The organism is Flagellimonas sediminis, assembly GCF_010500845.1.
In the GTDB taxonomy this organism is placed as follows: domain Bacteria; phylum Bacteroidota; class Bacteroidia; order Flavobacteriales; family Flavobacteriaceae; genus Flagellimonas; species Flagellimonas sediminis.
The window spans coordinates 1-57671 of the sequence record NZ_JAAAMI010000008.1 but is presented as its reverse complement, the minus strand read 5'-3'; the positions used below and the strand labels follow the sequence as shown (position 1 = coordinate 57671).

52 protein-coding genes and 5 tRNA genes (1 of these 57 running past the window's edge) are annotated in these 57671 nt (G+C 43.1%); 38 read left to right on the top strand and 19 right to left on the bottom strand.

Going from position 1 to position 57671, the window contains the following annotated elements; all coding sequences use genetic code 11:
- Nucleotides 1-253, bottom strand: partial view of an orotate phosphoribosyltransferase gene (gene pyrE / locus GTK07_RS14670; protein ID WP_163636003.1) — the start only. It extends 386 nt beyond the left edge of the window; 253 of the gene's 639 nt are visible here — the first part of the coding sequence; its start codon is at nt 251-253; its stop codon lies beyond the left edge, outside the window.
- A gap of 7 nt (nt 254-260) precedes the next feature.
- On the opposite strand from pyrE, the gene GTK07_RS14665 reads away from it, so the two are divergent.
- A complete protein-coding gene (locus GTK07_RS14665) occupies nt 261-857 on the top strand; it encodes an NUDIX hydrolase (protein ID WP_163636002.1) in 597 nt (198 codons plus the stop codon).
- Here the strand turns inward: GTK07_RS14665 and GTK07_RS14660 are convergent.
- The 5 genes from GTK07_RS14660 to GTK07_RS14640 all read right to left on the bottom strand — a co-directional run bounded on the left by GTK07_RS14660 (nt 850) and on the right by GTK07_RS14640 (nt 6569).
- On the bottom strand, nt 850-2622 hold the full coding sequence (locus GTK07_RS14660; RefSeq protein WP_163636001.1) for a M14 family metallopeptidase: 1773 nt from the start codon (nt 2620-2622) through the stop codon (nt 850-852). The genes GTK07_RS14665 and GTK07_RS14660 overlap by 8 nt on opposite strands.
- Before the next feature lie 73 nt (nt 2623-2695).
- The gene (locus GTK07_RS14655) at nt 2696-3109 is read right to left on the bottom strand and encodes a response regulator (RefSeq protein ID WP_163636000.1); all 414 of its coding nucleotides are present in this window, start codon (nt 3107-3109) and stop codon (nt 2696-2698) included.
- A complete protein-coding gene (locus GTK07_RS14650) occupies nt 3093-4922 on the bottom strand; it encodes a PAS domain-containing sensor histidine kinase (protein WP_163635999.1) in 1830 nt (609 codons plus the stop codon). Before GTK07_RS14650 ends, GTK07_RS14655 begins: the two co-directional genes overlap by 17 nt.
- A gap of 176 nt (nt 4923-5098) precedes the next feature.
- Nucleotides 5099-5557 carry a pantetheine-phosphate adenylyltransferase gene (gene coaD / locus GTK07_RS14645; protein WP_163635998.1) on the bottom strand — a complete coding sequence of 153 codons (459 nt, stop codon included), beginning with the start codon at nt 5555-5557 and terminating at the stop codon, nt 5099-5101.
- A 37-nt stretch (nt 5558-5594) separates the two neighbouring features.
- The gene (locus GTK07_RS14640; RefSeq protein ID WP_163635997.1) at nt 5595-6569 is read right to left on the bottom strand and encodes a D-alanine--D-alanine ligase; all 975 of its coding nucleotides are present in this window, start codon (nt 6567-6569) and stop codon (nt 5595-5597) included.
- A 79-nt stretch (nt 6570-6648) separates the two neighbouring features.
- On the opposite strand from GTK07_RS14640, the gene GTK07_RS14635 reads away from it, so the two are divergent.
- The 7 genes from GTK07_RS14635 to GTK07_RS14605 all read left to right on the top strand — a co-directional run bounded on the left by GTK07_RS14635 (nt 6649) and on the right by GTK07_RS14605 (nt 13565).
- Nucleotides 6649-7236 carry a PASTA domain-containing protein gene (locus GTK07_RS14635; protein ID WP_163635996.1) on the top strand — a complete coding sequence of 196 codons (588 nt, stop codon included), beginning with the start codon at nt 6649-6651 and terminating at the stop codon, nt 7234-7236.
- A gap of 2 nt (nt 7237-7238) precedes the next feature.
- Entirely contained in the window at nt 7239-8267 is a 1029-nt protein-coding gene (locus GTK07_RS14630; protein ID WP_163635995.1) for an RluA family pseudouridine synthase, read from the top strand.
- Between the two features lie 89 nt (nt 8268-8356).
- On the top strand, nt 8357-9118 hold the full coding sequence (gene yaaA / locus GTK07_RS14625; protein WP_163635994.1) for a peroxide stress protein YaaA: 762 nt from the start codon (nt 8357-8359) through the stop codon (nt 9116-9118).
- Between the two features lie 170 nt (nt 9119-9288).
- The gene (locus GTK07_RS14620) at nt 9289-11835 is read left to right on the top strand and encodes a phosphoenolpyruvate carboxylase (RefSeq protein ID WP_163635993.1); all 2547 of its coding nucleotides are present in this window, start codon (nt 9289-9291) and stop codon (nt 11833-11835) included.
- A gap of 195 nt (nt 11836-12030) precedes the next feature.
- Nucleotides 12031-12627, top strand: coding sequence for a tetratricopeptide repeat protein (locus tag GTK07_RS14615; RefSeq protein WP_163635992.1), 597 nt, complete (start codon nt 12031-12033; stop codon nt 12625-12627).
- A complete protein-coding gene (locus GTK07_RS14610) occupies nt 12627-13283 on the top strand; it encodes a uracil-DNA glycosylase family protein (RefSeq protein WP_163635991.1) in 657 nt (218 codons plus the stop codon). Before GTK07_RS14615 ends, GTK07_RS14610 begins: the two co-directional genes overlap by 1 nt.
- A 102-nt stretch (nt 13284-13385) precedes the next feature.
- The gene (locus GTK07_RS14605) at nt 13386-13565 is read left to right on the top strand and encodes a quinol oxidase subunit 4 (RefSeq protein WP_163635990.1); all 180 of its coding nucleotides are present in this window, start codon (nt 13386-13388) and stop codon (nt 13563-13565) included.
- Between the two features lie 69 nt (nt 13566-13634).
- Here GTK07_RS14605 and GTK07_RS14600 read toward each other — a convergent pair whose 3' ends face one another.
- From GTK07_RS14600 to GTK07_RS14545, 12 genes are all read right to left on the bottom strand, one after another.
- Complete coding sequence (locus GTK07_RS14600; protein WP_163635989.1) at nt 13635-15128, bottom strand: M20/M25/M40 family metallo-hydrolase; 1494 nt, start codon at nt 15126-15128, stop codon at nt 13635-13637.
- Nucleotides 15129-15162: 34 nt separating this feature from the next.
- Nucleotides 15163-15924: a tryptophan synthase subunit alpha gene (gene trpA, locus GTK07_RS14595; protein ID WP_163635988.1), complete on the bottom strand. Its 762-nt coding sequence runs from the start codon at nt 15922-15924 to the stop codon at nt 15163-15165.
- 211 nt (nt 15925-16135) lie between these two features.
- Complete coding sequence (locus GTK07_RS14590) at nt 16136-16501, bottom strand: GIY-YIG nuclease family protein (protein ID WP_163635987.1); 366 nt, start codon at nt 16499-16501, stop codon at nt 16136-16138.
- Nucleotides 16502-16537: 36 nt separating this feature from the next.
- Nucleotides 16538-17719, bottom strand: coding sequence for a tryptophan synthase subunit beta (gene trpB / locus GTK07_RS14585; protein WP_163635986.1), 1182 nt, complete (start codon nt 17717-17719; stop codon nt 16538-16540).
- A gap of 2 nt (nt 17720-17721) precedes the next feature.
- Complete coding sequence (locus tag GTK07_RS14580) at nt 17722-18414, bottom strand: phosphoribosylanthranilate isomerase (RefSeq protein WP_163635985.1); 693 nt, start codon at nt 18412-18414, stop codon at nt 17722-17724.
- A 29-nt stretch (nt 18415-18443) separates the two neighbouring features.
- Nucleotides 18444-19229 (bottom strand): indole-3-glycerol phosphate synthase TrpC, encoded by a 786-nt coding sequence (gene trpC, locus GTK07_RS14575; protein WP_163635984.1) that lies wholly within the window; start codon nt 19227-19229, stop codon nt 18444-18446.
- Between the two features lie 148 nt (nt 19230-19377).
- Nucleotides 19378-20373: an anthranilate phosphoribosyltransferase gene (trpD, locus tag GTK07_RS14570; RefSeq protein WP_163635983.1), complete on the bottom strand. Its 996-nt coding sequence runs from the start codon at nt 20371-20373 to the stop codon at nt 19378-19380.
- 134 nt (nt 20374-20507) lie between these two features.
- Nucleotides 20508-21074, bottom strand: a complete 567-nt coding sequence (locus tag GTK07_RS14565; RefSeq protein WP_163635982.1) for an anthranilate synthase component II — start codon at nt 21072-21074, stop codon at nt 20508-20510.
- A 2-nt stretch (nt 21075-21076) separates the two neighbouring features.
- Nucleotides 21077-22474, bottom strand: coding sequence for an anthranilate synthase component I family protein (locus GTK07_RS14560; protein ID WP_163635981.1), 1398 nt, complete (start codon nt 22472-22474; stop codon nt 21077-21079).
- 242 nt (nt 22475-22716) lie between these two features.
- A complete protein-coding gene (locus tag GTK07_RS14555) occupies nt 22717-23292 on the bottom strand; it encodes a YceI family protein (RefSeq protein ID WP_203583809.1) in 576 nt (191 codons plus the stop codon).
- Between the two features lie 36 nt (nt 23293-23328).
- The gene (locus GTK07_RS14550; RefSeq protein WP_163635980.1) at nt 23329-23961 is read right to left on the bottom strand and encodes an NAD(P)H-dependent oxidoreductase; all 633 of its coding nucleotides are present in this window, start codon (nt 23959-23961) and stop codon (nt 23329-23331) included.
- Between the two features lie 5 nt (nt 23962-23966).
- On the bottom strand, nt 23967-24413 hold the full coding sequence (locus tag GTK07_RS14545; RefSeq protein WP_163635979.1) for a MarR family winged helix-turn-helix transcriptional regulator: 447 nt from the start codon (nt 24411-24413) through the stop codon (nt 23967-23969).
- A gap of 133 nt (nt 24414-24546) precedes the next feature.
- Here GTK07_RS14545 and GTK07_RS14540 point away from each other — a divergent pair, with 133 nt between their 5' ends.
- The 26 genes from GTK07_RS14540 (at nt 24547) to GTK07_RS14415 (ending at nt 47555) form a co-directional block, all read left to right on the top strand.
- Nucleotides 24547-25101, top strand: a complete 555-nt coding sequence (locus GTK07_RS14540; RefSeq protein ID WP_313790817.1) for a TlpA disulfide reductase family protein — start codon at nt 24547-24549, stop codon at nt 25099-25101.
- Nucleotides 25102-25225: 124 nt separating this feature from the next.
- Nucleotides 25226-25537 (top strand): rhodanese-like domain-containing protein, encoded by a 312-nt coding sequence (locus GTK07_RS14535; protein WP_163635977.1) that lies wholly within the window; start codon nt 25226-25228, stop codon nt 25535-25537.
- A 22-nt stretch (nt 25538-25559) separates the two neighbouring features.
- Nucleotides 25560-26840 (top strand): DUF2851 family protein, encoded by a 1281-nt coding sequence (locus tag GTK07_RS14530; protein WP_163635976.1) that lies wholly within the window; start codon nt 25560-25562, stop codon nt 26838-26840.
- Nucleotides 26841-26848: 8 nt separating this feature from the next.
- Nucleotides 26849-27076 (top strand): PspC domain-containing protein, encoded by a 228-nt coding sequence (locus GTK07_RS14525; protein ID WP_163635975.1) that lies wholly within the window; start codon nt 26849-26851, stop codon nt 27074-27076.
- Between the two features lie 2 nt (nt 27077-27078).
- Nucleotides 27079-28086, top strand: a complete 1008-nt coding sequence (locus tag GTK07_RS14520; RefSeq protein ID WP_163635974.1) for a potassium channel family protein — start codon at nt 27079-27081, stop codon at nt 28084-28086.
- Between the two features lie 88 nt (nt 28087-28174).
- On the top strand, nt 28175-30241 hold the full coding sequence (locus GTK07_RS14515) for an amino acid carrier protein (protein WP_163635973.1): 2067 nt from the start codon (nt 28175-28177) through the stop codon (nt 30239-30241).
- Between the two features lie 11 nt (nt 30242-30252).
- Nucleotides 30253-31113 carry a ComEA family DNA-binding protein gene (locus tag GTK07_RS14510; RefSeq protein WP_163635972.1) on the top strand — a complete coding sequence of 287 codons (861 nt, stop codon included), beginning with the start codon at nt 30253-30255 and terminating at the stop codon, nt 31111-31113.
- A 34-nt stretch (nt 31114-31147) separates the two neighbouring features.
- Entirely contained in the window at nt 31148-32287 is a 1140-nt protein-coding gene (locus tag GTK07_RS14505) for an acyl-CoA dehydrogenase family protein (protein WP_163636114.1), read from the top strand.
- Between the two features lie 70 nt (nt 32288-32357).
- The gene (gene rpsU, locus GTK07_RS14500; protein ID WP_119642038.1) at nt 32358-32552 is read left to right on the top strand and encodes a 30S ribosomal protein S21; all 195 of its coding nucleotides are present in this window, start codon (nt 32358-32360) and stop codon (nt 32550-32552) included.
- 94 nt (nt 32553-32646) lie between these two features.
- Complete coding sequence (locus GTK07_RS14495; protein ID WP_163635971.1) at nt 32647-33537, top strand: tyrosine-type recombinase/integrase; 891 nt, start codon at nt 32647-32649, stop codon at nt 33535-33537.
- A 59-nt stretch (nt 33538-33596) separates the two neighbouring features.
- Entirely contained in the window at nt 33597-33899 is a 303-nt protein-coding gene (gene hpf / locus GTK07_RS14490) for a ribosome hibernation-promoting factor, HPF/YfiA family (RefSeq protein ID WP_163635970.1), read from the top strand.
- 102 nt (nt 33900-34001) lie between these two features.
- Nucleotides 34002-34075: transfer RNA gene (locus tag GTK07_RS14485), tRNA-Thr, on the top strand.
- Between the two features lie 22 nt (nt 34076-34097).
- A tRNA-Tyr gene (locus GTK07_RS14480) sits at nt 34098-34180 on the top strand.
- Nucleotides 34181-34260: 80 nt separating this feature from the next.
- Nucleotides 34261-34333 (top strand) — tRNA-Gly (locus tag GTK07_RS14475).
- An 89-nt stretch (nt 34334-34422) separates the two neighbouring features.
- Nucleotides 34423-34494, top strand: a tRNA-Thr gene (locus GTK07_RS14470).
- 48 nt (nt 34495-34542) lie between these two features.
- Nucleotides 34543-35730 (top strand): elongation factor Tu, encoded by a 1188-nt coding sequence (tuf, locus tag GTK07_RS14465; RefSeq protein ID WP_163635969.1) that lies wholly within the window; start codon nt 34543-34545, stop codon nt 35728-35730.
- Between the two features lie 70 nt (nt 35731-35800).
- A tRNA-Trp gene (locus tag GTK07_RS14460) sits at nt 35801-35873 on the top strand.
- A gap of 92 nt (nt 35874-35965) precedes the next feature.
- Nucleotides 35966-36154 carry a preprotein translocase subunit SecE gene (gene secE, locus GTK07_RS14455; protein ID WP_163635968.1) on the top strand — a complete coding sequence of 63 codons (189 nt, stop codon included), beginning with the start codon at nt 35966-35968 and terminating at the stop codon, nt 36152-36154.
- Nucleotides 36155-36162: 8 nt separating this feature from the next.
- Nucleotides 36163-36714, top strand: a complete 552-nt coding sequence (gene nusG / locus GTK07_RS14450) for a transcription termination/antitermination protein NusG (RefSeq protein WP_163635967.1) — start codon at nt 36163-36165, stop codon at nt 36712-36714.
- Nucleotides 36715-36782: 68 nt separating this feature from the next.
- Nucleotides 36783-37220 carry a 50S ribosomal protein L11 gene (gene rplK, locus GTK07_RS14445; protein ID WP_163635966.1) on the top strand — a complete coding sequence of 146 codons (438 nt, stop codon included), beginning with the start codon at nt 36783-36785 and terminating at the stop codon, nt 37218-37220.
- 21 nt (nt 37221-37241) lie between these two features.
- Nucleotides 37242-37931 (top strand): 50S ribosomal protein L1, encoded by a 690-nt coding sequence (gene rplA, locus GTK07_RS14440; protein WP_163635965.1) that lies wholly within the window; start codon nt 37242-37244, stop codon nt 37929-37931.
- 27 nt (nt 37932-37958) lie between these two features.
- Entirely contained in the window at nt 37959-38474 is a 516-nt protein-coding gene (gene rplJ / locus GTK07_RS14435; RefSeq protein WP_163635964.1) for a 50S ribosomal protein L10, read from the top strand.
- 55 nt (nt 38475-38529) lie between these two features.
- The gene (gene rplL / locus GTK07_RS14430) at nt 38530-38910 is read left to right on the top strand and encodes a 50S ribosomal protein L7/L12 (RefSeq protein ID WP_163635963.1); all 381 of its coding nucleotides are present in this window, start codon (nt 38530-38532) and stop codon (nt 38908-38910) included.
- Nucleotides 38911-39038: 128 nt separating this feature from the next.
- Nucleotides 39039-42848 (top strand): DNA-directed RNA polymerase subunit beta, encoded by a 3810-nt coding sequence (gene rpoB, locus GTK07_RS14425; RefSeq protein ID WP_163635962.1) that lies wholly within the window; start codon nt 39039-39041, stop codon nt 42846-42848.
- 38 nt (nt 42849-42886) lie between these two features.
- The gene (gene rpoC / locus GTK07_RS14420; protein WP_163635961.1) at nt 42887-47185 is read left to right on the top strand and encodes a DNA-directed RNA polymerase subunit beta'; all 4299 of its coding nucleotides are present in this window, start codon (nt 42887-42889) and stop codon (nt 47183-47185) included.
- 58 nt (nt 47186-47243) lie between these two features.
- Entirely contained in the window at nt 47244-47555 is a 312-nt protein-coding gene (locus GTK07_RS14415) for a DUF3467 domain-containing protein (protein WP_163635960.1), read from the top strand.
- A gap of 107 nt (nt 47556-47662) precedes the next feature.
- Here the strand turns inward: GTK07_RS14415 and GTK07_RS14410 are convergent, their stop codons facing one another.
- Nucleotides 47663-49252, bottom strand: a complete 1590-nt coding sequence (locus tag GTK07_RS14410) for a peptide chain release factor 3 (RefSeq protein WP_163635959.1) — start codon at nt 49250-49252, stop codon at nt 47663-47665.
- 393 nt (nt 49253-49645) lie between these two features.
- Between GTK07_RS14410 and GTK07_RS14405 the strand changes: the two genes are divergently transcribed.
- The 4 genes from GTK07_RS14405 to GTK07_RS14390 all read left to right on the top strand — a co-directional run.
- Nucleotides 49646-53314, top strand: coding sequence for a T9SS type B sorting domain-containing protein (locus GTK07_RS14405; protein ID WP_163635958.1), 3669 nt, complete (start codon nt 49646-49648; stop codon nt 53312-53314).
- 12 nt (nt 53315-53326) lie between these two features.
- Complete coding sequence (locus GTK07_RS14400) at nt 53327-54274, top strand: PorP/SprF family type IX secretion system membrane protein (RefSeq protein ID WP_163635957.1); 948 nt, start codon at nt 53327-53329, stop codon at nt 54272-54274.
- 11 nt (nt 54275-54285) lie between these two features.
- On the top strand, nt 54286-56235 hold the full coding sequence (locus tag GTK07_RS14395; RefSeq protein ID WP_163635956.1) for an OmpA family protein: 1950 nt from the start codon (nt 54286-54288) through the stop codon (nt 56233-56235).
- Between the two features lie 481 nt (nt 56236-56716).
- The coding region (locus GTK07_RS14390) for a hypothetical protein (protein WP_417939477.1) at nt 56717-57671 on the top strand (955 nt) is incomplete at its 3' end.

Genomic DNA, 57671 nt, shown 5'->3' with positions numbered 1-57671 from the left:
CAATTCCGATGGCGCCAGTGGCCACTCCGGCAATCACATCCGGTTTGCCATACAGTTTTTCTACCTGCTTGGCCATTTCCTCCCTTACAAAGTTTCTAATTTCAGGGTAGGAGAGCATAACCCTGTTATCACAATAGATTGGCGATTTCCATCCCGATGCCCATGTAAACGGATTTTCGGGTTCCAACTTTATTGCATTAATTTGCAGCAACAGCTCAGCTGTTTTTTTTGCTATTCCCTTATCTAAAACCATTGCGCAAATGTATGAAGTTTTTGTTAATGAGTCTCCACTGATCTTAACAAACGAGCGCCCGGAACATACCAACGGAAATTTATTTTCGTTGGATGACGATTCCATTATGCAGGCCATTCATCTGTTATCCAAGAAGAAACTGAAAAAGGCCTACCTGTACCATCCGGATAAGGAAAAGATCCTGAAAATTTTTATGCACAAGATACCAGTGATCGTTGCCGGCGGTGGTTTTGTGGTAAATGAAAAAGGAAAGGTGCTCTTCATCAAAAGGAATGGCAAATGGGACCTGCCAAAAGGAAAAGTGGACAAGGGAGAAACCATAGAAAGTGCCGCTATGAGGGAAGTGGAAGAGGAAACCGCGGTAAAGAACCTGAAAATGGAACGTTTTTTGCGAACCACCTACCATGTTTTTAAACGCAATGGTGCCTATTGGTTGAAACAGACCCATTGGTTTTTAATGTCCACGGACTACACTGGGAAATTAATTGCCGAAAAATCCGAAGGCATTGAAAAAGTGAAATGGAAGGGACCCATCAAGACCCAAAAAGCCATTAAGAATTCTTATAAAAATATAGCTATTTTGTTTAAGCAAGTGGCTACCTAGCCAAAATTCCGGAAGCCTCACTTTCTTTGGCAATCCTGTAAATGGGATACGCCAAATAGGCATCTTCCAAATGTTTGGAGCGCTGAAATATCCAATCCAATTGCGCGTACCAATTGTTCGAAAAATTGAGGTCTAGATTTTTCTTGGCTTCAAAGGTCTGCCTCAAAATGGAGTCTTGTTGTAGCATTTCCAAGGCGATATCCTCAAAAACATAAGGTGAAAAGCCTTCTTTTTGTTGGAGTACCGTATCGAAGAAATTCCAGTTAAAGAAAGAATCCACTGCGTGGGGTTCCAGTGTCTCCAACAGATACCTGATCCCAGGTTGACGGGTGGGTACCACATAGTCACCTGCCCTGAAATGGATTTCCTTGGTGCTTTTTTCCACCTTGGTGTTGGAGTGGGGGTAGTGGCCTTCGTACGGGGAATTTCGGGTGTCATAGTCCAAAATTTTATAGGCCTCCACCACTAAAGTGGTGTCCTTGTCCAGCTTAAAGTATTGTATTTTATTGGCATCAAGGCGTTCAGTCACCTTCTGCCAACTTTGTTTCACCACATAGGCATCCGGTACCGAAACGGTGTCAAGTGGATAAAAATAATCCTGATAAACGGTTTCCTTGGTGAATGGTTTCCTTCGGTCGTACTTCAATCTGGGTAGGCCGGTTACCTCACTGATGGGTCGTTCGGCTTCATATCCCTTGAATTGTAAAGTGGAACTTTTGGTGGTGTCAACTGCCCAATTGAAATAATATTCGGAAAGATCTAGGTTTTTTTCCAACGTCTCCTTCCGTAATGATGCAATGGTCTTATATTCCTTCTCCACAACATCCAATAGACTTTTCATGATCACATAATTGCCTTCCACTCGTTGGTCATAAGGTTTTAACATATGGGTTTCTACCATAAGGCCCAAGGTGTTCCAAAGGGTAGTATAACCGGTGGAATACCTGGGATGGTCCATAAATTGACTAAAACCCAGTTCAGGGGGCATGTTAAACACGTTCACGTAAGGGGTAATGTCCCATTCCTTTTCCTGTAATGATCTTTCAATTTTAGGCATGAAAGTATCGTGCAGGTATTCTCCCATTTTACCACCCAGTTTGTTGTGTTGGGTAAACAGATGGGTAAGGGTATATTGGTAGTCTGCCCCATTGCTAACATGGTTGTCAATAAAAACATCGGGTTTTACGGAGTGGAAAATGTCTGCAAAGGTCTTTGCATTTTTGGTGTCCATTTTAATGAAATCCCGGTTAAGGTCGTAATTGAGTGCGTTGCCACGGAAACCATATTCCAACGGTCCATTTTGATTGGCACGGGTAGTGGAATTCCGATTTAACGATCCACCTACATTATATATGGGGATGGTGACCAATACGGTTTTTTTTGGGCTGGGAATTTTTCCAGTGGCCAAATCCCTGTAGAGCATCATGGTGGCATCAATGCCGTCGCTTTCACCAGGGTGAATCCCGTTGTTGATTAAAATGATGGATTTCTCCTTTCTGATGTTCTCATAATTGAAATCACCTTCTGGATTAAAGGTCACCATGTGCAAAGGCAGACCACTATCCGTTTTTCCAATGGTATGGATGTTGATCTGTGGAAAATCACGTGCCAAGGTGATATAAAAATCAATGGTCTGTTGGTATGTTGCCGTTTCCTTCCCTCCGGAGGTTTCGAAATAGGTCTGGTAAGAGTTGATCTTATCCTGCTTTTCTGTTTCGCAGGATAAAAGCAGAACAAGGACTACAGAAAAAATTAAATGTTTCAAGGTGTTGGGGTACTTTGTTAGTTATACCAAATGTAACTTTTTTCGGTGGCCCCAAAAATACGGAATATTATGATTATGAGGCCATATGGAAACCATCCAAATCGGAAACCTCAATCTTGAAAATGGGTTTGTTCTTAAAATTGAGTTGGTGTGGGCACCTTTCCTTGAAATCATTCCACCTTTGATAATCGGAAGGGTCGATGGAAGAGGTGATCATGTTGATGATGACACGTTCATGGATATCAAGATCGATCATTTCCTTCAAAAAGTCCCAGCCATCCATGATCGGCATGTTGATGTCCAAAAAGATGACCGCTGGAATTTCTTTTCCTGAAGTGTGTCTTTCGGACAATGCATCAAAAGCTTCTTTTCCATTCTGGAATATTTGGATATCATCGCAAATTGCCACCGGTTTTAACATTCTTTTGATACCGAAAACGGTTATGGGATCATCGTCCACTATAAAAATACTACTTAGTTTTTTCATTAAAATATACGTTGAAGGTGGTTCCTTTGTCGACTTCGCTGTTCACTGTTATCTTTCCGCCCATGGCTTCAATTTGATTGCGTACCAGATACAATCCAAATCCTTTGGCATCCTTGTTATTATGGAACGTTTTGTACATGCCAAATATTTTATCGCCATACCTTTCCAGGTCAATTCCCAATCCATTATCGGAAACGGAAAGAATTATCTTGTTGTCCACCTTCTTAGTGGTTAATGTTATTATTGGTTTTCTTTCGGGACTTCTATATTTTACGGCGTTGGTCAACAAGTTCATAATAATACTGTCCATATAGGCAGGAATACTTTTAACAACTAGTTTCTGATCCACTTTGTTCTTGATCAATACTTGGTTTTTTTCCAAGAAAGCAGTCAAACCATGCCGGACCTTTATAATATGATCGTAGATATTTATGGGTTCCTTCTTAAGGTTGATATTGGTATTGATGTCGACCACTTGGTTTAAGTTTTCCAAGGTTTCCAATAGGTTGTCAGAAGCTTGGGTCAACATATTGATTATGTGCTCGCGTTCCCTTTCATTGTCTTCCGCTTTCAAAAATTGAAGCAACATTGAAAAGTTGGCCGAATGCGAACGAAGGTTATGGGAAACAATATGGGCAAAATTGATCAGCTTTTTGTTTTGGATCGAGGTAAGGTTGATCAAATTGCGTAACTGATCTTCCTTCTTTTTGATTGAAGAGATATCCATACTGATCCCGATCAAACCGCTAACCTTGTTGTTCAGGTCGAACAAAGGAATTTTTGAGGTCAAGAAATTGGTAGCGGTGCCATCTTTTTTAATGCTGATGGTTTCCTTTCCCAAAATGGGTTTTAAAGATTTGAGTACTTCAAGATCTTCTTCCCTTGAAATTTTGGCCACTTCCTCATCGTACAGGTCATAATCCGTTTTACCGATAAGTTCCTTGGGGCTTTTTTCCAGATATTCACATTCCGATTTGTTCACCAAAATTTTTCTGGAATCCAGGTCCTTGACAAAAACATTCAATGGTAGGTTGTCGATCAAAGTTGTGAGCAACTGCTCATTTTCCATGATTTTGGTTTCGGCCATCACTTGATCGTGAATGTCTTGAAATGTGCCGAATACCTTCACGACCTCTCCGTTTTTTACAATGGCCTTGCCGGCAGACTGGATCCATTTTTCTTCACCGTTTTTGGTAATGATAGTTAGCCTTTCATTAAAAGGGCTTCGCTCTTCGATTGCTTTGTGGAAGAGCATGGAAATTTTGTTCCGACTATATCCGGGTTTGTAAAAATTGATGGCTTCGTTGACGTTTGGTTCGAAAGACAGGGGGACTTGGTGTATTTTTTTGGTCTCGTCGCACCAGAATAAGTTTTCGGTCTGCACATCAAATTCCCAATAACCGACATGTGCAACTTCGGATTTGGTCTTTAGTATGGAATGAATGCGGTCAATTTCAAGTTCCTTTTCAGCTTCACGCGAGATGTCGTTGCTCTGAATGATGGAGCCCACAATGTTTTCCCTTTCGTCGTACCAAGGGGTTATGATGCTCTCCAGCCATATGAATTCGTTTTCACTTCCGCATTTGTGGCGAAAGGAATATGTTTTATTGGCCGCGATGTTCTCTTTGAGGCCGTCGACTTTTTCCAATAAATTGAAGATGTTCACTTCCATGATTCTTTTGGATGGAATCCCAAATAGGGCCAACCAAGAATCCGAAGCGTCAATGACATAACCATCCAAGCCGACCAATACGGTGGCCTGTGGTAACTGTCTCAGTAAAAAATGCTGTTCGATTCTCTCAACTGCTTTCAAAGTACGGGGGGTTATTACAATTAAGAAATTTCTGACCAATGTAAGTGTAATGCATCAGGCTGCTCATTTATTGTTGTGAAAGGCCCGAAAAATGTTGTTTTCTTGACATATGTCAATATTCTGCCCCTATTTTAAGCACATTATTACAAGTGAGGGAAAAAGTACGTAGTAAAAAATCAGAAATTGACCACAACGGTGTCGGGAACAAGACCAGTATAATCACCACCATTGCGGATTACGTCCCTTACAATGGAAGAACTTATGTAGGATTTTCCTGAAGAAGTCAATAAAAATACAGTTTCAATTTCAGAAAGTTTCCGATTGGTATGGGCAATGGCCTTTTCAAATTCGAAATCCGCAGGGTTGCGCAACCCCCTTAAAATGAATTCGGCACCGATCTCTTTGCAGAAGTCCACCGTCATGCCTTTGTAAGTGACCACTTTAATTTTGGGTTCATCCTTAAAGGCATCGGCAATGAACTTGGTTCTTTCTTCCAATGTGAACATGTATTTTTTATCGGCATTGATACCGATGGCAATCACCAATTCATCAAACAGGGTAATACCCCTTTTAATGATGTCGTAGTGGCCAAGGGTGAGTGGGTCAAAGGAACCAGGGAACAATGCGCGTCTCATAAGGTGGATAAGAAAGTTTGTTTAAAAATACACTTTTCTATGTTAAAGCCTCTGTTATGGCACTATCAAAAAGTTCCTCCAGGCTAATTCCCGCCTCTCTGGCCTGCTGTGGCAATAGACTTTCTTCGGTTAGTCCGGGTGTTGTATTCACCTCTAATAAATGTGGCACATCACCGATGAAAATAAATTCGCTACGGGTATAGCCTTTCAAACCAAGAGTCTGATAAATAAACTTTGCCAACTTTCTTACATTTTGTTCTTGGGTTGCATTGATTCTGGCCGGGGTAATTTCTTGTGACTTGCCCTGATATTTGGCCTCAAAATCGAAAAAGTCGTTTTCGGAAATGATTTCCGTAATCGGCAATACCATCACTTCACCTTTGTAAGTGATCACTCCGACGGATACTTCTGTGCCCTCCAAAAAGGATTCGATGATCACTTGGTCATCTTCCTTAAAAGCGGTTTCAATAGCTTTTTGAAGTTCGCTATTTTGGTACACTTTGGAAACCCCGTAACTACTTCCTGCCCTATTGGCCTTCACAAAACAGGGCAGTCCCACTTTTTTAATGATGGCATCTTGATCCACATCCTGACCTTTGTTCAGGTGGTACGAAACGGCACAAGGGATCGCGTAGGGTTTTAATGTGCTCAAAAGATCCCGTTTATTGAAGGTAAGGGCAGATTCGTAATGGTTGCAAGAGGTGTGGGGAATTCCTAAAAGCTCAAAATAGGCCTGCATGAGTCCATCCTCCCCTGGGGTACCATGAATGGCATTGAAAACACAATCAAACTGGATTTTTTGCCCGTTGGGGCATATGCTGAAATCGGCCCTGTCCACGGGAAATTCGTTGTCATCCTTATCTAGATGAAACCATTTTTCCTTGGAAACGATTACGCGGTATGCATTGTATTTTTGTGGGTTCAGGTATTTGTTTACAACGTTCCCACTTTTCATGGAAATACCGTATTCACTGGAGTAGCCTCCCATGATGATGGCAATGTTCTTTTTCATCGGCTTTTAAAATATCGCATGGCCAAAATAAAGAAAAAAGGGTTGGCTTTCCTATATTTGTCCCGATAAGCTTTACTGCATGAAAAATTTTTTGAACTTTTTGAAAAGCAAGACTTTTCTCATCCAGCTTGGTCTGGCTGTTGTAGCCATTGTGGTCCTGGTCATCCTGACCATGCAATGGCTCAAGGGCACTACCAACCATGGTGAGTTTGTTGAGGTGCCGGATTTTTCCAAAATGTCGGTATCGGAAATGCGAAAGGCGGTGGAAGAAGCAGGACTGCGTTATCAAGTATTGGATTCTTCCAACTATAACCCCGATTACCCAAGATTCTCCATATTGGACCAAAACCCACCAGCGGGTAACAAAGTAAAGGCCAACCGTAAAATATATTTTACGGTGAACCCATCCGGGTACAAAAAGGTAAGTGTGCCGGATATCATCCAAGTGACACAGCGCAATGCAACCTCCATGTTGCGGGCCGTAGGTCTTGAAGTGGAACGTGTAACCTATATTGACGAACTGGGTAAGGACATGGTCTACAACATCAAGTTCAAGGGAAAATATATAAAACCGGGCGACAAGCTTCCCAAGACCTCCAAGATCGAGTTGATATGCGGTAACGGTACCATTCCAGGCAGTGCAAAGGTTAAGGCAGAATCCGAATAACCATGGATTTTTCCGATCAGAATGAACTGTCCGCAGATGAGCTTTTTGAGCACCATAAGTTTGTAGCCTCCAAAGGACAGGAGCCTTTGCGCGTGGATAAATTCCTGATGAACTTTATTGAAAACGCCACCCGTAACAAAATCCAACAAGCAGCCAAAAATGGCCATATTTGGGTGAACGGGGCCATAGTAAAACAAAACTACAAGGTAAAGGCCGGGGATGAGGTAAAGGTCCTTTTTGAGCACCCACCTTATGAATTTCTGCTGACCCCTGAGAATATTCCACTGGACATTGTTTACGAGGACGACACACTGTTGGTGGTGAACAAACCAGCGGGAATGGTGGTGCATCCAGGTCACGGGAATTATTCTGGGACGCTAATCAATGCTTTGGTATACCATTTTGAGAACCTGCCAAACAACAGTTCCAATAGGCCTGGGCTGGTGCATCGGATTGATAAGGACACTTCGGGACTTTTGGTCATTGCCAAAACGGAAGCTGCCATGACCCACTTGGCACAGCAATTTTTTGAGAAAAGTAGCGAAAGAGAGTATGTGGCACTTGTTTGGGGCAATGTGGAAGAGGATGAGGGCACTATTGAAGGCAACATTGGCAGACACCCTAAGAACCGCTTGCAGATGACCGTTTATCCAAATGGGGAAGAAGGAAAAGAAGCCATTACCCACTACAAGGTTTTGGAGCGATTGGGATATGTTACCTTGATTTCCTGCAGATTGGAAACGGGCCGGACCCATCAGATCAGGGTGCACATGAAATACATTGGGCATACGCTTTTTAATGATGAACGCTATGGTGGCGATGCCATCTTGAAAGGGACCACTTTTACCAAATACAAACAGTTTGTGGATAATGCCTTCAAGGTTTTGCCACGTCAGGCCTTGCATGCCAAAACATTGGGATTTGAGCATCCGGTAACTGGAAAATTCATGCGTTTTGATACCGAATTGCCCGAGGATATGGTCCAATGTATTGAAAAATGGCGCAATTATTCCAAACATGTGGAACAATAGGTTTCATCAATCGTAGGATTGAAAACCTCATTGACGATCCTTTTCCAAAGTTGAAAATCCGCTGTATTTTTGAACAAAAGAAGCACTGAATGAAAATTGTAATATCTCCGGCCAAGTCTCTCGATTTTGAATCGGAAATTCCAACATCAACCTATAGCCAACCCCTTTTTTTGGAGGAAGCACAGAAATTGAACGCCATTCTAAAAAAGAAAAGACCAAAGGCGCTGTCGCAATTGATGTCCATTTCCGATAGTTTGGCACAGTTGAACTGGGAGCGTAACCAACAATTTTCATTGCCCTTCAGTCCCGAAAATGCACGTCCTGCCGTGTATGCTTTTAACGGAGATGTGTACCAAGGCTTGGATGCACAAACGATTCCGGTGGAGAATCTGGACAAACTTCAGGATACCCTTCGAATTTTATCCGGACTGTATGGCATCTTGAAACCTTTAGACCTGATACAGCCTTATCGTTTGGAAATGGGCACCCAATTAAAAGTGGGTAGAAAAAAGAACCTGCATGAATTCTGGAAAAAACAACTCACCGATCATTTGAACCAAGAACTGGAGGATGGCGAACTTTTTGTAAACTTGGCCAGCAACGAATATTTTGGTGCCGTGGATGAAAAGAAACTCAAGGTTCCCGTAATCACTCCCATTTTCAAGGACTGGAAAAACGATCAATTAAAGATCATCAGTTTCTTCGCCAAAAAGGCAAGGGGTTCCATGGTGCGCTATATCCTCGATACAGATGCCAAGACCTTGGAGGATATCAAAGGTTTTGATTATGACGGATATCTCTTCAGTCAAGAACACACTCTCAAGGCCAACGAGCCAGTTTTCATTCGCTAAATCTTTGGCGAAGACCTCAAGATTTAGTATGTTTTAGTGTTCATTGAATCGTGTTATGATTGATGGGCACTGGTCCTAAATTGTGATACGCATAAATTTAATCCCAAGGTTTCAGTTTAATCACGACCTTTGGGTGTACACTCATTTAAAACGATAACACCGAATAATCCATGCAGCATTCCAGACGGTTAGAAGAATTTAAAAAATCGGTAACCAACAAGTTCAATATTTACAATAGTTTGTTTTTGAGCTTGCCCTATAAAAATGTGGAAAATGTGGGTATTTTGATTCCCCTTTTGCTCGATCAGTGCGAAAAGGGACTCAAGGCAGGGAAGGAACCGCAGGAAATTTTGGAGGTGTTCTTTTCCAATTTTGTCAACATCAAGGACGAAAGGGAACGCTTGGATTTCATGTTCAAGATCATCCAATATGTGGAACGGCAAGTGGTGCTATATGACAGTGTGGAGGATGCTGCTTTCCCAAAATTGCAGAAGTACAGTAACTCTTTGACCATCAAGGACTATTTTGAATTGGTGAACAGAACCAAAAATTGGGACAAAGTATCCAAAAAGCTATCCACCTTTAGTGCGCGTATTGTACTTACTGCCCACCCGACCCAGTTTTACACACCTGCGGTGTTGGATATTATTGCGGAGCTTCGGTCGTTGATCGATCATGATCAGATCTACGATATTGATGTAACCTTGCAACAGCTCGGTCTTACCTCTTTGATCAATGCCAAAAAACCTACCCCGTTAGATGAGGCCAAGAACATCATCTACATTCTCAGGAATACCTACTATGATGCCGTGGGCCAGTTGTACCAATATGTAAAACGCAACATTAAGGACGAACATTTTGAGAATTACAATATCATAAAATTGGGCTTTTGGCCCGGTGGTGATCGTGATGGAAATCCGTTCGTGACGGCTGACATTACCCGGCAAGTTGCGGATGAACTGCGGTTAACGCTTATGAAATGTTACTACAATGACCTGAAGGAATTACGTAAAAAACTCACTTTTCAGGGAATGCAGGAGGATTTGAACGAATTGAGTGCCAAACTCTATCTGGCCATGTTCGATGCCAAGGCACCGGTTCAATACAGTGAGATCATCGGCCATTTAAAATCTGTTAGAGAAAAACTGATTGCCGATTATCATGAGCTGTACTTGGATCACTTGGATAAGTTCATTGATAAAGTCCATATTTTCAAGACACATTTTGCCTCTTTGGATATTCGTCAAGACCACAGTAAGCATAAATTGGTGGTGGAAACGGTGTTAAAGCAACAAGGGGCAATCAAAGAAAGCGTAGATGAATTGAAGGAGAAAGATTTGGTAAAATGGCTTTTGCAAAAAGATCTAAAGATAGATCCATCGGATTATGACGATGACATTGTAAAGGATACCATTACCAACATCCAACAACTTAAAGCAATTCAGGAACGGAACGGGGAAGATGGATGCAACCGTTACATCATCAGTAATTCGGAGGACATCTTTTCGGTATTGTTCGTTTTTGGATTGTTCAGATGGTGTGGTTGGGACGATAATGAAATCACATTCGACATCATTCCACTTTTTGAAACCATGAAGGGAATGGAGGTTTCCGAAGAAGTGATGCAGACCTTGTTCGATATTCCAAAATACAGAAAACACCTTGAACGCCGAAACGAGACACATACCATCATGCTCGGCTTTTCCGATGGTACCAAGGATGGCGGCTATTTAAAGGCCAACTGGTCCATTTTGAAGACCAAGGAAACCTTGAGCAAAGTCTGTAAAAGGAATGGAATCAAGGCTATTTTCTTTGATGGTAGGGGAGGACCACCGGCACGTGGTGGTGGTAAAACCCATAGGTTCTACGCAGCCCAAACCAAAGACGTGGCCAATCACGAGATCCAATTGACCATTCAAGGACAGACCATTACCAGTACCTATGGTACCAAGGAACAGTTCATGCACAATTCGGAGCAATTGCTCACCGCCGGATTGAGCAACAATATTTTCGGTAAGGAATTGGTGTTGACATCGGCCCAACGAAAATTGATGGAAGAGCTGTCGGATCTTAGTTTTGATAAGTATGATGCGTTAAAGCAGCACGAAAAGTTCATTCCGTATTTGGAACATAGGAGCACCTTGAAATATTATACCAAGGCCAACATCGGTAGCAGACCTGGAAAAAGGGGGAATAAAGCCAAGCTGACCCTTTCCGACCTTCGGGCCATATCGTTCGTGGGATCATGGAGCCAGTTGAAACAGAATGTTCCGGGCTATTTTGGTTTAGGGTCTGCCATCCAACAATTAAAAGATGAAGGTAGATTGAACGAGGTTAAAAAATTGTACAAGGAAGTGCCTTTCTTCAAGGCATTGATGCTCAATAGTATGATGTCCTTGGCCAAGACCAACTTTGATCTTACCCGATATATGAAAGATGATCCCGAATTTGGGGAATTCTGGGGTATTCTGCATGATGAGTATGAGCTTTCCAAAAAAATGCTGTTGCAAATTTCCGGATTAAAGATTTTGATGGAAGACGAAGAAGTGTCAAGGGAGTCCGTGAAGATCAGGGAGAAAATTGTATTACCTCTTTTGGTGATCCAACAGAATGCCTTGTACCATATTACCCAAAAATCGGAATACCTGGAATTGTACGAAAAAATCGTGACCCGTTCCCTTTACGGTAACATCAACGCTAGTAGAAACTCGGCGTAGAGAATCCTTAAAAATGTTGCGAATTTGCGGCATTGACTTTTGGCAAATTAATTCTATTTTTAGGCGATGTATTATTATGTAATAGTTGCCTTACAGGGTTTTTGCGTGTATCATTGCTATACGCACAGAAACAATTATTATTGGATATTTGCTATCATATTTCTTCCTCTGGTAGGTTCCATCCTATATCTTTTTATGAATGTCTTTCAAAAAAGGGACATTGAAAAGGTACAGGAAAGCTTGGTCACCGCTATTAATCCTTCTAAAAAAATTAAAGATTTAGAAAGGAGATTTAAGTTCTCCGAAACTTTCGAAAATCAAGTTTCCTTGGCTGATGCCTATTTGAATGAAGGAATGTATGAAGAGGCCATCAAAAATTACAGGGCATCATTAAAGGATGTCTTCGTCAATGATTTTTATGCGATTTCCAAACTCGTGGAGGCCTATTGTTATGCTGCGGATTATGACAATGCCATTCATTATGTGGATAAAATAAAGGACAATCCCTCCTTTAGAAAGTCAAAAGCCTCGTTTTTATATGGATTGGCTTTAGAGAAAACCGGTGGCATTGAATTGGCGGAGGAATATCTAAGAATTTTTGATGCACCTTATTCCAATTTTAATGAGCGCTTGGAGCTTTCAAGGTTTTTGGTTAGGCAAAATAAAATCGAAGAGGCCAAAGAAGTTCTTCAAGAAATGATTTCTGAATCAGAGCATATGTCCAGGCAAAGTTTCAGGACGAATAGGGAAGTTATTAAGAAAGCCAAGGAAGAGTTTGTTGCACTTACATAATGTTCTTACACCAACATCCATACGAGCCATTTCTTTTTCCCGAAGCTACCAAACTTATCGTGGGTACGCTACCTCCGCCTCGCTTCACCACAGGGGAATTGAAAAAGGAAGATGTGGATTTTTGTTACGGGAGTTGCAACGGAATGCTATGGCCTATCTTGGACCGAATCTTTGATTTAGGTTTGAAATATGAAACTACGGCCGAGGCCATTTTCCAAAGGGAACAATTTCTTTTGAAACACAAAATTGGTGTCTGCGATATAGTGCAAAGTGCAGAGCGGACCAAAATTGATGCCTCCGATTTGGGAATGCAAAATGTTGAACTCCGTGATTTAGTGGGTTACCTGAAAAAGTACCCCAACATCAATACTCTTTTGTTCACAGGTGGCAATAGCAAGAATGGCCCAGAATATTTCTTTAGGAGACAGTTAAAGGAATTTGGTTTGGGCTTGGAAGTGATTTCCAATGAAGTGCCCAGGGTCCATCAAGTTGAGATAGATGGTCGAAAAATTAAAACCGTTTCATTGACCGCTCCCTCCGGTGCCGCCAACCGAGCCGTGGGCAGCCTTCAAGCGTACAAGGATATAAAGGATAAAAATCCTAATTTCAATACTGTTGATTTTAGGGTAATGCAGTACCGCAAATTTTTTGAATAATCGTGTGGTGACTGGCCTTAGGAAAGATTTAAAATTTGTTTAAGGCAATTTTAAGACGGTTTCCGCGTATATATAACAATCACAAAACCTAAAATCAAGAAAATGAAATCAATCCATAAAATTATCGGAATTGCTTTTGCTGTAATGTTGTTGGCTTCCTGTTCAGCGCATTATCACGCCAATAAGAATGGAATTCCTCCAGGTCAAGCCAAAAAGATTACCGGTGCACAAAGTGCCAAAGATTATGCACCCGGTCAACAAAAAAATAAAAACAAAAACTGATGTTGTCAGTTTAACAATAAAAAAGCCCCATGCAATGGGGCTTTTTTATTTGGAAAACCTCTTGTTATACTACATGGTTGAAGACAGTATTCCATAGAACGCCTTGATCCCATAGGCCAACTGACTAATCTTTACATTTTCATTCGGGCTATGCTGGTTGTTATCCGGATTTACAACTGGAACAATAAAGGCAGGAATCTTCAATTCGTTGATAAAAGGAGCAATGGGAACCGTGCCACCCATGGTTCTGATCTGGATCACATCTTTACCAAAAATGTTTTTCATGGTTGAAGTCAGAAATTGACCATAAGGATTATGAAGGTCGGTTCGGAAAGCATCGGTTACGCTACCTTCCTTCACCATTACAATTTTATCAAATTGCATCCGCTCTTCTTTGGTTGGCTCATGATCCAAAACTTTGAATCCTTGTTTAGCGATATGGTCCTTGACCAATTTTTTCAATCGGTTGCCATCGGATTCGACCACTAATCTAAGGTCCAACTCGGCCGTGGCACTTTCCGGTACAATGGTGCGAGCCTTGTCCCCGATCCAGGCAGACCCTAACCCTCTAATATTTAATGACGGATATTGAAGCGCTTCTTGATAAAAACTTCCCACTTTTTCGGGAGTCTTAAATTGAAGTCTTTCTGCAATTTCGGCATCACTGTCAGGAACACTTTTCAATACGGCTTTTGTAGTCTCATCAATAGTGATTCCATCATAATAACCGGAAATGAGTACCCTTCCTTCACCATCCTTCATACTGGCCAGCAATTGGGACAACTGGAAACCCGGGTTTGGGGCATAATTACCATAATGGCCACTATGTTGGGGCTTTATGGGGCCGTAGGTGGTCAAACTCAGGGAAGTTATTCCCCTACATCCATAAACCACGGTCGGCTCTCCCGAAGAATGTACCGGTCCATCCACGATCATCAAAAAATCAGCTTCCAATAGTTCTCGATATTGTTTAACGGCTTTTGGCAAAGGTTCACTGCTTTTTTCCTCCTCGCTGTCCAGAATCACCTTTACATTGAAGGGTATTTCCTTGCCATCTTGCTTTAAAAGATCAATGGTGTTCAACAGCATCACAATTGGCGATTTGTCATCCGAAGTGGAGCGACCGAACAATCGCCATTCATAATTAATGTCGTCATTCAATTCGTCAAACGAAACCGTTTTGAACCCATCCCCTTCGGGAACCTTCAAAACCATTTTATACGGGTCGGGTTGGTCCCATTTACTGGGATCTACCGATTGGCCATCCAAGTGCATATAGATCAAAACGGTAGGCTTGTCATTGCTCATGGGCAAAGCTGCAAAGAACAGTGGAAGTCCATCCGTATCCAAAACGGTAGTGTTGAATCCACGCTCCCCGAACTTTCGTTTCAACCACATGATGTTTCTGTCAATATCATCGGGGTTCAAGGCATCGTTGGGGATGGCAATGAATTCCTGAAGCTCCTTTATGGCATCGGCCACTTGGGATTTTACGGCCACATCATCTTGGGCAAATAGTGAAAATGAAAGTATAAGGGAAAGGAACGAAATAATTTTTTTCATGGGACAAAATAGGGTTCATTATAAAAGTTGAAATTTAACGAATTTGACCCACAAAACTACTGATCCCGTCCACCCCATTTTGTGTTAAATGTTTGATGAAGGCCGAACCAATGATGGCTCCCTTCGTTTGTGCTGTTGCCTGCTGGAAGGTCTGTGCATTACTGATCCCAAACCCAACAATCTGTGGATTTTTCAACTTCATTCCTGCAATGCGTTCAAAATAAGAAGCTTGCTCCGTACCGAAACCTTCCTTGGCCCCAGTAGTGCTAGCGGAACTCACCATGTAAATGAAGCCTTCAGAAGCATCATCGATTGCCTTGATACGGGCATCACTGGTCTGCGGGGTAATCAAAAACACATTGATCAAACCATGTTTTTTGAAAATGGTTTCGTATTCTTCTTGATACACATCCAGGGGCAAATCGGGAAGAATGAGCCCGTCAATTCCAATTTCCTCACACTTTTGACAAAAGGCCTCCACGCCATATTGCAACACAGGATTGAAATAGCCCATCAAAATCAGCGGAATGGAAACCGATTTACGGATATCCTTCAATTGCTCAAAGAGCAAAGTAGTGGTCATCCCATTCTTAAGCGCTGCGGTAGAACTGGACTGGATGGTGGGGCCATCGGCCAGTGGGTCACTGAAGGGCAATCCAATTTCGATAAGGTCCACACCACTCTTTTCCAAATCTTGAATGATCTTTACCGTATCGTTCAAAGCAGGGTAACCCGCCGTAAAATATATGGAGAGGATTTTCTTGTCCCCCTGTAGTTTTTGTTTGATTCTGTTCATATTAAAAATTCATTTTGTCATTCTTCATTAGAAGTGAAACATTGTTTTCTCTATGGATTCCTGTTTTCACAGGAATGACATTTTAGTTTTGATTTTTGTCATTCCGCACTTGATGCGGAATCCAGTTTCAACTCTATTTAAAGATTCCAGCTTTCGCGGGAATGATATTTCAATCTTTTGCTTGTTTTGTCATTCCACACTTGATATAGAATCAATTTTCAGCATTTTGTGGATTCCTGCTTTCGCAGGAATGACAATCAAGTCTTTCAATTAATTTGTCATTCCATTCAATTGATAAATCCAACCACTTTGGATTTCCTTTTTCAATCAGTTCAATCTTCCAAAGTCTTTTCCATTTTTTTAGTTGTTTTTCTCTCGAAATGGCATCATTCACATTATGGTACATTTCCAAATAGACCAAAACATCAAGCCTATATTTTTTTGTAAACCCATCAATGGAACCTTGTTTGTGCTCTAATATCCTTCTTTGAATATCGTTGGTCATGCCTATGTACAAAGTTCCATCGGGTTTGTTGCTCAAAATGTAGACATAATATTGATGAACGTTCTTTATCATTTTTTGGATTCCTGCTTTCGCAGGAATGACACTTCGCTATAATTTAAAATAATCAATATAATTCTGTAAATCTTTGTCCCCACGGCCTGAAAGGTTCACCACCACCACATCATTTTCCTTAAACTTCCGGTCTTTAAAAATGGCCAAGGCGTGGGAGGACTCAATAGCTGGAATGATACCTTCCAATTTACACAGATCCAATCCGGCTTTCATGGCTTCATCATCCGTAATGGAAATGAATTCCCCGCGACCCGAAGTGTACAAATGGGCATGCAACGGCCCAACGCCGGGGTAATCCAATCCCGCGGAAATGGAGTAGGGTTCCGTGATCTGTCCATCCGGGGTCTGCATCAACAGCGTTTTGCTCCCGTGGATGATGCCTACCTTTCCCAAGGCAGAAGTAGCGGCACTTTCCCCGGAATGGATGCCTTTTCCTGCCGCTTCCACGGCAATGATGCCCACTTCGGGAGTGTCCAAGAAATGATAAAATGCTCCAGCGGCATTGCTGCCACCACCCACACAGGCCACCACAAAATCCGGGTTTTCACGGCCCTCTTTTTCCAACAATTGGGATTTTACCTCTTCAGAAATAACCGATTGGAACCGGGCCACCATATCAGGATACGGGTGTGGCCCCACAACTGAACCGATAATGTAATGGGTATCCACAGGGTTATTGATCCAATCACGGATGGCCTCGTTGGTGGCATCCTTAAGCGTTTTACTACCCGAAGTGGCTGGCCGTACCTCTGCGCCCAACATTTTCATACGGGCCACATTGGGGGCCTGACGGGCAATGTCTATTTCACCCATGTACACTACGCACTCGATCCCCATCAGGGCACAAACGGTTGCTGTGGCCACCCCATGCTGACCTGCACCGGTCTCGGCAATGATACGGTGTTTGCCCAACCTTTTGGCCATCAAGATCTGTCCGATGGTGTTGTTGACCTTGTGCGCACCGGTATGGCAAAGGTCTTCTCGTTTAAGATAAATCTTGGTGTTGTATTTTTTGGATAGGCGTTCGGCATAATAAAGGGGAGTGGGTCGTCCCACGTAATCCTTCAACAATTGATGGAATTCTTCCTGAAAGGAAGGTTCGGCCATAATCTGGAGGTAGTTCTGCCGTAGCTCCTCACAATTGGGATACAACATTTCGGGAATGAATGCCCCTCCAAATTCCCCGTAATATCCTCTTTCATCAGCGTGATAACTCATAATCAGTTGTCAGTTTTAAGTTGTAAATCGTCAGTGAGTTCATTGATGAATGTTTTCAATGACGGTATGTCTTTTAGTCCGGGCTCGATTTCTAATTTGCTGTTCACATCAATGGCGAAGCAATATTGTGAAGCCGGACTGTTCAAAAATGCTTTCAATTCATCCACAGAATCCAATCCGATTCCCCCACTTAAGAAGAAGGGTTTTGTGGAGGGATAGTGTTCCAAAACGGACCAGTTAAAAGTGTATCCGTTGCCACCGGGCAATTTTCCCTTGGTGTCAAAAAGGAAATAATCACAAACGGATTCGTATTCCTTCAATATTGAAAAATCAAAATCATCCTTGATGGAAAAGACTTTGATGATTTCCAACCCGTCACCCCGAACTTGTTTCGGGATCCCATCTTTTTGAGATGCTGAAACGAGTTCAGCATGACGAAGATGACCGCAATACTCTGAACTTTCCTTACCATGAAGTTGAACCGCATCTAAATGATGATGTGCGACTTTTTCCAAAACTTGTTCCAAAGGAGTATCCACGAACACCCCCACTTTTTTAATGGATTGCGGCAATTGCGGCATGTCTCCCCCAAAATACCGTGAGGAAGGCTCCCAGAAAATGAAACCCAGGTAGTCGGGGTGCAGTTGTGCCACCTCTATGGGGTTTTGGTTCATGCCACAAACTTTTAGTTTCATAGTTTATTATTTGTCATTTCGAAATGACATTATTTTTTTAATTCATCAATAAACATTTTGGCGCTGGTACCTGGATCATCCGTTTTCATAAAATTCTCACCGATCAAAAAACCCTGGTATCCGTATTTCTTTAATTCCTGAATGGCTTCAATGGAACTGATACCGCTTTCCGAAACTTTTACAAAGTCATCTGGAATCTGTTCCGAAAGAGATTTGCTGGTATCCAAACTTACCTCGAAGGTCTTGAGGTTTCTGTTGTTCACGCCCAACATATCCAAACTGGGCATGATGGATTTTTGGAGTTCTTCTTCATTGTGTACTTCCAACAAAACATCCAATCCCATGCTTTTGGCCAATTCGGAAAGTGTCTTGGTTTCCTCACGGGACAGAATGGCGGCGATCAATAAGATCACATCGGCCCCGTAGGCCTTGGCCTCCACAATCTGGTATTCATCTATGATGAATTCTTTCCGCAAAAGTGGAATGTTCACGGATGCCCTGGCCAGAACCAAATCATCCAACGAACCACCGAAATATTTTCCATCCGTCAATACGGACATGCCACAAACGCCTGCATTTGCATAACCCTTGGCCACATCCTGCACGTTCAGGTTTTGGTTTATGACCGATTTGGACGGGGAACGCCTTTTGTGCTCGGCAATAATGCCCGTATTACTTTTCCGCAGGGAGGCAGCCAAGGAAACTGAAGTACGTTCCATCATCACCGAAGCTTCCAATTGGGGAAGGGTGATCAAGGATTTTTTCAAATCGACCTCTTTGCGTTTGTCGGCAACTATTTTGTCTAGTATGTTCATTCTATATTTTTGTCATTCCGAACTTGATGCGGAATCTATTATCGGTTTATGGATTCCTGCTTTCGCAGGAATGACATTTTCTATTGTTATGTCATTCTGAACGAAGTGAAGAATCTATTAAATTCTCTCGACTGCGCTCGAGATGGCACTAATTTTCACTCAATTTTTGCAACTTTTTCAACGCCTCCAATCCTTTTCCGCCCAATAGTGATTCTTTGGCCTTTTCAAATCCTTCTTTTGGCGTAATCCCCTTCACAGTGGCAATGGCTACCCCGGCATTGGCACAGACCACATGGTTCTGGGCCTCGGTGCCCCTTCCTTGTAGTACGTTCATGAAGATTTGGGCCGATTCGGTAATGTCATCACCACCGGTAATCTCTTCTTGGGTTACTTTTTCTACCCCAAAATCCGCTGGGGTCAACATGGCCTCTGAATTATTGGAGATGGTCTTCGTGTCTCCCGTCAAGGAAATTTCATCATAACCATCCAAGGCATGGAGTACTGTGAATTTTTTATCGGTATTTTGATAAAGGTAGCCATACATCCGTGCCAATTCCAGATTGAAAACACCTACCATCTGGTTTTTTGGAAAAGCGGGGTTCACCATGGGCCCCAACATATTAAAAAAGGTCTTTACCGCCAGTTCCTTTCTTATAGGGCCTACGTTCTTCATGGCAGGGTGGAAGAGGGGTGCGTGCAGCACACAAATACCTGCTTCCTCGATGGACTTTTTCAGGAAATCGGCATCATTACTAAATTTGATGCCCAAAAATTCCATGACATTGCTACTTCCACATTTGGAAGAAACTCCGTAGTTGCCGTGTTTGGTGACGGGAATTCCTGCTCCGGCCGTTACAAAAGAGGCCAAAGTGGAAATGTTGAAGGTATCTTTGCCATCACCCCCGGTTCCGCAGAGATCGATGGGGTCGTAATCCGATAGGTTCACAGCCAAGCAAAGGTCCAAAAGGGCGTCGCGGAATCCTTCCAACTCTTCAATGGTGATGCTCCGCATCATATACACGGTAAGGAATGCAGCAATCTGGGAGGTATTGTAATCCCCTTTGGCAATGTTTACCAATACCTGTTTGGCCTCTTCCTTGGGCAATATTTCGTGATTGATCAGTTTGTTTAAAGTCTCTTTCATTTCAGTATTTTGTCATTCCACATGGATGCTGACCGGAGTCGAAGCATGATGTGGAGTCTTTTATTCAATTAGGTTTATTTGGATTCCTGCTTTCCCTTCGGCTACGCTCAGGGTACTGCAGGAATCACATATTACTAGCTATTCAACCAATTTTTAAGCATTTGTTTTCCTTCTGGGGTCAAAACAGATTCAGGGTGAAACTGTACTGCGGTCACATCATATTCCTTATGTCGAAGCGACATGATCTGCCCATTTTCATCCACCGAGGTTATCTCCAGTGCTTCGGGAACATTGGGGTCCACCACCCAAGAATGGTATCTTCCCACCTGAAGATTTTTTGGCATTCCCTTGAAAATGGGGTCGTCTTTCGTCACCGTGATGGTAGTTGAAACGCCGTGATAAACTTTGTCCAAGTTCACCAAGCTACCCCCAAATACTTCACCGATGGCCTGTAGTCCCAAACAAACGCCAAAAATTCTTTTGGTAGGGGCATAGGTTCTGATGATGTCCTTCAAAAGACCTGCCTCATCTGGAATACCTGGGCCAGGGGACAACACAATGTACTGGAACGGTTCCACTTCATCCAACGTAAGCTGGTCGTTCCGTTTTACGGTAACCTCACAACCCAAATCCTCCAGATAGTGCACCAAATTGTAGGTGAAGCTATCGTAATTGTCTATCATTAAAATCTTCCTTCCCATGTTTAGATCGTTTCGGCAATTTCAAGGGCTTTGTTCAAAGCGCCCAGTTTGTTATAGGTTTCCTGTAGTTCGTCTTCGGCGTTGGATGCGGCAACCAATCCAGCTCCTGCCTGATAGTGCAGTTCATGGTTTTTACTCAAAAAGGTACGGATCATGATGGCGTGGTTAAAGTTGCCTTCAAAATCCATGAAGCCAATGGCACCTCCATAATAGGAACGGCTGGTTTTTTCATATTTTTCAATGAGTTGCATGGCCATGTGCTTGGGTGCGCCACTCAAGGTGCCTGCAGGGAACGTGTCCGCAACCACCTTCATGGTACTGATGTCCTTCTTTTTTTGCCCGGTTACTTTGGAAACCAAATGGATTACATGGGAGAAGTACTGCACTTCACGATAGGTTTCCACGTTTACGGTGTTCCCGTTTCGGCTGAGGTCGTTTCGGGCCAAATCTACCAGCATCACATGTTCGCTGTTCTCCTTATCGTCTTGGGCCAATTGTTTGGCGAGCTCGGCATCCTTTTCATCATTCCCGGTACGTTTGTAGGTGCCGGCAATGGGATGGATCTCGGCCTTGCCATCCTTCACGATCAATTGTGCCTCGGGCGAGCTACCAAATATTTTAAAGTTGCCATAATCAAAATAGAAGAGGTAAGGGGAGGGGTTGATGGAACGCAGGGCACGGTATACATTGAATTCATCACCCTTGAATTTTTGCGTGAACCTCCTTGATAAAACCAATTGAAATACATCCCCACGTTGGCAATGTTTTTTGGCGAGCTCAACATATTCCATATACTCTTCATCCTTTAGATTGGATCTGGGTTCCCCATCCTTGCTAAAATTGTAAGAGGAAAAGGTGCGTATGTTGAAAAGCTGCTCAATTTCATCCACATTACTTTCTGAATCATAGCAGTGTGCGAACAGATAAGCCTCATTCTTAAAATGGTTGATGGCAATGATGTTCTGGTACACCGCATAATAGATATCGGGTATGCGGACGGAATCTTCCTTTTTTGAAATTTCCACATCCTCAAAATAGCGGACGGCATCGTAGGCCATGTATCCAAAAAGACCATTGTAGATGAACTTGAAACCGTTTTGGGTCACCGAAAACTGTTTGGCAAAGTTGTGGATGACTTCGGTCACATCCGTTTCAGAACCAATGGGGGTCTCTACTTTTTTACCATCGGGAAATTGTTGGGTAATGATCTCGTTCTCCACTTTGATATAGGCAATGGGATTGCAGCAGATATAAGAGAAGCTGTTGTCATTGGCATGGTAATCGCTACTTTCCAACAAAATGCTGTTCGGGAATTTGTCCCTTACCTTAAGGTAGACACTCACCGGGGTGATGGTGTCCGCCAAGATTTTTTTGTAGTGTGTCTTAAGGGTATAACTCATTGTATAACGCTATAAATTAAAAAAGGCCTGTCGTGATGACAAGCCTCTTGTATGGTTATAATGGGGACTTAGCTCACGACGTTTTACGTAAGTTCATCCACCACCAGTTATTTGCTACTCTGTTATTCATTGCTTCAAATATAGGGAGGAATTTTTAACGGGCAAACATTGTTTTGTGTAAAATCAAAAATCCCGCCCAAGAATTTCCTGAACGGGATTTTCACACACTAAACATGGGCTGGCTACATCTGTAGGTCAACTACCAAATCAAATTCGTCATAGATCAATTTGTCCTTGGCGGTACCAATGATTCCAGAACCGTATTTTACATCATAGTTGGTCCTGTCCACTTTCAAAGAGGCTGTAGCCTTGTCACCGTAAACGGATACATCAAAAGTTACAGGTTTGGTTGTGCCTTTAATGGTAAGGTCACCGGTAACTGCATACGAGTTTTTACCGGTAGCTTTCACTTTTTTGAACACCAATTTGGCAGTCGGGTGTTTTTCGATACCAAAAAAATCATCAGAACCCAGGTGGCCATCCAACTTGTTTTTGTAATCGCCTTCCAAGTCGGTGGTGTTGATGCTTGTCATATCCACCACGAATTCACCACCTACCAATTTTTCTCCATCAAACTCTAGTGCACCGGATTTAAGGGCAATGGTTCCGGTGTGGGAACCCCCAACTTTGTACCCTTTCCAGGTTACATTACTTTCGGAAGTTTTTACTTCCTTGGTTTCTTTTTTGATCGGGTTGGCAACGGCTGCTGCTGCTGCAAACAAGGTAATCAATGCTAAGCTTAAAATGGTCTTTTTCATACTGTTGTTTATAATCTGTTTTAAAGGTTTAAAAATTTATATATGGGTAAATAAAGTTTCACTTGATTTTCTCACTTTTGGTAAGTGTTGGGTTTGATCTTCATCTGATCGGTATCCAATAGGAAGCACGACTGCAGCGTTCAAGTTCTTCTCGGTGAGGCCTAAAATTTCGTTGTACTTATCCGATTCAAAACCCTCCATGGGGCATGTGTCAATTTTTAATTCTGCGGCCGCCTGCATCATGTTGCTAAAGGCAATGTATGCTTGCTTGGCGGTCCAATTGCTTTTGGTCTCGGCCGGTAGGTCCATCAATTTGGATTTCATAAAGTCTGAATATCCCTTAAGGCCCTCCAATGGAACGTTTCGGGTTTCGCCAATATTGGCCAGGAAATCATCTACCAATTCCTCTCCAAAATCGGTGGCATTGGCAAAAACTATCAGGTGCGAAGCGTCCGTAATCTGGGATTGATTCCAGGAAACGGGTTTCAGTTTTTCCTTGGTCTCTTGGTCGGAGATCACAAAAATGTGATAGGGTTGCAATCCATAGGAAGAAGCGCTCAAACGTGTGGCTTCCAATAAGGTTTCCAAATCTTTGTCCGATACTTTTTTTGAAGGATCGAATTTTTTAGTGGCATAACGCCAGGTTCTATGTTCTAAAACGGTGTTCATGTTATTTAAAATTTATCCAATAGGATGTTTAATTGTTCAAGTTCTTCTTTGGTAAAATGTTGTACAATGACGCTTTCGGCCATGGCCACAGCTTTGTCCATTTGGGCTAGTACCTCTGAGCCTTTATCAGTGATCAAGATTTCTACTTTTCGTCGGTTAGATGGGCAAACATTCCTCACCACGAAGTTTTTGGCCAAAAGTTTGTCTACCAACCGGGTGGTATTGCTCATTTTGGTTACCATGCGATCGTTCAAAGTTGAAAGGTTGGCAGGTTTGCCCTGTTGTCCCCTAAGAATACGCAGCACATTAAATTGTTGAAGGGAGACATCAAATGGTTTCAAAGCATTGCTCGTTAACTCATTGAGTTTGTTGTGTACCAAGGTAAGATGGATCAGTGTCCGGGTTTCCAATGGCATTTTCTTAGAGGTCTTTATAATTTCTTCAACATTCATGTACAAACAATATTTGTATATACAAATGTATGTTGATATTTTCATTCCACAACTATTTTTGACCGATAAAATTTTGTTAAAAGGAAACAGGAATATAATGTATCTGTACATTTGTAGATGTAAATATCAGATAGTGAACAGGTTATTTGTTTTAATTTTGAGTGTATCGGTGTTGGCCTGTGGCGATGGTAAAGGGCCTAAGCATGAGGAGCCTACAACAGTATCGGTTTCCCAAGAGGAAGCCGAACAATCCAGTAATGGGGAAGGTGTTAAATTTCCCATTTATAATTTTGAAGGCTTGGAACCTTTGCTGCACAGGGATGACGACCATACCTATATAATTAACTTTTGGGCCACATGGTGCAAACCTTGTTTGGAAGAACTTCCCTATTTTGAAAGGGTAGGGGCGGAACAAAAGGACAATAAGGTAAAGGTGATACTGGTAAGCCTTGATATGCCCCATATGTGGAAATCAAGATTAGAACCTTATGTAAAAAACAAGGGAATACAATCGGAGGTTGTCATCTTGGATGACCCCAAGCAAAATGAATGGATTCCTAAAGTTGATATAGCGTGGGACGGAGGTATACCTGCTACCTTAATATATAAGAAGGACAAGCGAAACTTTTTTGAACATGGTTTTACCTATGAAGAATTGAATGTTGTCTTGAAAGGATTTATTCAATAACCAGACTCAAGTTTATAATGGGTTTTGCTAATGGAGTGGGGATAAGAGGTTGTTCAAAATAATGACAGTAGAAATCCGGAGTAACGCTTCGGATTTTTATTTTTGCAGAACATAAACAAGTAAAATGGCAAATTTATCACAAGAAGAATGGGCGGAACAATTGGAAAATGATGACAACGCCTTCATTTTGGATGTGCGCACTGCACTGGAAGTAGAAGAAGGCTATATTCCAGGTGCCGTAAACATCGATATTTATTTGGGACAGGAATTTTTGATGGAGCTTGAAAAATTGGACAAGTCCAAAAACTACTACGTGTATTGCCGATCTGGCAACCGAAGTGGTCAGGCCTGTGCCATCATGAACAGCATTGGGATCGAAAATGCCTATAACTTGGAAGGAGGCTTTATGAACTGGGATGGCGATAGAGTAGAGTAGGCCTCACATTTACCCCAAATCGATGCGAGAGGACCTACTTCATTTTATTTGGAGGCATAACAAGCTTCCAACCAATCAGCTGTGCACCACGGATGAAGAACCAGTTTTGGTTAAATCCGCAGGGGTACAGAACCGACACTCCGGCCCGGACTTTTTCAATGCCAGCGTTGCCATTGATGGACAATTATGGGCCGGTAATGTGGAGATGCACCTCAAATCTTCGGATTGGTATGCACACCATCACGAAAATGATACCAATTATGACAACGTCATCCTCCATGTGGTTTGGGAAGATGACGTTGTTGTTTTTAGGAGGGATGGTTCCAAAATCCCGACCCTCGAAATACGAAACTTCATTCCAAAGGAGTTGCTGGCCAAATACACGGCGCTCATGGAGCATTCCAGAACTGGCTTCATCAACTGTGAAAAGGATTTTGGAGGGGTGGATCCCTTTTTGCTTGAAAGTTGGTTGCACCGGTTGTACATGGAACGCCTGGAGCACAAATCCGAACTAATTTTTGAACTGCTGAACAAGACCAAGAATAATTGGGAAGCGGTTCTCTTCACCTTATTGGCGAAGAATTTCGGCTCCAAGGTCAATGGTCAGTTCTTTTTGGATCGGGCCACAGAATTGGATTTTGCAATGGTTCGAAAAACGGGTCAAGACCTTCACCAGTTGGAGAGTTTGTTGTTGGGCCATTTTGGTCTGTTGAACGAACCGGATTGCACAGATGGGTATTATCTTCAGCTTGTAAAAGAGTACCATTACCTTTCCAATAAGTTTGAATTGCCCCGTTCAATGTCTAAACCAGAATACTTTGGGCTTAGGCCACCTAACTTTCCCACCATTCGAGTATCCCAGTTGGCGCATTTGTACCATCATGAAATACAATTGTTTTCAAAATGTATGGAGACATCCAGCTTAAAAGAACTGTATGATCTATTTGATGTTGAGGCCGGACCTTATTGGGACACCCACTTTACCTTTGGTAAACTTTCTAGAAAGAGTACCAAAAAACTTTCCCGAAAATTCATTGATCTTTTGGTGGTCAACACATTGATTCCCTTAAAATTTTGTCATGCCAAATACCAAGGTCAGGAGGTGGACGAAGGTTTGGTCGGCTTGCTTTCCGAAGTAGGAAAGGAAGACAATTCCGTGATTGCCAATTTTGATGGGTTGGGCCATAAAACCAAAAACGCTTTTGAAAGTCAGGCCAAACTGGAACTGTACAACAACTATTGCTCCAAAAATAAATGCCTTCAATGCGTGGTGGGCACACATTTATTGAATAGAAATACATAATTTTAACTATGTCTTTATTCTACAATACCCTTTATTACTTTCAGAAAAGGGGCTTCGAGGTCTGTGGCCGGATCGCCGAACGGTTGGGAATACGCGCCCGTGTGGTACGTACCAGTTTTATTTACCTGACCTTTGTGACCTTGGGGTTCGGATTTGCCCTGTACCTCTTCATGGCCTTTTGGCTTAGGATAAAGGATTTGATCTATACCAAGAGAACATCTGTATTCGACCTTTGATCATGATAAGACTCTTGCGCTCCAAAATAGTACTGGCTCTTTCGTTGATGGCGTTTGTCCTGATGATCGGGGTACTGGGGTATAAATTCTTATCGGATTTTACTTGGATCGAGGCGATCTACATGACCATCATTACCGTGACCACAGTAGGTTTTTCGGAAGTTAGGCCATTGGATGCCGATGCAAAGATTTTTACCGTATTTTTAATCGTGACCAGCGTGTTCATTTTCGGTTTTGCCATTTCGGTGGTATCCGAGTACATCTTGGCCAGAAATTCCCTTGAACAGTTAAAAAAGAAAAAAGTGCAGAAACAAATCGATGGACTTTCCAACCATGTGGTCGTTTGTGGCTATGGGCGTAACGGTATGCAGGCAGCGGAAAAATTGATGGCCTATAAAAAACCCTTTGTTGTCATTGAAAAGGACAAAGAGATCATTGAGCGGCACGGGGATGAAGTGTTGTTTGTGGAAGGCGATGCCAACGAAGATGAAATCCTGATGCAGGCAGGTATCCATAGGGCCCAATACCTGATTACGGCTGTGCCCGATGATGCTGCCAATCTGTTCATTGTATTGTCGGCACGCCAATTGAACAAAAGCCTTTTCATCATAAGCAGGGCGTCCCTCGTTACTTCTGTCAAGAAATTACAGTTTGCGGGAGCCAACAAAGTGATCATGCCAGATAAGATAGGTGGAGATCACATGGCTTCCTTGGTGGTCATGCCCGACTTGATCACTTTTATGGACCAACTATCCCTCGAAGGGGAGCACACCACCAATTTAGAAGAGGTGGAAATAGAGGACTTTACAAGTCAGGTAGATTGTAATTCACTACGGGATCTGGATTTGAGAAGAAAAACGGGATGCACCATAATTGGTTATATTGACCCCAACGGCAAATATATTATCAATCCCGAGGCAGACCTGGTTTTGCAGCCAAAAAGCAAGGTAATTGTGCTTGGAAGGCCCGAACAGATTAGAAAGCTTAACCAAATGTTCCAGATAGGATAGTTAAAAAAGGGCAAAATTTGATAGCGTTGTTTTTTTTTTAGATATTGCCGTCTTTACATTATACCAAAAAACTAACTAATACCATTTTATGAAATATTTTCTTATTCTAATGTCTTGTATGGCCCTGACTTTGGGCTATTCCCAAGACTTGACTGTTACGGGCAAAACCTATAATGTCTCCAAGGATATCAACAACGGAGTCATAGAACTTACCGTAAAAGGAGGAGTTGAGCCATATACCTATAAGTGGAGCAATCAGAGTACTCCACTGACATCAAAAAGGGCACAAGGCTTGGTGGAAGGAATACCGTATAGCGTAGTTGTGACCGATGCGGCAGGAAATTCAGTCACAAAGGAATTTGAAATCAAGGCAGAATCCATCACGGAAATTTTTAATGGAACCATGACCCCGGCAGTAAGTGCATTGGGGTCTGTTCTTTTTTGGGACCCTTTTGCCGCTATTGGAATATACGATCCAATAGCCTATGCAGATACAAAGTTGATCGGGGTTCCGGACTGGAGCAATGAAACACAGGATAGGTTTGTCCTAAAAAAATGGCTCAAGGGGGATGGGCAAAATGTTTTGGTAGGAGATGACATTGCGGTGATCACAAGTGATAAAGATGGGGATATTACCATAAAAGCGACGGCAAAAGGAAAACTCATCCATAAGACCGCTGAGGGAAAAGTGATCTACAATTCTGAAAATCAAGAGCACGTCATTGAGCAAGGTGCACATTATTTTGCGGAAGTCAAGTATGATGAACCTATTGCCATGGTGCATCCCAATGGGGATCCCATTATAAAGGGGATTCCGTTTATTGTGATATGGCTTGTTTTGGGGGCGTTGTTCTTTACACTTCGCATGGGCTTTATCAATATTCGTGGATTTAGACATTCCATTGACTTGGCCAAAGGGAAGTATGATGACCCCGATGCTCCAGGTCAGGTAACCCACTTTCAGGCTTTGGCCACCGCTGTATCCGGTACGGTTGGCTTAGGTAATATAGCCGGGGTAGCCGTTGCTGTTTCCCTTGGAGGTGCCGGGGCTACTTTCTGGATGATCGTATGTGGTCTTTTGGGAATGTCGTCAAAGTTTGTGGAGTGTACCCTAGGCGTAAAGTACAGGGATATTTTGCCCGATGGACGTGTGTTCGGGGGGCCAATGAACTATCTCCGCTACGGATTGGAAAAACGAAATATGAAAGGATTTGGAAAAGCCTTGGCAGGGGTCTTTGCAGTGTTGGCCATTGGAGCTTCCTTTGGTGGGGGCAACATGTTCCAGGCCAACCAATCCTTTGAACAACTAGCGGGACAGTTCCCTAGCTTGGCCGGTAATGGGTTCTGGTTCGGCGTGGTTACCGCAATTTTGGTGGGTGTTGTCATTATTGGGGGAATCAACAGTATTGCAAAGGTTACAGGAAAAGTGGTGCCCATAATGGCTTCCATTTATATTGTGGCCGCACTTGCAGTGATCATCATGAACATCCAAAACATAGGACCTGCATTTACGGCAATTTTTGAAGGAGCTTTCAACCCATCTGCATTAAAGGGCGGTATTTTGGGAGTTTTGGTCGTTGGGTTCCAGCGTGCGGCCTTTTCTAATGAGGCCGGGGTAGGTTCAGCGGCCATTGCGCACAGTACGGCTAAGACCAATAATCCACCTTCGGAAGGTTTTGTGGCCCTTTTGGAGCCTTTTATAGACACCGTTGTGGTATGTACGCTTACCGCCTTGGTATTGATCTTTACCGGGATGCATGAAGTTGAGGGAATGGCAGGGGCTCAATTGACATCCGACGCCTTTGGTAGCCAAATAACTTGGTTCCCTTATGTATTGGCCGTTGCAGTATTCCTTTTTGCCTTTTCAACCATGATTTCTTGGTCCTACTATGGAATGAGGGCCTGGACCTATCTTTTTGGAAAGAGCAAGCGTTCGGAAATGATCTACAAAATGTTGTTCCTGATCTTTGTGGTCGTTGGAGCCTCCGTAAGTTTGGGTGCGGTACTGGACTTTTCGGATATGATGATCTTGGCAATGTCCTTCCCAAATATTATTGGATTGTATATCATGTCCGGTGAGGTTAAGGCAGACCTGAACAGTTACCTTCAAAAGTTGAGGTCCAACCAACTCTTTAAAAAGGCAACGGTCAAATAAAAGAGAGTAGAATGAATACAAAATCCCACTTCAGGTTCAACAAACAGGAACGGAGTGGGATTTTCTTTTTGTTTCTGGTCATCATCGCACTGCAAGTGGCATTTTATGTGCTAAAGACCAAACCATTTGTTGGGGAGACCCGGATATTTGTTGATGAGGTGGCCCAGATAATGTTGGATAGTCTCAAATCTGCCGTTCATGAAGATGGTTATATGATGTATCCTTTCAACCCCAATTATATTTCGGATGAAAAGGGGTATACCCTTGGCATGTCGGTGGAGGAGTTGGACCGATTGTTCGTCTTCCGTGAAAAGGATCAATTTATGAATTCACCCGAAGCTTTTCAAAAAGTGACCCAGGTTTCCGATTCCCTACTGAGTGTAATCGCTCCCTATTTTAAATTTCCCGATTGGAAAAAGCGCGATTTACCTTCCAAAACAAATAACCAAAACATCCGCACTAAGGAGTTATTCACCTTAAGGGATTTGAATTCCGCCTCGGCAGAAGATTTGAAAACGATCAATGGCATTGGCGAGACCTTGTCGGCCAGAATCGTAAAATTTCGGGATAGACTTGGTGGTTTTTTGATCAATGAGCAACTTTACGATGTATATGGGTTATCACCTGAAGTGGCTGATAAACTACTTTCCAGATACCAGGTGCTACAACCTCCCATCATTCAAAAAATCAATTTAAATACCGCCAATGTTGATCAATTGGCCAACGTGGCATATCTTAATCATAAGTTGGCCCAACAGATTGTTCAATATAGGGAGGCAAACGGTAACTTCGACTCGCTTGACGAATTAACAAACGTTACATCTTTCCCAACGGAAAGGATTGATAGAATTAAGTTATATTTGGCCCTATAAAAAAGAGCGAATGGTTACGGAGACGTTGTCCAAAATGAACTTTGATTATTCAGAGACCCAAAAGATGGTGGCGGAGTCCGCAAGGGATTTTGCCCAACAATATATAATGCCCCACGTGATGGAATGGGACGAAGCCCAAACCTTTCCGGTGGAGGTTTTTAAAAAGGCTGGCGAATTTGGTTTTATGGGAATTTTGGTTCCGGAGGAATTAGGTGGCTCTGGTCTGGGTTATCATGAGTATATTGCCATACTGGAAGAAATTTCAAAAGTGGATCCATCCATCGGTTTGTCCGTTGCGGCACACAATTCCCTATGTACCAATCATATCCTTTCCTTTGGAAACGAGGACCAATTACAAAGATGGATTCCCAAACTGGCCACTGGTGAATGGATAGGGGCTTGGGGATTAACCGAGCACAATACCGGTTCCGATGCTGGCGGTATGAATACCACCGCGATTAAGGATGGTGATCATTGGGTGTTGAACGGGGCCAAAAACTTTATTACCCACGGTAAAAGTGGTGACATAGCCGTGGTAATTGCCAGAACAGGCGAAAAAGGCGATAGCCATGGTATGACGGCCTTCGCTGTGGAAAAAGGTACTCCTGGTTTTTCAAGCGGAAAAAAGGAAAACAAACTTGGAATGCGTGCCAGTGAAACGGCAGAAATGATCTTTGCAGATTGTAGGATACCCGATGCCAACCGTTTGGGTGAAGTGGGAGACGGGTTTATCCAATCCATGAAAATTTTGGATGGTGGTCGTATTTCAATTGGGGCCCTATCCTTGGGCATTGCCAAGGGCGCATATGAAGCGGCCCTTAAATATTCAAAGGAACGGGTGCAGTTTGGGAAGCCTATCAGCGAGTTTCAAGGCATATCCTTTAAATTGGCGGATATGGCCACCGAAATTGAAGCATCGGAGCTCTTATTGCATAAAGCTGCTTTTTTGAAGAATGAAGGAAGGCCCATGACAAAATTCAGTGCCATGTCCAAAATGTACGCTTCCGAAGTATGCGTAAAAGTAGCCACTGAAGCAGTGCAGATACATGGTGGTTATGGCTATACCAAAGACTTTCCAGTAGAGAAATTCTATCGGGATTCCAAGCTGTGCACTATAGGTGAAGGCACTACGGAAATCCAAAAAGTGGTCATATCCAGAAAAATTCTGAAGTAATTTGTTTTGCAACAAATTAATAAATGTATATTTGCGCTCCAAAAATATAAAAGAAAGGAGGTTGTAGCCCATGTTAATCATACCAGTTAAAGAAGGAGAAAACATCGATAGAGCTTTAAAGCGTTTCAAACGTAAGTTTGACAAAACCGGTACCATGCGTCAGTTGAGAAGCAGACAGCAGTTCACAAAACCTTCTGTACAGCGTAGAGCTGAAATTCAGAAAGCCCAGTACATCCAAGGCTTGAGGGATCAAGAGGAGGTATAGGTTTTTGATCACCATATCAAAATCCCGTTCCATACCGGAACGGGATTTTTTGTTTTGTTACTTGAGGAAATACCAATTTGGCTACCTTTGGGATATGTCCTTAAAAGCCTTCATATCGTACCTTAAACTGGAAAAAAATTATTCTGACCATACTGTTAAGGCGTACGGAAAAGATTTGGATGCATTTGCAAGCTTTTGCAAGGAAAACTATGATGAGGAAAGTATTGAGGACGTAGGTTATCCACTGATTCGTAGTTGGATCGTATCCCTTTCCAACCAAGAGGTGTCCAATCGGTCCATTAACCGAAAGATATCTTCTCTCCAGGCCTATTACAAATTTCTTCTTAAAATAGGCGAGATATCTGTTTCCCCACTGGCCAAACACAGGGCCCTGAAAACGGAGAAAAAGATAGAAGTGCCCTTCTCCGAACCTGAAATGGAGCTTATCCTTACCGAAATTCCCTTTGAGGAAGGTTTTGAAGGGGAAAGGGACAGGCTGATTGTGGAGCTGTTGTATGCCACGGGTATGCGAAGGGCTGAACTAGTGAACCTTAAGCTTGTCGATGTCGATTTGGGCAACCAAACCTTGAAGGTGTTGGGCAAACGGAACAAAGAGCGCATCATACCACTGCTTACAACCATGGTGCAGCAGATAAATGCTTATTTGGAGGCACGTTCCCAACTTGAAAACAGCGCTTCTTCACCTTATCTATTTTTAACAAAAGATGGTCTTAAAATTTATGAAACACTTGTTTATCGTACCATAAATAAGTATTTTAGTTTAGTGTCCCCCAAGGTAAAAAAGAGCCCACATATATTAAGGCACACCTTTGCAACCCATTTGTTGAACAGGGGCGCAGATTTAAACTCCGTGAAGGAATTATTGGGTCATTCAAGTTTGGCATCTACTCAAGTGTACACACACAACAGCATAGCCGAATTGAAGAAAGTACATCAAATGGCCCATCCCAGAAACAAGAAATGAGAGTTTCTTGTATTGTTTAACTCCACTGTCGCTTGACAGTACTTTAAAAACTATGTCTTATGAAAGTAAATGCACAATCGGTAAATTTTGTAGCTGATGGTAAGCTCCTCGACTTTATCCAAAAAAGAATGGATAAGATGGATCTATTTTATGACAAGGTCATTGATTCGGAGGTTTTTTTAAAAGTGGACAACACGAGTACGAAAGAGAACAAGATAGTGGAAATCATGGTTTCGGTACCGCGCGACAAGTTTATGGTAAAAAAGCAGTGCAAAACGTTTGAAGAGGCAGTGGATTCTGCATGCAGTTCATTGGAAAGACAGTTGGTTAAGCGCAAGGAAAAATTAAGGGCCAAGGCCTGATCAAAATTTTTGAAATTTTATTTTGATTAAAAGAAAATATCTCTACATTTGCAGTCCGTTAGAAATAGCGGACTTTTTTTGTGACCGAAAGGGGTTCAAAATGCCGATATAGCTCAGTTGGCTAGAGCACGTGATTTGTAATCTCGGGGTCGTGGGTTCGAGTCCCTCTATCGGCTCGTAAAGTACTGAAAATAAGGCGGGGAGATACTCAAGCGGCCAACGAGGACAGACTGTAAATCTGTTGGTTTTCACCTTCGCAGGTTCGAATCCTGCTCTCCCCACGAAAATTGCCGAAGGCAATTTGAAGAGTGGAAGTTTTTTTGAAATTGTGATTGTCCGGGGTTCAGGCCCCGAAAAAAATGCGGGAGTAGCTCAGTTGGTAGAGCGTCAGCCTTCCAAGCTGAATGTCGCCGGTTCGAACCCGGTCTCCCGCTCTAGATTTGAAACTGCGGTTTCATATAAAAAGGTTAAAGTTTTGGCGAGCGTGCTTGCAACTTTAAACTCTAAACCTGAAAACCCATAGGCCGGTGTAGCTCAGGGGTAGAGCGTTTCCTTGGTAAGGAAGAGGTCAGGGGTTCAAATCCCCTCATTGGCTCAAAACGATTTGTACACTAATATAAACTAAGATTAAAATTATTTTAAAATGGCAAAGGAAACTTTTGATCGTTCCAAACCCCACTTAAATATTGGTACCATTGGACACGTGGATCACGGTAAAACTACATTGACTGCTGCTATTACTACTGTATTGGCAAATGCAGGTCTTTCAGAGAAGAGAAGCTTTGACTCCATCGACAATGCACCAGAGGAAAAAGAGAGAGGTATTACTATCAATACTTCACACGTAGAGTATCAAACAGCTAACCGTCACTACGCTCACGTTGACTGTCCTGGTCACGCGGATTACGTAAAGAACATGGTTACTGGTGCTGCTCAGATGGACGGTGCCATCTTGGTTGTTGCTGCAACCGATGGTCCAATGCCACAAACACGTGAGCACATCCTTTTGGGTCGTCAGGTAGGTATTCCACGTATGGTTGTTTTCTTGAACAAAGTTGACATGGTGGATGATGAGGAGCTTTTGGAGCTTGTTGAGATGGAAGTAAGGGAATTGCTTTCTTTCTACGAGTACGATGGTGACAACGGTCCTGTTATCGCTGGTTCTGCACTTGGTGCTTTGAACGGTGAGCAAAAATGGGTTGATACCGTTATGCAACTTATGGAAGCTGTTGACTCTTGGATCGAGGAGCCTGTTCGTGAGAAAGACAAGCCATTCTTGATGCCTATTGAAGACGTATTCACTATTACCGGTCGTGGTACTGTTGCTACCGGCCGTATCGAAACTGGTGTTGCAAACACAGGTGACCCTGTAGAAATCATTGGTATGGGTGCTGAGAAATTGACATCAACCATCACCGGTGTTGAGATGTTCCGTAAGATTTTGGATAGAGGTGAAGCTGGTGACAACGTAGGTCTTCTTTTGAGAGGTATCGAGAAATCCGATATCAAAAGAGGTATGGTTATCTGTAAGCCAGGTTCCGTGAAGCCACACGCTAAATTCAAAGCTGAGGTATATATCTTGAAAAAAGAAGAAGGTGGTCGTCACACCCCATTCCATAACAACTACCGTCCGCAGTTCTACGTACGTACAACTGACGTGACCGGTAACATCAACCTTCCTGATGGTGTTGAAATGGTTATGCCAGGTGACAACTTGACAATCACTGTTGATTTGATCCAGCCTATCGCGTTGAACGTAGGTCTACGTTTCGCTATCCGTGAAGGTGGTAGAACTGTAGGAGCTGGTCAGGTTACTGAGATTCTAGATTAATCATTTTACAATAAATAGTACACTAAAGGGTGTCTCGGTTTACCCGGGATACCTTTCAGTGTAATTATAAACGGGTGTAGCTCAGTTGGTAGAGCACTGGTCTCCAAAACCAGGTGTCGGGAGTTCGAGTCTCTCCTCCCGTGCAAACAGAAAGAATAGCACAGTGACGAGAAGTTTATCCTGAGCGTAGACGAAGGAAGTTTCTTTTCCAGTGCTGGAAAATACAAGAATAATTATGATCACTTATATAAAGGAATCATTCGAGGAATTGAAAAACAATGTTACTTGGTTGGAAAGAGCCAAGGCATCTAATTTGATGGTCATTGTAGCCGTGTTCTCAATTTTGTTCGCATTGGCAACTTGGGGGGTTGATTCCCTTTTCAGTAAATTGATCAGATTGTATTTTGAAAAATTAATAGGTTAACGATCGGTATGTCTGAGGTTCTGGAGAAAAAATGGTATGTGGTAAGAGCGGTCAGTGGTCAAGAGAACAAGATCAAGGGCTATATTGAGAGCGAGGTAGAGCGCGCCGGTTTCGGTGACTACCTTGACGAGGTTCTTGTCCCTACCGAAAAAGTTGTACAGATCAGAAACGGAAAGAAAATCAACAAAGAAAGGGTTTACTTTCCTGGATATATCATGATCAAAGCCAATTTGGGTGGAGAAATGGTGCACATTATCCGCTCGATCACCAACGTGATTGGCTTTTTGGGGGAAACCAAAGGTGGGGATCCCGTGCCTTTGAGAAAATCAGAGGTGAACCGTATGTTGGGGAAAGTGGACGAGTTGGCCGTCAATACGGACAATGTATCCATTCCATTTGTGTTGGGTGAAACGGTTAAGGTTATTGATGGTCCTTTCAACGGATTCAATGGAACTGTTGAAAAAATCAATGAAGAAAAGCGTAAGCTGGAGGTCATGGTGAAGATTTTCGGAAGAAAGACCCCATTGGAACTCAGCTATATGCAAGTTGAAAAAGTATAATAAGAGCTGTTACATATAAAAAGCTGTGTTGCTTCCAATTGACACAACTTTTAATTTAATTAGAAACAATGGCAAAAGAAGTAAGTAAGGTAGTTAAATTACAAGTTAGGGGAGGTGCTGCGAATCCGTCGCCACCGGTTGGACCCGCCTTAGGTGCTGCCGGTGTTAACATCATGGAGTTCTGCAAGCAGTTCAATGCTCGTACGCAGGACAAACAGGGCAAGGTATTGCCTGTTGCTATCACCGTTTACACAGACAAGTCTTTCGAGTTTGTTGTAAAAACACCACCTGCGGCAGTTCAATTGATGGAAGCAGCGAAGATTAAAAAAGGATCCGGCGAACCTAACAGGGTGAAGAATGGTACCGTATCATGGGACCAAGTGAGAACTATTGCAGAGGACAAAATGGCTGATTTGAATGCATTTACCATTGAGTCTGCAATGAGTATGGTAGCTGGTACAGCAAGATCTATGGGTCTTAAGCTGTCAGGAACCAAACCTTTTTAAAATCTTAAAGCAAATTAGTAAATGGCAAGATTGACTAAAAAGCAGAAAGAGGCCCAAGCCAAGATAGACAGGAACAAGCTCTATTCTTTGGAGGAGGCATCAGCTTTGGTAAAAGAAATAACCAATGTAAAATTTGACGCATCTGTTGATATCGCGGTTCGTTTGGGTGTAGATCCAAGAAAAGCGAATCAAATGGTACGTGGCGTTGTTACCCTTCCTCACGGAACAGGTAAAGACGTAAAAGTTTTGGCATTGGTGACTCCCGATAAAGAAGCAGAGGCTAAAGAAGCCGGAGCCGATTTTGTAGGGTTGGATGATTATTTGGATAAGATCAAAAACGGTTGGACTGATGTTGATGTGATCATCACCATGCCAAGCGTTATGGGAAAATTGGGTCCATTAGGTAGAGTTTTGGGTCCAAGGGGTTTAATGCCCAATCCAAAAACAGGAACTGTGACAATGGAGGTTGGTAAAGCCGTTTCCGAAGTGAAGGCTGGTAAAATTGACTTCAAAGTTGATAAGACCGGGATTGTACACGCTGCAATCGGTAAGGCATCCTTCCCAGCTGATAAAATCGCTGGTAATGCCAAGGAATTGATCGATACCTTGGTAAAATTGAAGCCTTCAGCTGCAAAAGGTGTTTACATGAAGAGTATCCACTTGTCCAGTACCATGAGTCCCAGTGTTCAATTAGATCCTAAAGCAGTTTAATTTAACTGGTAGTTCAATATTTAAATTATGACAAGAGAAGAAAAAGCAATCGTAATAGAAGATTTGACTGCACAGTTAGCTGAAAACGCCAATATTTATTTGGCCGATATTTCAGGATTGGATGCTGTTGCAACAGCCAACCTAAGAAGGGCTTGTTTCAAGGCAAACATTAAACTAGCGGTCGTTAAGAACACCTTGCTTGCAAAAGCAATGGAAGCTTCTGATAAGGAGTTTGGTGAATTACCAGGCGTGTTGAAAGGAAATACATCCATGATGTTGTCCGAGACCGGTAACGCTCCAGCTAAACTTATCAAGGACTTTAGAAAGAAATCTCAAAAGCCTTTGTTGAAAGGAGCCTTTATTTCAGAGGCTGTTTATATCGGTGACGAAAACTTGGAAGCACTTGTAAATATCAAGTCCAAGGAAGAAGTTATCGGGGATATCATCGGATTGTTGCAATCACCTGCCAAGAACGTTATTTCTGGTCTTAAGTCAGGTGGAGGCAAATTGGCCGGTATCCTTAAAACCTTATCTGAGAAGTAATTCGCGCACAATAAACTAAGTATATTTTTAAACATTTTCATTAAACGATAGAAAAATGGCAGATTTAAAAGATTTTGCAGAACAGTTGGTAAACCTTACCGTAAAAGAAGTAAACGAGTTGGCTGACATCCTTAAAAACGAATACGGTATCGAGCCTGCTGCTGCTGCAGTAGCTGTTGCTGCTGGTGGTGCCGCTGGTGGTGCTGAAGAAGCCGCTGAGGAAAAAACCGAATTCGACGTAATCCTTAAAGCAGCTGGTGCCTCTAAATTGGCAGTAGTTAAATTGGTTAAGGAATTGACAGGTCTTGGTCTTAAAGAGGCTAAAGACATCGTTGACAGCGCACCTAAAGCTGTTAAGGAAGGCATCTCCAAAGATGAGGCCGAAGGCATCAAAAAATCATTGGAAGAAGCAGGAGCAGAAGTTGAGCTTAAATAATAGCTTTTTGCATACAAGTTTGGTTAAGGTCTTTCCATTTTATGGTTAGACCTTAGCCTATTTTAATAAGGAGTGTATAAAGCCGTACACAGACCCGAATAGTATTCACGTTCAAAATTTGTCCATAGATGTTCACAAACACTATTGAAAGAGTTAATTTCGCATCCGCTAAGAACATACCGGAATACCCGGATTTCTTGGACATTCAGATCAAATCATTTCAAGATTTTTTCCAGCTTGAAACCAAATCTGACGAAAGAGGGAACGAAGGTCTCTACAACACCTTCATGGAGAATTTTCCAATTACTGATACCAGAAACCAGTTCGTACTGGAATTTTTGGATTACTTCATAGATCCACCACGTTATTCCATTCAAGAATGTATCGAGCGTGGACTTACCTATAGCGTTCCGTTAAAGGCACGTCTTAAACTTTATTGTACCGATCCAGAACACGAAGATTTTGAGACCATCGTTCAAGATGTGTACTTGGGTACCATTCCATACATGACCCCAAGTGGAACGTTCGTGATCAATGGTGCCGAAAGGGTAGTGGTTTCCCAGTTGCACAGATCGCCCGGTGTTTTCTTTGGGCAATCTTTCCACGCCAATGGAACCAAATTGTACTCTGCAAGGGTTATCCCTTTCAAAGGATCTTGGATCGAATTCGCTACGGACATCAACGGTGTAATGTACGCCTATATTGACCGTAAGAAAAAATTACCGGTAACCACCCTTTTCCGAGCCATCGGATTTGAAAGGGATAAGGATATTCTTGAGATCTTCGACCTTTCTGAAGAGATTAAGGTAACCAAAGCCGGACTATCCCGAGTATTGGGCCGTAAATTGGCCGCTAGGGTGTTGAACACATGGCATGAGGATTTCGTAGATGAGGACACTGGAGAAGTAGTTTCCATCGAACGTAACGAGATTATCCTGGACCGTGATACTATTTTGGAAAAAGAGCATATCGATGAGATCATTGATGCCGACGTGAAGACTATTTTGCTTCACAAGGAGAACAATGCACAGTCTGACTATGCCATTATCCACAATACATTGCAAAAAGACCCTACCAACTCAGAAAAAGAAGCGGTAGAGCACATCTATAGACAATTGCGTAATGCCGAGCCGCCCGATGAGGAAACTGCTCGTGGTATTATCGAGAAATTGTTCTTTTCCGATCAGCGTTACTCTTTGGGTGAAGTTGGTCGTTACAGGATGAACAAGAAATTGGGCTTGGACATCGGTATGGACAAAGAAGTTCTTACCAAGGAAGACATCATCACCATTATCAAGTATTTGATCGAGTTGATCAACTCCAAAGCGGAGATCGATGATATCGACCACTTGTCCAACCGTCGTGTACGTACCGTTGGGGAACAATTGTCCCAGCAGTTCGGGGTAGGTTTGGCCCGTATGGCCCGTACCATCCGTGAGCGTATGAACGTTCGTGACAACGAAGTATTTACCCCGATCGATTTGATCAACGCCAAGACCTTGTCTTCCGTGATCAATTCTTTCTTCGGTACCAACCAGTTGTCTCAGTTCATGGACCAGACCAACCCATTGGCGGAGATTACACACAAGAGAAGATTGTCCGCATTGGGACCAGGTGGTCTTTCCCGTGAAAGAGCCGGTTTCGAGGTGCGAGACGTTCACTATACCCACTACGGAAGGTTGTGTCCTATCGAGACACCTGAAGGTCCGAACATTGGTTTGATCTCTTCCTTGTCCGTATTTGCGAAAGTGAACAGCATGGGCTTCTTGGAAACTCCTTACCGTAAGGTGGCAGATGGTAAAGTAGATGTGAAAAACCATATTTACCTAAGTGCAGAGGAAGAAGAAGGAATGAAGATTGCCCAGGCCAACATTCCATTGGCCGATGATGGTACTATTGAGCGCGATAAGGTTATTGTTCGTGACGAAGGTGACTTCCCAGTGGTTGACCCAGTGGAAGTAAACTATACCGACGTTGCCCCCAACCAGATTGCATCCATTTCTGCTTCCTTGATTCCTTTCTTGGAGCATGATGATGCGAACCGTGCGTTGATGGGATCGAACATGATGCGTCAGGCAGTTCCATTGTTGCGTCCAGAATCTCCTATCGTAGGTACCGGTTTGGAAAGACAGGTAGCCACTGACTCCAGGGTATTGATCAATGCCGAAGGAGATGGGGTTGTGGAATATGTGGATGCACAGAAGATTACCATTAAATATGACAGAACCGAGGAAGAGCGTTTAGTAAGCTTCGAAGAAGATTCCAAGACCTACGAATTGGTGAAGTTCAGAAAGACCAACCAAGGTACCAGCATCAACTTGAAACCTATCGTTAGAAAAGGGGACAAGGTGAAAAAAGGTCAGGTACTTTGTGAAGGATATGCTACCGAAAAAGGTGAATTGGCCTTGGGTAGGAACATGAAGGTAGCCTTCATGCCTTGGAAAGGGTACAACTTCGAGGATGCGATCGTAATCTCTGAAAAAGTGGTGCGCGAAGACATCTTTACCTCTATCCACATTGATGAGTATGCCTTGGAAGTAAGGGATACCAAATTGGGTGCTGAGGAGTTGACCAATGATATTCCAAACGTATCCGAAGAAGCGACCAGGGATTTGGACGAGTACGGTATGATCCGTATCGGTGCCGAAGTAAAACCTGGCGATATCTTGATTGGTAAGATCACTCCTAAAGGAGAATCCGATCCAACACCTGAAGAAAAACTGTTGCGTGCCATCTTTGGTGACAAGGCAGGGGATGTTAAGGATGCCTCTTTGAAAGCATCCCCATCCTTAAGCGGTGTGGTTATCGACAAGAAATTGTTCTCCCGTTCCATCAAGGATAAGAGAAAACGTTCCGAGGATAAGGAAGCCATCACCAGATTGGAGATGGATTACGAAGTGAAGTTCCAACAATTGAAAGATATCCTTATCGAGAAATTGTTTGGTCTGATCAACGGTAAAACATCACAAGGTGTTATTAACGATTTGGGTGAAGAAGTACTTCCAAAAGGAAAGAAATACACCATCAAAATGTTGAACGCTGTTGACGATTTCGCCCACTTGGTTGGCGGAAGCTGGACAACTGACGAAGATACCAATGAATTGGTGGCCGATCTTTTGCACAACTATAAGATCAAATTGAATGACATTCAGGGTAACTTAAGAAGGGATAAATTCACGATTTCCGTGGGGGATGAACTTCCAGCAGGTATCATGAAGTTGGCCAAAGTATACATCGCCAAAAAACGTAAGTTGAAAGTTGGTGATAAAATGGCAGGTCGTCACGGTAACAAAGGTATCGTGGCCCGTATCGTCCGTCAAGAGGATATGCCTTTCTTGGAGGATGGAACCCCAGTGGATATTGTATTGAACCCACTAGGTGTACCTTCAAGGATGAACATTGGTCAGATTTACGAAACCGTATTGGGTTGGGCAGGTTTAAAATTGGGCCAAAAATATGGTACCCCAATCTTTGACGGTGCTACTCTGGACGAGATCAACGAGCTTACCGACAAAGCTGGTGTGCCAAGATTTGGACATACATACCTTTATGATGGTGGAACCGGTCAACGTTTTGACCAAGCCGCTACCGTTGGTGTGATCTATATGTTGAAATTGGGCCACATGGTGGATGATAAGATGCACGCACGTTCTATCGGACCATACTCTTTGATCACACAACAACCATTGGGTGGTAAGGCCCAGTTCGGTGGTCAGCGTTTTGGTGAGATGGAAGTATGGGCATTGGAAGCCTACGGAGCATCAGCTACCCTAAGGGAAATTTTGACAGTGAAGTCCGACGACGTGATCGGAAGGGCCAAGACCTATGAATCCATCGTGAAAGGCGAGACCATGCCAGAACCTGGATTACCGGAATCTTTCAACGTATTGATGCACGAGCTTAAAGGCTTGGGCTTGGATATCAGATTGGAAGAATAGAACACTATACATATTAATTATATCATCACCATATTGTTATGGCTAGAATAAAAGACAATAACGCACCAAAAAGGTTCAACAAAATCTCCATCGGATTGGCTTCTCCAGAGTCTATCTTGGCAGAGTCCCGTGGCGAGGTGTTGAAGCCTGAAACCATTAACTATAGAACGCACAAGCCCGAGCGCGATGGATTGTTCTGCGAGCGTATTTTTGGTCCAGTAAAAGACTATGAGTGTGCCTGTGGTAAGTATAAGCGTATCCGTTACCGTGGTATTGTTTGCGACCGTTGTGGTGTTGAAGTAACAGAGAAAAAAGTTCGTAGGGACCGTGTAGGGCATATCAACCTAGTGGTTCCTGTGGCACATATCTGGTACTTCCGTTCATTGCCGAATAAGATTGGATACCTTTTGGGATTGCCTTCCAAAAAGTTGGACATGATCATTTACTACGAAAGGTATGTAGTCATCCAACCAGGTATTGCCAAAGGACCAGAAGGAGAGGAAATCCATAAATTGGATTTCTTGACCGAAGAGGAATATTTGAACATTTTGGAGTCCCTTCCCTCTGAAAACCAGTATTTGGAAGACACGGACCCCAACAAGTTCATCGCTAAAATGGGTGCCGAGTGTTTGATCGACCTTTTGGCGCGTATCGACTTGGAACAATTGTCATACGAACTTCGTCACAAGGCAAATACCGAAACTTCCAAGCAGCGTAAGACCGAAGCGTTGAAACGCCTTCAGGTGGTTGAGGCCCTTCGTGAATCTCAGGACAACAGGGAAAACAGACCCGAGTGGATGATCATGAAGGTGATTCCCGTTATCCCACCAGAATTGCGTCCGTTGGTACCATTGGATGGTGGCCGTTTCGCCACTTCCGATTTGAACGATTTGTACAGAAGGGTAATCATCCGTAACAACCGTTTAAAGCGTTTGATGGAGATCAAGGCACCGGAGGTGATCTTGCGTAACGAAAAACGTATGCTTCAGGAAGCTGTGGATTCGTTGTTCGATAACACAAGAAAGGCATCTGCGGTAAAAACTGAATCCAATAGACCATTGAAATCCCTTTCTGATTCTTTGAAAGGTAAACAAGGTCGTTTCCGTCAAAACCTTTTGGGTAAACGTGTAGATTACTCCGCGCGTTCCGTAATCGTCGTTGGACCGGAAATGAAATTGTACGAATGTGGTCTTCCAAAGGACATGGCGGCCGAGCTTTACAAACCGTTCATCATCCGTAAGTTGATCGAAAGGGGTATTGTAAAGACCGTTAAGTCTGCCAAAAAGATCATTGACAAGAAGGAGCCTGTAGTATGGGATATCCTTGAAAACGTCCTAAAAGGACACCCCGTATTGTTGAACCGGGCCCCCACATTGCACAGATTGGGTATCCAAGCGTTCCAGCCAAAACTGATTGAAGGTAAGGCAATCCGCTTGCACCCATTGGCCTGTACCGCATTTAACGCGGATTTTGATGGGGACCAGATGGCAGTTCACTTGCCATTGGGGCCAGAGGCCATTTTGGAAGCTCAATTGTTGATGTTGGCTTCACAGAACATCCTTAACCCTGCCAACGGTTCTCCGATCACCGTACCTTCCCAAGACATGGTTTTGGGTCTGTACTACATGACCAAAGAGAAAAAATCTACTCCAGAGGAGCCTGTTGCGGGTGAAGGGTTGACCTTCTACTCCCCAGAGGAAGTGGAAATTGCCTTTAATGAGAAGAAAGTGGCCTTGAACGCCATTATTAAGGTAAGGACCAAGGATTTCAACGAAGCAGGAGAATTGGTGACCAAGATCATCGAGACCACTGTAGGCCGTGTATTGTTCAACACCGTTGTGCCAGAAAAAGCAGGATACATCAATACCGTATTGAACAAGAAAGCCCTTAGAAACATCATCGGGGACATTCTTGCGGTAACCGATGTACCGACTACCGCTGATTTCTTGGATAAGATCAAGACCATGGGTTACGAATTCGCCTTCAAGGGTGGTTTGTCCTTCAGCTTGGGAGATATTATTATCCCTGCCGAAAAACATGAAATGATCGCCGAGGCCAATGAGCAGGTTGATGGTATCATGATGAACTACAACATGGGTCTCATCACCAACAACGAACGATACAACCAAGTAATCGACGTTTGGACCTCTACCAACGCTATGTTGACCGAATTGGCCATGAAGCGTATCCGTGAGGACAAACAAGGATTCAACTCTGTATATATGATGTTGGATTCCGGTGCGAGGGGTTCTAAAGAGCAGATTCGTCAGTTGACCGGTATGCGTGGTTTGATGGCCAAACCTAAAAAATCGACTGCTGGTGGTGGAGAGATCATTGAAAACCCGATCCTTTCCAACTTTAAGGAAGGATTGTCCATTTTGGAATACTTTATCTCAACCCACGGTGCCCGTAAGGGGCTTGCGGATACCGCTTTGAAAACTGCGGATGCTGGTTACTTGACCAGACGTTTGGTGGATGTATCCCAAGATGTGATCATCAACATTGAGGATTGCGGTACGTTGCGCGGTATTGAGGTAGAAGCTTTGAAAAAGAATGAGGAAATTGTAGAATCCCTAGGTGAAAGAATCTTGGGTAGGGTTTCCCTTCATGATGTATATAACCCATTGACCGAGGAGTTGATCCTGAGGGCCGGCCAGGAAATTTCCGAAGCCGATGTGAGGAAAGTGGAAGCTGCTCCTATCGAGAAAGTGGAAGTACGTTCTGCGCTGACCTGTGAGGCCGCCCAAGGTATCTGCGCCAAATGTTATGGTAGAAACCTTGCTACCAACAAAATGGTACAGCGAGGTGAGGCCGTTGGTGTGGTTGCTGCACAATCCATTGGGGAACCTGGTACACAGTTGACATTGCGTACCTTCCACGTGGGTGGTATTGCCGGTAACATTTCCGAGGATAGCCGTTTGGAATCCAAATTTGACGGTATTGCCGAAATAGAAGACCTTAGGATGGTAGAAGGGGAGAACAATGAGGGTAACAAAACCAACATTGTGATCTCTAGGACTACCGAGATCAAGATCATCGATGCGAAGACCGGTATTACGTTGAGTACCAATAACATTCCTTATGGTTCCCAATTGTTCGTGAAGGATGGGGAGAAAATCGCCAGAGGTACCGTGATTTGTCAGTGGGATCCTTATAACGGTGTTATCGTTTCCGAGTTTACAGGACAGATCGCATATGAGAATATTGAGCAGGGTATGACCTATCAGGTTGAAATCGACGAACAGACCGGTTTCCAAGAAAAGGTTATTTCCGAATCAAGGAACAAGCGTTTGATCCCTACCCTTTTGATCAAAGACGGTAAAGGAGAAACCATTCGTTCATACAACTTGCCTGTTGGTTCCCACTTGATGGTAGATGATGGTGAGAAGATCAAGGAAGGTAAGATCTTGGTAAAAATCCCACGTAAATCTGCAAAGGCAGGGGATATCACCGGTGGTCTTCCTAGGGTAACCGAGCTTTTTGAAGCAAGGAACCCATCCAACCCTGCTGTGGTAACTGAAATTGACGGTGTGGTATCTTTCGGTAAGATCAAGCGCGGTAACCGTGAGATCATTATTGAGTCCAAAACCGGAGAGGTGAAAAAGTACTTGGTGAAACTTTCCAACCAGATCTTGGTTCAGGAAAATGACTACGTACGTGCTGGTATGGCTTTGTCCGATGGTTCTATCACTCCAGAGGATATCTTGGCGATCAAAGGACCATCTGCGGTACAACAATACTTGGTGAACGAAGTTCAGGAAGTATACCGTTTACAGGGTGTGAAGATCAACGACAAGCACTTTGAGGTTGTGGTGAGACAGATGATGCGTAAGGTGCAGATCGAGGATCCAGGAGATACCATCTTCTTGGAGAACCAATTGGTACACAAGGACGACTTCATCCATGAGAACGATGAAATCTTCGGTAAGAAGGTTGTGGAAGATGCAGGGGATTCCGAAAGGTTGAAACCAGGTCAGATTGTGACAGCCCGTCAGCTAAGGGACGAGAACTCTATCCTTAAGAGGGAGGACAAGAACTTGGTGTCCGCAAGGGATGCGGTTGCAGCCACAGCTACACCGATCCTTCAAGGTATCACAAGGGCTTCGTTGCAGACCAAATCATTTATCTCCGCAGCGTCGTTCCAGGAAACTACCAAAGTGTTGAACGAAGCCGCCGTAAACGGTAAAGTTGATGGTTTGGAAGGATTGAAGGAAAACGTGATTGTTGGACACAAGATTCCTGCCGGTACCGGTATGAGGGATTATGACAGTATCATAGTAGGCTCAAAAGAAGAATATGATGAAATCATGGCCCGAAAAGAGGAATTCAAATTCTAAATAAAAACGAAACCCTGGCCAAACGGTCAGGGTTTTTTTATGCTTAAGAAATACATTTATGGCAGAACAAAACCAAAATCAAAAACAGATCAATATAGAATTGGATGAGAAAACCGCTGAGGGAACGTATTCCAATTTGGCCATCATCAATCATTCCGTATCGGAATTTGTGGTCGATTTTATTAGTTTGATGCCGGGAGCTCCCAAGGCAAAGGTGAAAAGTCGGATCATCCTTACCCCGCAGCATGCCAAAAAATTTTTAAAGGCTTTGAATGAAAACGTGGCCCGTTTTGAAAAGGCTCATGGACCCATCAAGGATTATGAACAGCCAGCTATTCCATTGAATTTCGGACCAACTGGCGAAGCTTAAATTCATCTAAGTAAAATACAATACGTGTCAGTTCTAGTACAGTCGTGAACTAGATGATGTGTAAGCTTGATAAACATCTCGACTGTGCTTGATGGAACATTTAATATTTATTCAAACTCTGAAGTGTAGTGCAGTTTTACCGAGGGATATTTCTGTTGTGTCATCTGCAGTGAAAATTGTGAATCGGCCAAAAATACCAACTGTCCCCGTTTATCAGTGGCCAGGAATTTTTGTTTTACCCGCTTGAACTCGGCAAACTCCTCATTGTTTTTGTCCGTGGGTTCTACCCAACAAGCCTTGTATACCGGGAAATTTTCATAGGTACATTTGGCGCCATATTCATGCTCCAATCGATATTGGATAACTTCGTATTGAAGTGCACCAACCGTTCCTATGACCTTTCTTCCGTTCAGTTCCAAGGTAAATAACTGGGCCACGCCTTCATCCATCAACTGGTCAATACCTTTGAACAATTGTTTCGCCTTCATCGGATCGGCATTGTTGATATACCTAAAATGCTCGGGTGAAAAGCTTGGAATGCCCTTATAGTGCAATTTTTCCCCACTGGTAAGGGTATCCCCAATCTTAAAATTTCCCGTATCATGAAGTCCCACAATATCCCCGGGAAATGAAATATCCACAATCTCCTTCTTTTCTGCAAAAAAGGCGTTGGGGCTGGAAAACTTCAATTTTTTATCTTGCCGCACATGTAGGTAGGGAATGTTCCTTTCAAAAGTACCGGATACCACTTTTACAAATGCCAAGCGGTCACGATGTTTGGGATCCATGTTCGCATGGATCTTAAAGACAAATCCGGAAAACTCCTTTTCGTTGGCCTTTACCAAACGCTCCTCTGCCATTTTGGCCCTAGGGGATGGGGCAATGTCTATAAAACAGTCCAAGAGTTCACGGACACCAAAATTGTTCAGGGCAGACCCAAAGAAAACGGGCTGCAGTTCGCCTTTTAAGTAGGTTTCCTTATCAAAATTAGGGTAAACACCACTGACCAGTTCCAAGTTGTCACGTAGGTTTTGGGCGGCTTTGGCACCAATGATTTTTTCCAGTTCAGGATTTTCAATATCATCAAAGGCAATGGTTTCCTCAATGTTTTTTTTGCTGTTACCGCTAAATAGGTTGATATTCTTCTCGTAAATATTATAGATGCCCTTAAAATCGTATCCCATCCCGATTGGGAAACTCAATGGGGTCACGGAAAGCCCTAATTTTTGTTCCACTTCATCCAAAAGGTCAAAGGCATCTTTGCCCTCCCGGTCCAATTTGTTGATGAACACAATCATGGGAATGTTGCGCATGCGGCAAACTTCCACCAATTTTTCGGTCTGCTCCTCAACACCTTTTGCCACATCGATCACAACAATCACACTATCAACGGCAGTCAAGGTCCTGAAGGTATCTTCGGCAAAATCCTTGTGACCTGGCGTGTCCAAGATATTGATTTTCTTGTCTTTATAGATAAAGGCCAAAACAGAAGTAGCCACAGAGATCCCCCTCTGACGCTCAATCTCCATAAAGTCACTGGTAGCCGATTTCTTGATTTTATTGCTTTTTACGGCACCAGCTTCTTGGATGGCCCCACCGAATAAAAGCAGTTTTTCGGTAAGTGTGGTCTTCCCGGCATCAGGGTGGGAGATAATCCCAAAGGTTCTTCTTCTTGCTATTTCCTTTTCAAAATCCATCAACAAAAATTTCGGCAAAAATAGGGTAATTATCTGTTTTGGGCCACATTTATGAATGGATTGGGAATTGTTGATATTATTGGGAAAAAATAAGGTGTTCAAATTCTTCAGAACCAAAAAGTGGAGTAATTTCCCCCCGTTTTTGTTCTTTCTCAGGAGATACCCCCAATTATCTTTTTGTTGCAACAGCAGATATGGTCAATAATGATGAGGAATACGCCTTTTATCGATTAAAATAGGCAGTGAGCTTCAAATGCTTTAAATATGTGACGAAATTGAGAAGTGGTGTGTCAAAGCACAAGAACACTTAGAATTACGAAGAAACCCCAATTTCTTACGCTTACGGGAACCTATATTTTGCCATGGTGATCAGTTGACCAAAACTTATCATTTATGGAGAACATTACTTTTGTAAGACTTGGGAACAGTCTAGTCCGACATATTCGTGTTGTCGCCCTATTATGGGTTTTTGGACTATTTTCTTCCCTTAGTGTTGCCCCTTCATATACTTTGCCTTTTAATGGTTCTTGGGATAACCAAGTGTACCAAGTAGGTGAATTATCCAACAATTCCCTTTGGAATCTTTCGGGTCTTTGGGACCCTTTTCAAAAGCGTATCGATAGCCATCATGCCAATTCTTTTGGTATAATGTTCACTTCTGTTACCGATTGTGATGGTGATGGGGTGAGCTGTGACAAGGAAGAAGAGGACGGCACTGATCCAGATGACCCATGTGATTTTATCTTGGCACATCAAAATTGTGCTCCGACCACCGCATGGAAAAATATGGACTGTGATGGGGATGGGGTTACCAACCAAAAGGAGAAGGAAGATGGGACAGATCCATTAAATCCCTGTGATTTGATCGTGGAACATCAAAACTGCACCGTTCCGGATTCCTGGAAAAAAATGGATTGTGACGGTGATGGGGTGACCAACGAAAAGGAAATTGAGGATGGTACGGACCCCTTCGATCCATGTGATTTGATTGTGGAACATCAAAACTGTACTGTTCCTGATAGCTGGAATAAAATGGATTGCGACGGTGATGGGGTGACCAACGAAAAGGAAGTTGAGGATGGAACGGATCCATTTGACCCTTGCGATTTTATTTTGGAACATCAAAATTGTACACCATCCGATGCATGGAAGCAATTGGATTGTGATGGTGACGGGGTTACCAATGGTAAAGAAAAAGAAGATGGCACCGATCCTTTGGATTCCTGTGATTTTGTTTGGGAGCATCAAAATTGTGAACCATCAGATTCGTGGAAACAATTGGACTGTGATGGCGATGGAGTGACCAATGGTGATGAAAAGGAAGACGGCACCAATCCTTTGGACCCATGCGATTATAATCCTGAGCATGTAACCTTACCACAAAGTGGTGGCTACCTGACCGTCGATTGTGACGGCGATGGAGTGACCAATGGTAAAGAAAAAGAAGATGGCACCGATCCTAATGATCCTTGTGATTTTATTTTGGGAAGCCAATCTGTTAGTCCGTCATCCACTTGGAATAGTTCCGATTGCGATGGTGATGGGGTAACCAATGAAGACGAAAAGAAAGATGGCACCGATCCGTTGGATCCATGTGATTATAAGCCAGAAAGTGTAACCTTGACGCCTTCGGCGGAATGGAATGCATTGGATTGTGACAATGATGGAAATCCGAACGGCACTGATCCAAATCCATTAAAGGCAACGGCAATGGACGATTCAGGGTCGACCCCAGCGCTTACTGAGGTAGCCATCAATATTTTGGAAAATGATGATTTTCTGCCTAATAATGATGGGAACAATGTAGGGATAACTTCCCTTTCCCAAATTGGTGGAAGTGCTTTGGGTACTGTTGGCCTGGATGCTCAGACAGGAATCTTGAGTTATACACCAACTTTGGAAGAATCCAATACTACGGTAACAATAGTTTATCAAGTGTGCAACGTTGCTGTGGATCCCAATGTTTGTGCTTCGGCGACAGTAACCATTCAGGTGGGAGCGAATACTCTTGATGCTGTCGACGATTCTTTCAGTACCGATACTACCGGTGAAGGAATTGTAGGTAGCAATGTATTGGATAACGATACCTTAAACGGTGCACCCGTTTCTCCAGGAGATGTGATATTGACCTCGACTCCAACGGCAGAACTGACCATCAACGAAGATGGTACCATTACCATCAACCCAGGTACTGCAGAAGGTACTTATACCATTGATTATACGATTTGCGAAGTGTCCAATCCAACCAATTGTGACACGGCAACCGTTACGGTGGAAGTGACCCAAGGCACCTCGAATGTCATCGATGCGGTGGACGACACCTTTAGTGGCAATACATCCGGAGTGATTCCCAACAGCAACGTGCTGGATAACGATACCTTGAACGGGGCCCCGGTTACTTCTGGGGAAGTGATCTTGACATCGACCCCAACCACTGAGCTGACCATCAACGAGGATGGCACCATAGCCATAAACCCAGGTACAGCAGAAGGCACTTATACTATTGACTATACGATTTGCGAAGTGTCCAATCCAACCAATTGTGACACGGCAACCGTTACGGTGGAAGTGACCCAAGGCACCTCGAATGTCATCGATGCGGTTGAGGATTCGTTCAGTGGCGATGCCAGCGGAGTGATTCCAAACAGCAATGTGTTGGACAACGATAGCTTGAACGGTGCACCGGTAACTCCGGGGGATGTGATTTTGACATCGACCCCAACTACTGAGCTGACCATAAACGAAGATGGCACCATAGCCATAAACCCAGGAACTGCAGAAGGAACCTATACCATCGATTATACCATTTGCGAAGCAGCCAATCCAAGCAATTGTGATACGGCAACCGTGACTGTTGAAGTGACACAAGGCACCTCGAATGTTATTGACGCCATGGACGATGCCTACAATGCGGATACAACTGGCGGTGCAATTGCAGGTAGTAACGTTTTGGATAATGATACGCTTAATGGGGCATCTGTAACCCTTGAGGACGTTATTTTAACATCCACTCCAACTTCTGAATTAACTATCAATGAAGATGGCAGTGTAACCGTGACTCCAGGTACTGCTGAAGGTACCTATACCATTAACTACACCATTTGTGAGGCAGCGAATATGGAAAACTGTGATACTGCAACCGTAACCGTGGAGGTTGCCGAAGGGATGGCCAATATAATAGATGCAGTAGATGATGCTTACAGTGCTGATACCGATGGCGGATTGATTACAGACAGCAATGTTTTGGATAATGACACCTTGAACGGAACCCCTGTGACTTTGGCAGATGTCATTTTGTCGTCAACACCAACTGCTGAATTGACTATCAATGAAGATGGTAGTGTAACCGTTAGCCCGGGTACGGCCGAAGGCACCTATACCATCAACTACACTATTTGTGAGGCAGCGAATATGGAAAACTGTGATACAGCCTCGGTGATAGTCGAGGTAACGGAACCTATGGTAAATGTTATCGATGCCGTGGATGATAGTTATGAAGCCGATGCAGAAGGCATCATTCCAAACAGTAACGTGCTAAGTAATGATACGCTGAACGGTGAATCTGTTACCTTGGATGATGTGATTTTAACATCGACCCCAACGGATGAACTCGTCATTAATGAAGATGGCAGCGTAATGGTGATTCCTGGCACAAAAGACGGTACCTATACCATCGGCTATACGATTTGCGAAGCATCCAATTCTGAAAATTGCGATTCAGCAATTGTGACGGTAACCGTGGATGGTATTGATGACGATTCCAAAATTGAAGTGAACCAAATGCTGACACCGAACGGCGATTTGAAGAACGACTTCCTTTTCATCAGGGGTGTTGATAGGATCAAATCCAGCACGTTGAAGATTTTCAATAGATGGGGTGTTGCCGTATATGAAGGCACGAACTATGATAACATCAACAATGTTTTTGATGGCCGTTCAAGAGGAAGGTCTTCTTTGAGTGTCAACGATTATCTCCCAGCAGGAGTGTATTTTTATATCTTTAACTACGAAACGGATGAAGGCAGTTTCACGGATTCCGAATATATCTATATAAGCAGGTAACATATTGATAGAATGGTAAGAATGCGTTTTTTATTTACGTTGATAGTTATTGGAATGATCTCCGTGGGGTTATATGCCCAGCAAGATGCCCAATACACTCAATATATGTACAATACATTAAGTGTAAACCCTGCATATGCCGGATCTCGCGGGCAATTGAGTTTTGCCGGATTGTACCGTTCCCAATGGGTTGGACTTGACGGTGCTCCAGAGACCTTTACTATCAACCTACATTCCCCCATCAGGAATAGCAGGTTGGGTTATGGTATTTCTGTGGTGAACGACAATATTGGTGACGGGGTGGTGCAACAGACCTATTTGGATGCGGCCATTTCCTATACGTTGGAATTTGCCAGGGATGCCAAGTTATCCTTCGGCTTAAAGGCAGGCGGCGATATGATCAGTTTGGATTTTAATGGGCTCCGCAACTTTGATCAAGAAGTGGTGAACCAAAACAATATAGACAACAAGTTCACGCCCAATTTCGGATTGGGCATTTACTACCATACCGATACCTTTTATGCAGGTTTATCGGCACCCAATATTTTGGAGACCGAATATTTCGACAACGACAATACCAGTAATTCGGTTAACTTTTTATCGGCCCAGCGCATCAACTTTTATTTCATTACCGGTTATGTATTCGATATGGGTCCAGACTTGAAGTTTAAACCGGCATTATTGACCAAGGCGGTGGGTGGCGCCCCATTGCAAGTGGATGTTTCCGCTAGTTTTTTGTTTGCGGACAAGTTCAGTTTTGGAGCCGCTTACCGTTGGGACGCCGCTTTGAGCGGCTTGGTCGGCTTCCAACTGACAGAGCAATTGATGGTTGGTTTGGCGTATGACAGGGAAACCACCGAATTGGGCGGAACTCAGTTCAACGATGGATCCTTCGAGATATTTTTGAGAGTGGAGTTGCTGAAGAGTTTCCAAAGAACCGTATCACCAAGATTCTTTTAATATAGTTTAGGATGCTGAAAAGAATACTCATTTTACTTATTGTACTTTCAGGTTCGGTGGCCAAAATGGCCGCCCAGGACAGCATTCCCGACAAAAAGATTGATAGGACCATAGAGAAGGCCGATGAGCGCTATCGGGAGTATTCCTTCAGTCCTGCCATCGATATTTATAAAAAAGTATTGGACAAAGGCTATTCTTCTCCTGACCTATTGAAGAAATTGGGGAATTCCTATTATTTCAATGCCAAATACCAAGAAGCAGCGGAAATCTATAAAAAACTGGAAGGGGAATTTCCAGATGAAATGGAAGTGGAATATGTGTTCCGTTACGCCCAAAGTTTGAAATCCATTGGCAATTATGATGAAGCAGCTCGCTTAATGGAGGAATTCAAAAGCATGACGGCTTCCTATACCGGCGGATTTGATGACGATTATATGACCAAGATCGAGGAGAACTCGGGAAGGTATACCGTTAAACCATTTGGTTATAATAGTAAGTACTCTGATTTCGCTGCATCCTATTACGAAAAGGGGCTCATTTTTGCTTCTGATCGTGATACCGGAAATTTGGCAAGATACCGCCATACATGGAATTCTAGGGACTTCTTGGATTTATACAAGGTAAATGCGGATAGTGCTTCTACTGACAATGTGATGAAGTTAGAGGGCGAGATCAATACCAGACTCCACGAGTCCACCTCAGTAATCACCAAGGATGGGAACACCATGTATTTTACCCGAAACAATTTCATGGATGGGAAAAAATACAAGGATGGCGAAGGTATTACCCGATTGAAGATTTACAGTGCCGAAAAAGTGAACGGTGAATGGACGAATATTACAGAACTACCATTTAACAGTGATTCTTATTCTGTGGCTCACCCTGCGTTGAGTCCAGATGGAAAACGATTGTATTTTGTTTCCGATATGCCCGGAAGTTTGGGACAATCGGATATATTCATGACCAATATTATTGGTGATGGCACCTATGGACCCATTGTAAATTTGGGTAAAAACATCAACACCATGGCCAGGGAAACCTTCCCTTTCATTACTTCTGATGGGGTCTTGTATTTTTCTTCTGATGGCCATTTCGAATTGGGTGGATTGGATGTATTTGCCACTAAGATTGCCTTTGACGATTATGACCAGCCAGTAGTAAATGTGGGTAAGCCGATCAATGGCCCAAGTGATGATTTCGCTTTTATTTTTGATCCCGAAAGAAAAACCGGATATTTTTCTTCCAATAGGGAAGGAGGTATGGGGGATGACGACATCTATTCATTTGTGGAAAACGAACCTTTGGTATTGGATTGCATCCAGGATGTGTCGGGTACGGTAAGGGATCGCATTTCCAACGAAGTTTTGGCAGGTGCCACCGTGAAGGTGATCGATGAGGAGAACAACGAGATTTCTTCTACTATTACGGATTCGAATGGGAATTACTTCCTGCAATTGGATTGTTCCAAAGGAAACTTTGTTCGGGCATCTAGGGATGGGTATGTTCCGGCGGAAGAATATCTGGGTAAATCAAATGGAAAGCCAAGGATTATCGACTTTTATTTGGAAAGGGATTTGGTTACCGGAGGGTTCGGTGACGATTTGGCCAAGCTATTGCAGTTAAGTACCATTTATTTCGATTTGAACAAATACAACATCAGGCCCGATGCTGAAATTGAGATTCAGAAAGTGATTGTGGCCATGGAAAAATATCCAAGCCTTAAGATCAAGGTAAATTCTCATACTGATAGCCGTGGGGATGATGCCTATAACCTGTGGTTATCTCAAAAGAGAGCTGAGTCTACAGTTAAGTATATGATTTCTAAAGGCATAGCCAAGGATAGACTTCAAGGAGAAGGATTCGGGGAAACCCGCTTGGTGAATGAATGTATGAACGGTGTTCGTTGCTCAGAAGAGCAACATCAATTGAACAGACGTTCAGAATTCATCATATTTGAATGATAAATTATTGACAATCAATTTGTAAAGATCTAAAATGACCCTCCTCGGAGGGTCATTTTGTTTTGGGCCAAACCTTACGAAATTCTTTATTTCTAATCTTCTTTTGGCAATTCAATCTATTTGTTTTGAAATGACATCGTTCGAAAATGAGTGATATCACATTAAATAGGCATTTAAAAATGTAAGATTTTATATACAATTTTAAACTTATCGAGGTGGCTCCAGCCTATGTATTTCTCAGGTCTCATCGATGAACAGTCTTAAAAAATGATAAAAACTTTAAAGAGTAACCTCAGAATTTGGTGGCTATACTGTTAGATTTAACTAGTACACAACAAATATTTTCTACCCCTATAGGTAAAGGTAATTTTGTAGGGAGTTGTAAAATTCGAGGTGTTCTGTCTTGTCAGAATCGCCAATAATGGAACAACTACAACAACAAAAAACATACGAATACCGAGCCTCAACCAATAGTAACCTCATGAAAAAGAGCATAGTTGCCCTACTGTTTTTACTTTTTACAGGAATTGCCTTTTCCCAAACTACAGTAACCCTACAGGATCAATGTAATTGTGAAGTCCTAAAAGGAACCGATGTTTCCAGCCCAGGGGCTGTAAGCCCCACTGGTGCCGATATTGGGGATATTTATGTGAATACCAATACCGGTACCATTTACTTTTGGGATGGTAACTCATGGGAATTAACATCGACGGATAGTCAAAAGTTGACAGGGTTCACCTTTGATGGAACTTCCAAGACGTTAACACTCTCCTTGGAAAACGGCGGAAGTGCCAATGTGGACTTGAGTAGTTTAAGTGATAGCTTAACGGATACCAATACTACGGTCGCCTCATTTGGAATAGATGGCACCAACACCAACTTGGTCATTACAGATTCGGAGGGCAATACCTATTCTGTAGCATTGGCTGATTTGGCGGCTCTGATAGATACCAATACGGATTCCCAGACCCTTTCCTTAAGCGGAACCGATCTGAGCATTACAGGAGGCAACACCATCGATATCAGTAGTATCGATACTGATACCGATGACCAGACCTTGAGTATTTTAGGTTCCGACCTGACGATTTCCGAAGGGAACACAATTGATATTTCAGGTGTGAACACGGATGCCCAGACCCTATCATTGAGTGGAACGGATCTGAGCATCACCGGTGGCAACACCATCGACATCAGTTCCATTGACACGGATACCGATGACCAGACCTTGAACCTATCAGGGAACACCCTATCCATCGCCGATGGTAACAGTGTGGACCTATCCGTTTTCAATAACAGCGGAACCGATGACCAGGCCTTGAGCCTGAGCGGCAACACCCTGACCCTTGAGGACGGTGGCAACGTGGACCTGAGCGGATATTTGGACAATACAGACGACCAAGCACTTAGCTTGAGTGGAAATACCCTTACCTTGGAAG

What these genes read in the sequence shown, in the direction of transcription:
- GTK07_RS14415 (WP_163635960.1), top strand. Translation starts at nt 47,244, where the DNA reads ATGGCAGAACAAAACCAAAATCAAAAACAGATCAATATAGAATTGGAT.
- tuf (WP_163635969.1), top strand. Translation starts at nt 34,543, where the DNA reads ATGGCAAAGGAAACTTTTGATCGTTCCAAACCCCACTTAAATATTGGT.
- GTK07_RS14605 (WP_163635990.1), top strand. Translation starts at nt 13,386, where the DNA reads ATGAAATCAATCCATAAAATTATCGGAATTGCTTTTGCTGTAATGTTG.
- GTK07_RS14550 (WP_163635980.1), bottom strand. Translation starts at nt 23,961, where the DNA reads ATGAACACCGTTTTAGAACATAGAACCTGGCGTTATGCCACTAAAAAA.
- GTK07_RS14525 (WP_163635975.1), top strand. Translation starts at nt 26,849, where the DNA reads ATGTCTTTATTCTACAATACCCTTTATTACTTTCAGAAAAGGGGCTTC.
- GTK07_RS14655 (WP_163636000.1), bottom strand. Translation starts at nt 3,109, where the DNA reads ATGAAAAAACTAAGTAGTATTTTTATAGTGGACGATGATCCCATAACC.
- GTK07_RS14590 (WP_163635987.1), bottom strand. Translation starts at nt 16,501, where the DNA reads ATGATAAAGAACGTTCATCAATATTATGTCTACATTTTGAGCAACAAA.
- GTK07_RS14535 (WP_163635977.1), top strand. Translation starts at nt 25,226, where the DNA reads ATGGCAAATTTATCACAAGAAGAATGGGCGGAACAATTGGAAAATGAT.
- GTK07_RS14410 (WP_163635959.1), bottom strand. Translation starts at nt 49,252, where the DNA reads ATGGATTTTGAAAAGGAAATAGCAAGAAGAAGAACCTTTGGGATTATC.
- trpD (WP_163635983.1), bottom strand. Translation starts at nt 20,373, where the DNA reads ATGAAAGAGACTTTAAACAAACTGATCAATCACGAAATATTGCCCAAG.
- GTK07_RS14520 (WP_163635974.1), top strand. Translation starts at nt 27,079, where the DNA reads ATGATAAGACTCTTGCGCTCCAAAATAGTACTGGCTCTTTCGTTGATG.
- rplJ (WP_163635964.1), top strand. Translation starts at nt 37,959, where the DNA reads ATGACAAGAGAAGAAAAAGCAATCGTAATAGAAGATTTGACTGCACAG.
- trpC (WP_163635984.1), bottom strand. Translation starts at nt 19,229, where the DNA reads ATGAACATACTAGACAAAATAGTTGCCGACAAACGCAAAGAGGTCGAT.
- rplK (WP_163635966.1), top strand. Translation starts at nt 36,783, where the DNA reads ATGGCAAAAGAAGTAAGTAAGGTAGTTAAATTACAAGTTAGGGGAGGT.
- yaaA (WP_163635994.1), top strand. Translation starts at nt 8,357, where the DNA reads ATGAAAATTGTAATATCTCCGGCCAAGTCTCTCGATTTTGAATCGGAA.
- trpB (WP_163635986.1), bottom strand. Translation starts at nt 17,719, where the DNA reads ATGAGTTATCACGCTGATGAAAGAGGATATTACGGGGAATTTGGAGGG.
- GTK07_RS14635 (WP_163635996.1), top strand. Translation starts at nt 6,649, where the DNA reads ATGAAAAATTTTTTGAACTTTTTGAAAAGCAAGACTTTTCTCATCCAG.
- GTK07_RS14515 (WP_163635973.1), top strand. Translation starts at nt 28,175, where the DNA reads ATGAAATATTTTCTTATTCTAATGTCTTGTATGGCCCTGACTTTGGGC.
- GTK07_RS14495 (WP_163635971.1), top strand. Translation starts at nt 32,647, where the DNA reads ATGTCCTTAAAAGCCTTCATATCGTACCTTAAACTGGAAAAAAATTAT.
- GTK07_RS14565 (WP_163635982.1), bottom strand. Translation starts at nt 21,074, where the DNA reads ATGGGAAGGAAGATTTTAATGATAGACAATTACGATAGCTTCACCTAC.
- hpf (WP_163635970.1), top strand. Translation starts at nt 33,597, where the DNA reads ATGAAAGTAAATGCACAATCGGTAAATTTTGTAGCTGATGGTAAGCTC.
- rplA (WP_163635965.1), top strand. Translation starts at nt 37,242, where the DNA reads ATGGCAAGATTGACTAAAAAGCAGAAAGAGGCCCAAGCCAAGATAGAC.
- trpA (WP_163635988.1), bottom strand. Translation starts at nt 15,924, where the DNA reads ATGAACAGAATCAAACAAAAACTACAGGGGGACAAGAAAATCCTCTCC.
- rpoB (WP_163635962.1), top strand. Translation starts at nt 39,039, where the DNA reads ATGTTCACAAACACTATTGAAAGAGTTAATTTCGCATCCGCTAAGAAC.
- GTK07_RS14620 (WP_163635993.1), top strand. Translation starts at nt 9,289, where the DNA reads ATGCAGCATTCCAGACGGTTAGAAGAATTTAAAAAATCGGTAACCAAC.
- GTK07_RS14560 (WP_163635981.1), bottom strand. Translation starts at nt 22,474, where the DNA reads ATGAGTTATACCCTTAAGACACACTACAAAAAAATCTTGGCGGACACC.
- GTK07_RS14555 (WP_203583809.1), bottom strand. Translation starts at nt 23,292, where the DNA reads ATGAAAAAGACCATTTTAAGCTTAGCATTGATTACCTTGTTTGCAGCA.
- rpsU (WP_119642038.1), top strand. Translation starts at nt 32,358, where the DNA reads ATGTTAATCATACCAGTTAAAGAAGGAGAAAACATCGATAGAGCTTTA.
- GTK07_RS14395 (WP_163635956.1), top strand. Translation starts at nt 54,286, where the DNA reads ATGCTGAAAAGAATACTCATTTTACTTATTGTACTTTCAGGTTCGGTG.
- GTK07_RS14600 (WP_163635989.1), bottom strand. Translation starts at nt 15,128, where the DNA reads ATGAAAAAAATTATTTCGTTCCTTTCCCTTATACTTTCATTTTCACTA.
- GTK07_RS14610 (WP_163635991.1), top strand. Translation starts at nt 12,627, where the DNA reads ATGTTCTTACACCAACATCCATACGAGCCATTTCTTTTTCCCGAAGCT.
- GTK07_RS14505 (WP_163636114.1), top strand. Translation starts at nt 31,148, where the DNA reads ATGAACTTTGATTATTCAGAGACCCAAAAGATGGTGGCGGAGTCCGCA.
- nusG (WP_163635967.1), top strand. Translation starts at nt 36,163, where the DNA reads ATGTCTGAGGTTCTGGAGAAAAAATGGTATGTGGTAAGAGCGGTCAGT.
- GTK07_RS14580 (WP_163635985.1), bottom strand. Translation starts at nt 18,414, where the DNA reads ATGAAACTAAAAGTTTGTGGCATGAACCAAAACCCCATAGAGGTGGCA.
- GTK07_RS14530 (WP_163635976.1), top strand. Translation starts at nt 25,560, where the DNA reads ATGCGAGAGGACCTACTTCATTTTATTTGGAGGCATAACAAGCTTCCA.
- GTK07_RS14665 (WP_163636002.1), top strand. Translation starts at nt 261, where the DNA reads ATGTATGAAGTTTTTGTTAATGAGTCTCCACTGATCTTAACAAACGAG.
- GTK07_RS14630 (WP_163635995.1), top strand. Translation starts at nt 7,239, where the DNA reads ATGGATTTTTCCGATCAGAATGAACTGTCCGCAGATGAGCTTTTTGAG.
- GTK07_RS14510 (WP_163635972.1), top strand. Translation starts at nt 30,253, where the DNA reads ATGAATACAAAATCCCACTTCAGGTTCAACAAACAGGAACGGAGTGGG.
- GTK07_RS14640 (WP_163635997.1), bottom strand. Translation starts at nt 6,569, where the DNA reads ATGAAAAAGAACATTGCCATCATCATGGGAGGCTACTCCAGTGAATAC.
- secE (WP_163635968.1), top strand. Translation starts at nt 35,966, where the DNA reads ATGATCACTTATATAAAGGAATCATTCGAGGAATTGAAAAACAATGTT.
- GTK07_RS14400 (WP_163635957.1), top strand. Translation starts at nt 53,327, where the DNA reads ATGGTAAGAATGCGTTTTTTATTTACGTTGATAGTTATTGGAATGATC.
- GTK07_RS14405 (WP_163635958.1), top strand. Translation starts at nt 49,646, where the DNA reads ATGGAGAACATTACTTTTGTAAGACTTGGGAACAGTCTAGTCCGACAT.
- GTK07_RS14545 (WP_163635979.1), bottom strand. Translation starts at nt 24,413, where the DNA reads ATGAATGTTGAAGAAATTATAAAGACCTCTAAGAAAATGCCATTGGAA.
- GTK07_RS14615 (WP_163635992.1), top strand. Translation starts at nt 12,031, where the DNA reads ATGAATGTCTTTCAAAAAAGGGACATTGAAAAGGTACAGGAAAGCTTG.
- rplL (WP_163635963.1), top strand. Translation starts at nt 38,530, where the DNA reads ATGGCAGATTTAAAAGATTTTGCAGAACAGTTGGTAAACCTTACCGTA.
- coaD (WP_163635998.1), bottom strand. Translation starts at nt 5,557, where the DNA reads ATGAGACGCGCATTGTTCCCTGGTTCCTTTGACCCACTCACCCTTGGC.
- rpoC (WP_163635961.1), top strand. Translation starts at nt 42,887, where the DNA reads ATGGCTAGAATAAAAGACAATAACGCACCAAAAAGGTTCAACAAAATC.